The 57,387-nt window shown below is 63.4% G+C and carries 47 protein-coding genes (2 of these 47 cut by a window edge); 29 read left to right on the plus strand and 18 right to left on the minus strand.

From position 1 onward, the window contains the following. Positions 1-1,875 carry the 5' portion of an alpha/beta hydrolase family protein gene (locus AABB87_RS14965; RefSeq protein WP_341971980.1) on the minus strand. The gene continues 615 nt to the left of window position 1, outside the view, so the window shows 1,875 of its 2,490 coding nt (coding positions 1-1,875); it begins with the start codon at positions 1,873-1,875; its stop codon lies beyond the left edge, outside the window. A gap of 221 nt (positions 1,876-2,096) precedes the next feature. Here AABB87_RS14965 and AABB87_RS14970 point away from each other — a divergent pair, with 221 nt between their 5' ends. The 4 genes from AABB87_RS14970 to AABB87_RS14985 all read left to right on the plus strand — a co-directional run bounded on the left by AABB87_RS14970 (position 2,097) and on the right by AABB87_RS14985 (position 9,037). Then, entirely contained in the window at positions 2,097-3,551 is a 1,455-nt protein-coding gene (locus AABB87_RS14970) for a serine/threonine protein kinase (RefSeq protein WP_341971981.1), read from the plus strand. Positions 3,552-3,632: 81 nt separating this feature from the next. Then, positions 3,633-5,696 (plus strand): ATP-dependent helicase, encoded by a 2,064-nt coding sequence (locus AABB87_RS14975; protein ID WP_058721807.1) that lies wholly within the window; start codon positions 3,633-3,635, stop codon positions 5,694-5,696. Positions 5,697-6,128: 432 nt separating this feature from the next. Further along, the gene (locus tag AABB87_RS14980; protein WP_341971982.1) at positions 6,129-7,817 is read left to right on the plus strand and encodes a hypothetical protein; all 1,689 of its coding nucleotides are present in this window, start codon (positions 6,129-6,131) and stop codon (positions 7,815-7,817) included. Positions 7,818-8,146: 329 nt separating this feature from the next. Beyond that, positions 8,147-9,037, plus strand: coding sequence for a hypothetical protein (locus tag AABB87_RS14985; protein ID WP_341971983.1), 891 nt, complete (start codon positions 8,147-8,149; stop codon positions 9,035-9,037). Between the two features lie 224 nt (positions 9,038-9,261). On the opposite strand, the gene AABB87_RS14990 is transcribed toward AABB87_RS14985, so the two are convergent. Next, positions 9,262-9,393: a hypothetical protein gene (locus tag AABB87_RS14990; protein ID WP_341971984.1), complete on the minus strand. Its 132-nt coding sequence runs from the start codon at positions 9,391-9,393 to the stop codon at positions 9,262-9,264. Positions 9,394-9,626: 233 nt separating this feature from the next. Between AABB87_RS14990 and AABB87_RS14995 the strand changes: the two genes are divergently transcribed. After that, positions 9,627-13,553: a response regulator gene (locus tag AABB87_RS14995; RefSeq protein WP_341971985.1), complete on the plus strand. Its 3,927-nt coding sequence runs from the start codon at positions 9,627-9,629 to the stop codon at positions 13,551-13,553. Next, positions 13,550-14,551 carry a diguanylate cyclase gene (locus AABB87_RS15000; RefSeq protein WP_341971986.1) on the plus strand — a complete coding sequence of 334 codons (1,002 nt, stop codon included), beginning with the start codon at positions 13,550-13,552 and terminating at the stop codon, positions 14,549-14,551. Before AABB87_RS14995 ends, AABB87_RS15000 begins: the two co-directional genes overlap by 4 nt. Positions 14,552-14,605: 54 nt before the next feature. Here the strand turns inward: AABB87_RS15000 and AABB87_RS15005 are convergent, their stop codons facing one another. The 6 genes from AABB87_RS15005 to AABB87_RS15030 form a co-directional block, all read right to left on the minus strand. Then, complete coding sequence (locus AABB87_RS15005; RefSeq protein ID WP_341971987.1) at positions 14,606-15,442, minus strand: LytR/AlgR family response regulator transcription factor; 837 nt, start codon at positions 15,440-15,442, stop codon at positions 14,606-14,608. 73 nt (positions 15,443-15,515) lie between these two features. Beyond that, a complete protein-coding gene (locus AABB87_RS15010; RefSeq protein ID WP_341971988.1) occupies positions 15,516-15,959 on the minus strand; it encodes a hypothetical protein in 444 nt (147 codons plus the stop codon). Further along, complete coding sequence (locus AABB87_RS15015) at positions 15,956-17,341, minus strand: sensor histidine kinase (RefSeq protein WP_341971989.1); 1,386 nt, start codon at positions 17,339-17,341, stop codon at positions 15,956-15,958. Before AABB87_RS15015 ends, AABB87_RS15010 begins: the two co-directional genes overlap by 4 nt. A gap of 234 nt (positions 17,342-17,575) precedes the next feature. Beyond that, positions 17,576-18,145, minus strand: a complete 570-nt coding sequence (locus tag AABB87_RS15020; RefSeq protein ID WP_341971990.1) for a YceI family protein — start codon at positions 18,143-18,145, stop codon at positions 17,576-17,578. A gap of 84 nt (positions 18,146-18,229) precedes the next feature. Then, positions 18,230-18,862, minus strand: coding sequence for a YceI family protein (locus tag AABB87_RS15025; RefSeq protein WP_341971991.1), 633 nt, complete (start codon positions 18,860-18,862; stop codon positions 18,230-18,232). A gap of 25 nt (positions 18,863-18,887) precedes the next feature. After that, the gene (locus AABB87_RS15030) at positions 18,888-19,448 is read right to left on the minus strand and encodes a cytochrome b (RefSeq protein ID WP_341971992.1); all 561 of its coding nucleotides are present in this window, start codon (positions 19,446-19,448) and stop codon (positions 18,888-18,890) included. Between the two features lie 196 nt (positions 19,449-19,644). On the opposite strand from AABB87_RS15030, the gene AABB87_RS15035 reads away from it, so the two are divergent. Further along, positions 19,645-20,232, plus strand: a complete 588-nt coding sequence (locus tag AABB87_RS15035; protein ID WP_341971993.1) for an HD domain-containing protein — start codon at positions 19,645-19,647, stop codon at positions 20,230-20,232. 452 nt (positions 20,233-20,684) lie between these two features. Continuing rightward, complete coding sequence (locus tag AABB87_RS15040) at positions 20,685-22,490, plus strand: ATP-binding response regulator (RefSeq protein WP_341971994.1); 1,806 nt, start codon at positions 20,685-20,687, stop codon at positions 22,488-22,490. 1 nt (position 22,491) lies between these two features. On the opposite strand, the gene AABB87_RS15045 is transcribed toward AABB87_RS15040, so the two are convergent. Beyond that, the gene (locus AABB87_RS15045; RefSeq protein ID WP_445944876.1) at positions 22,492-23,352 is read right to left on the minus strand and encodes an MBL fold metallo-hydrolase; all 861 of its coding nucleotides are present in this window, start codon (positions 23,350-23,352) and stop codon (positions 22,492-22,494) included. Between the two features lie 167 nt (positions 23,353-23,519). On the opposite strand from AABB87_RS15045, the gene AABB87_RS15050 reads away from it, so the two are divergent. Next, positions 23,520-24,434 carry a LysR family transcriptional regulator gene (locus AABB87_RS15050; RefSeq protein ID WP_341971996.1) on the plus strand — a complete coding sequence of 305 codons (915 nt, stop codon included), beginning with the start codon at positions 23,520-23,522 and terminating at the stop codon, positions 24,432-24,434. Here AABB87_RS15050 and AABB87_RS15055 read toward each other — a convergent pair. Beyond that, a complete protein-coding gene (locus AABB87_RS15055) occupies positions 24,427-27,195 on the minus strand; it encodes a M16 family metallopeptidase (protein ID WP_341971997.1) in 2,769 nt (922 codons plus the stop codon). The two genes, AABB87_RS15050 and AABB87_RS15055, sit on opposite strands and share 8 nt — an antisense overlap. A gap of 203 nt (positions 27,196-27,398) precedes the next feature. Between AABB87_RS15055 and AABB87_RS15060 the strand changes: the two genes are divergently transcribed. Beyond that, positions 27,399-28,289, plus strand: a complete 891-nt coding sequence (locus tag AABB87_RS15060; protein WP_341971998.1) for a VirK/YbjX family protein — start codon at positions 27,399-27,401, stop codon at positions 28,287-28,289. On the opposite strand, the gene AABB87_RS15065 is transcribed toward AABB87_RS15060, so the two are convergent. Beyond that, positions 28,286-29,299, minus strand: coding sequence for a GlxA family transcriptional regulator (locus tag AABB87_RS15065; RefSeq protein ID WP_341971999.1), 1,014 nt, complete (start codon positions 29,297-29,299; stop codon positions 28,286-28,288). The genes AABB87_RS15060 and AABB87_RS15065 overlap by 4 nt on opposite strands. Before the next feature lie 59 nt (positions 29,300-29,358). Here AABB87_RS15065 and AABB87_RS15070 point away from each other — a divergent pair, with 59 nt between their 5' ends. Continuing rightward, complete coding sequence (locus AABB87_RS15070) at positions 29,359-30,558, plus strand: MFS transporter (RefSeq protein WP_341972001.1); 1,200 nt, start codon at positions 29,359-29,361, stop codon at positions 30,556-30,558. 41 nt (positions 30,559-30,599) lie between these two features. Here the strand turns inward: AABB87_RS15070 and AABB87_RS15075 are convergent, their stop codons facing one another. Continuing rightward, complete coding sequence (locus tag AABB87_RS15075; protein ID WP_341972002.1) at positions 30,600-34,151, minus strand: indolepyruvate ferredoxin oxidoreductase family protein; 3,552 nt, start codon at positions 34,149-34,151, stop codon at positions 30,600-30,602. Between the two features lie 212 nt (positions 34,152-34,363). Here AABB87_RS15075 and AABB87_RS15080 point away from each other — a divergent pair, with 212 nt between their 5' ends. Further along, the gene (locus AABB87_RS15080) at positions 34,364-34,915 is read left to right on the plus strand and encodes an Lrp/AsnC family transcriptional regulator (RefSeq protein ID WP_445944877.1); all 552 of its coding nucleotides are present in this window, start codon (positions 34,364-34,366) and stop codon (positions 34,913-34,915) included. A gap of 12 nt (positions 34,916-34,927) precedes the next feature. On the opposite strand, the gene AABB87_RS15085 is transcribed toward AABB87_RS15080, so the two are convergent. Genes AABB87_RS15085 through AABB87_RS15100 form a run of 4 tightly spaced genes read right to left on the minus strand, consistent with a single transcriptional unit; the run spans position 34,928 to position 39,862 of the window. Beyond that, entirely contained in the window at positions 34,928-35,359 is a 432-nt protein-coding gene (locus tag AABB87_RS15085) for a hypothetical protein (RefSeq protein WP_341972004.1), read from the minus strand. A gap of 53 nt (positions 35,360-35,412) precedes the next feature. Further along, positions 35,413-36,561, minus strand: coding sequence for a hypothetical protein (locus AABB87_RS15090; RefSeq protein WP_341972005.1), 1,149 nt, complete (start codon positions 36,559-36,561; stop codon positions 35,413-35,415). A 3-nt stretch (positions 36,562-36,564) separates the two neighbouring features. Continuing rightward, positions 36,565-38,400: a hypothetical protein gene (locus AABB87_RS15095; RefSeq protein ID WP_341972006.1), complete on the minus strand. Its 1,836-nt coding sequence runs from the start codon at positions 38,398-38,400 to the stop codon at positions 36,565-36,567. Between the two features lie 13 nt (positions 38,401-38,413). Further along, positions 38,414-39,862, minus strand: a complete 1,449-nt coding sequence (locus AABB87_RS15100) for a phospholipase D-like domain-containing protein (protein ID WP_341972007.1) — start codon at positions 39,860-39,862, stop codon at positions 38,414-38,416. Positions 39,863-40,386: 524 nt separating this feature from the next. On the opposite strand from AABB87_RS15100, the gene AABB87_RS15105 reads away from it, so the two are divergent. The 4 genes from AABB87_RS15105 (at position 40,387) to AABB87_RS15120 (ending at position 44,609) form a co-directional block, all read left to right on the plus strand. Next, entirely contained in the window at positions 40,387-41,511 is a 1,125-nt protein-coding gene (locus AABB87_RS15105; RefSeq protein ID WP_341972008.1) for a glycosyltransferase family 4 protein, read from the plus strand. Between the two features lie 30 nt (positions 41,512-41,541). After that, the gene (locus tag AABB87_RS15110) at positions 41,542-42,753 is read left to right on the plus strand and encodes a glycosyltransferase (protein WP_341972009.1); all 1,212 of its coding nucleotides are present in this window, start codon (positions 41,542-41,544) and stop codon (positions 42,751-42,753) included. 140 nt (positions 42,754-42,893) lie between these two features. Then, entirely contained in the window at positions 42,894-43,595 is a 702-nt protein-coding gene (locus AABB87_RS15115; RefSeq protein WP_341972010.1) for a substrate-binding periplasmic protein, read from the plus strand. Positions 43,596-43,667: 72 nt separating this feature from the next. Next, positions 43,668-44,609: a hypothetical protein gene (locus tag AABB87_RS15120; protein WP_341972011.1), complete on the plus strand. Its 942-nt coding sequence runs from the start codon at positions 43,668-43,670 to the stop codon at positions 44,607-44,609. A gap of 62 nt (positions 44,610-44,671) precedes the next feature. On the opposite strand, the gene AABB87_RS15125 is transcribed toward AABB87_RS15120, so the two are convergent. Beyond that, on the minus strand, positions 44,672-45,295 hold the full coding sequence (locus tag AABB87_RS15125; protein ID WP_341972012.1) for a response regulator: 624 nt from the start codon (positions 45,293-45,295) through the stop codon (positions 44,672-44,674). Between the two features lie 200 nt (positions 45,296-45,495). Here AABB87_RS15125 and AABB87_RS15130 point away from each other — a divergent pair, with 200 nt between their 5' ends. The 5 genes from AABB87_RS15130 to AABB87_RS15150 all read left to right on the plus strand — a co-directional run bounded on the left by AABB87_RS15130 (position 45,496) and on the right by AABB87_RS15150 (position 50,948). Next, complete coding sequence (locus tag AABB87_RS15130) at positions 45,496-46,440, plus strand: Na/Pi cotransporter family protein (protein WP_341972013.1); 945 nt, start codon at positions 45,496-45,498, stop codon at positions 46,438-46,440. Positions 46,441-46,579: 139 nt separating this feature from the next. Continuing rightward, a complete protein-coding gene (locus tag AABB87_RS15135) occupies positions 46,580-47,485 on the plus strand; it encodes an EamA family transporter (protein WP_341972097.1) in 906 nt (301 codons plus the stop codon). Next, positions 47,482-48,225, plus strand: coding sequence for a hypothetical protein (locus AABB87_RS15140; protein ID WP_341972014.1), 744 nt, complete (start codon positions 47,482-47,484; stop codon positions 48,223-48,225). The genes AABB87_RS15135 and AABB87_RS15140 overlap by 4 nt, the downstream gene beginning before the upstream one ends. An 86-nt stretch (positions 48,226-48,311) precedes the next feature. Beyond that, on the plus strand, positions 48,312-49,604 hold the full coding sequence (locus AABB87_RS15145) for a glycoside hydrolase family 18 protein (protein WP_341972015.1): 1,293 nt from the start codon (positions 48,312-48,314) through the stop codon (positions 49,602-49,604). A 93-nt stretch (positions 49,605-49,697) separates the two neighbouring features. Then, positions 49,698-50,948 carry a carbohydrate porin gene (locus tag AABB87_RS15150; protein ID WP_341972016.1) on the plus strand — a complete coding sequence of 417 codons (1,251 nt, stop codon included), beginning with the start codon at positions 49,698-49,700 and terminating at the stop codon, positions 50,946-50,948. 33 nt (positions 50,949-50,981) lie between these two features. Here AABB87_RS15150 and AABB87_RS15155 read toward each other — a convergent pair whose 3' ends face one another. Then, positions 50,982-51,965 carry a cation diffusion facilitator family transporter gene (locus AABB87_RS15155; RefSeq protein ID WP_341972017.1) on the minus strand — a complete coding sequence of 328 codons (984 nt, stop codon included), beginning with the start codon at positions 51,963-51,965 and terminating at the stop codon, positions 50,982-50,984. A 246-nt stretch (positions 51,966-52,211) separates the two neighbouring features. Here AABB87_RS15155 and AABB87_RS15160 point away from each other — a divergent pair, with 246 nt between their 5' ends. The 8 genes from AABB87_RS15160 to AABB87_RS15195 form a co-directional block, all read left to right on the plus strand. Continuing rightward, a complete protein-coding gene (locus AABB87_RS15160) occupies positions 52,212-52,610 on the plus strand; it encodes a DUF1924 domain-containing protein (protein ID WP_341972018.1) in 399 nt (132 codons plus the stop codon). Between the two features lie 13 nt (positions 52,611-52,623). Continuing rightward, entirely contained in the window at positions 52,624-53,118 is a 495-nt protein-coding gene (locus tag AABB87_RS15165; protein WP_341972019.1) for a diheme cytochrome c, read from the plus strand. After that, positions 53,090-53,818 carry a cytochrome b/b6 domain-containing protein gene (locus tag AABB87_RS15170; protein WP_341972020.1) on the plus strand — a complete coding sequence of 243 codons (729 nt, stop codon included), beginning with the start codon at positions 53,090-53,092 and terminating at the stop codon, positions 53,816-53,818. The genes AABB87_RS15165 and AABB87_RS15170 overlap by 29 nt, the downstream gene beginning before the upstream one ends. 16 nt (positions 53,819-53,834) lie before the next feature. Then, complete coding sequence (locus tag AABB87_RS15175) at positions 53,835-54,503, plus strand: winged helix-turn-helix domain-containing protein (protein WP_341972021.1); 669 nt, start codon at positions 53,835-53,837, stop codon at positions 54,501-54,503. Continuing rightward, complete coding sequence (locus AABB87_RS15180) at positions 54,503-55,912, plus strand: ATP-binding protein (protein WP_341972022.1); 1,410 nt, start codon at positions 54,503-54,505, stop codon at positions 55,910-55,912. Before AABB87_RS15175 ends, AABB87_RS15180 begins: the two co-directional genes overlap by 1 nt. A 46-nt stretch (positions 55,913-55,958) precedes the next feature. After that, positions 55,959-56,348 carry a methylglyoxal synthase gene (locus tag AABB87_RS15185; protein WP_341972023.1) on the plus strand — a complete coding sequence of 130 codons (390 nt, stop codon included), beginning with the start codon at positions 55,959-55,961 and terminating at the stop codon, positions 56,346-56,348. A 317-nt stretch (positions 56,349-56,665) separates the two neighbouring features. Further along, a complete protein-coding gene (locus AABB87_RS15190) occupies positions 56,666-56,833 on the plus strand; it encodes a hypothetical protein (RefSeq protein ID WP_197418200.1) in 168 nt (55 codons plus the stop codon). A gap of 139 nt (positions 56,834-56,972) precedes the next feature. Further along, on the plus strand, positions 56,973-57,387 hold the beginning of the coding sequence (locus AABB87_RS15195; protein WP_341972024.1) for an NAD(P)/FAD-dependent oxidoreductase. It continues 1,262 nt past the right edge of the window; the window shows 415 of its 1,677 coding nt (coding positions 1-415); it begins with the start codon at positions 56,973-56,975; the stop codon falls past the right edge of the window.

The following is a 57,387-nucleotide window of genomic DNA, read 5'->3' on the forward strand; positions in this document are numbered from 1 at the left end:
GCTGGCAAAGCGGTTGCTGGAGCCGCCCACCTGGCTGGCCGTGCTGGCATCGGTGTACTCCAGCGGATAAGCCCAGACCAGCGCCGGGCGGCGTTCACCCTGCTTGTAATCGGGCGGCAGATAGAGCCAGAAGCTCAGCTCCACCCCATCGGCACGCTTGAAGCTGACCAACTCGCGGCGGATCTGGCGCAGCTGCGGGCTGGGGTCTTTGTTGCGGCTCAGGGCACGGGCCTGGCTCAGGCCGGCGCCTTGGCGCAGGAAGAGATTGGGCGGTTCGGTTTCGGTTTCGCGCTGGGTGATCAGGCGCCCGCGGTCCAGCAGCAGCACGGCTTGTTCGTACGCGTCCTCTTCAGACTGGAACAGCCGCTGCGTGCTCAGGTCCTGCAGCGAAAGGCGGTCCAGGAAGGGGCGCTCACCCTTGGGGCCGGCGCCCGGCCCGGCCAGCAGCAAAGCGCCCTGGTCGCTGATCACGGCATTGCGGCCATTGGCCAGCATATGGGTTTGCGGTGTGCCGGGGTGGCGATAGCGTTCGCGCTGGGCGTGTTCGAACAAGGTCTTGCCCGGCCCGCCCGCCAAGGGCTGCAAGCTGGTGCGCAACCAGGACTTCTGGCGGTCAAACTCGGTCAGCAGAGCGTGCTCGCCGTCATCCAGAAAGCTCAGCCGCGTCAGGCGCTGGGGCAGTTGCGTCACCACCTGTGGCTTGCCCGAATAAGGCGGGTCCAGGCGCACCAGGCGGTCGCGCAGCGCGGCGGCTTGGTTGGGGTTGCCGCCGTCCAGCGCCTCGACCCAGAAGATCGCCGCATCTTTGCCGGGCGAGGCCTGGAAGCCACGCGGCCCCGGCAGCACGCCTTCCAGCACCACGCCTTGCTTGAGCGGCAGGCGGGCCAACTCGCGCAGCGGCTGGCCGTCACGGCGTCGCAGCTCAACGCTGCGCGCAAAGTCCTGCCAGGGCAGGGTGTAGCTGAAGGGGCGCAGCAGGCGTTCACTCAGAATGACATGGGCCGCGCCCTCGCCGGTCACGGCCAGGCTGCTGAACAGGCCGGGCTCGCCCAGCGCGCGGGTGGCACCGGTCAGCAGATTGACGTGGGTGATCTGGCTGCGGCCGTGATAGGCCAGCAAGGCCTCGTCACGGGCGTTTTTCAGCAGGTCTTGATAAGTGCGCTCGGGCGAGTTGCGGCCCAGGCTTTCCTGAATCACCGGCCCGGCGGGCGCGGCCGGCAAGCCGGGCGGGGCGCCGCGCGGCTTGGGCAGGGCCAGCACCAGCAGCTCGGTGGGGCTGAGCCAGACCGGCTCGGTGCCGCCCAGCACCAGATTGAGCTTGAGCTGGGGGATGGGGTGGATGTCGCCCGTGCGGGCATCGCCCACCCACAGCTCGCTGGCCGTGGCCGTGCGGCGGCTCAGGATGAAGCGCTGGCCATCCGGCGCCCAGTGGAAGGCGTGAAAGGCCTGGAACTTGCCTTCGCTCGGCAGGGCCACCGGCCGCTCCGGCGCTTGCGGGTCCAGCAGCGCCCGCAGGCGCAGGTTCTGAATCACCGGTTGGGCTTGCGGGCAGGCGCAGCCGGGGTCAATCCGCAGGCCGGCCAAGCGCAGCACCGGCCGAGCCAGCTCTTCCAGATTGTTCAGGCGGCGCAGTTGCACGCTGGCCAGGGTTTGCTGGTCGGGCGAAATGATGGGCCGGGGCAGGTTGGGTGCGTCCAGCAGGGCGCGCACCGGGGCCGAGGGCTGCTGGTAGTTCAGGGCCAGGGTTTTGGCATTGCTGCCATTGCCATTGCCGCTGGCAAGAGCGAGGCCGGGCAGGGCCAGGCTCAGCAATGCGGCCGAGGCGAAAAGCAGAGCGGCGGGCTGCCGTCGGTGGGGCCGGGGGGGCTTTTGCATGGTTTGTCTTCAGATTTAGGGACGATTGCCCCAAGCTAGGGGCCTCAATTTCGGCCCAAAAGCTGGGATGATGCCAGTTCGCGCCGGGATCGGCGTGGCTGAGGCGCTGCGCCGACGCGTCCCCCCTGGGTGAGTGGCGGCGGCCTGCTGGCTCCCCCAGATGCGGGGATGCAGTGCCCGGCTTGGCTATTCGAGCAACCTAACATCAGCGAAAACCCGTCATGCGCATGCCTGAACTCGCCCTGCCACCGCCTGCCGCGCCAGCTTTGCTGGGCGTTGGCGCGGCGCTGGGCGTGTGGCGGGTGCGTCAGGCCTTGGTGGCGGCGGCCGCATCGGCCGGCCCGGTGGCGCAATGGTACGAAGCCAGCCACGCCCTGGCCAAAGACAAACAAGCCACCGTGCTGCTGCTGCCGCGCAGTGAGCGCGCGATGGGCCTGATGCTGCGTTTTGGCGACTTAGCCGCCGACTTCGAGCAGCTCGGCCAGCCCATGATTGCCGTCCCCACCGACAGTGGTGTCACGCCGCAAGGCCAGCCTTATCTGGTGTTTGAACAGGTGCAGGGCGGCCAGCCGTTGCTGCAGGCGGCTGCCGCCATGCCGCTGCGCGCGCGCATCGAGTTGCTGCTGAGTTTTTGCGAAGCCTTGCGCGCTTTGCACACCCAGGGCTGGCTGTGGGCCGAAATCGACCCCGCCATGCTGTGGCTGGACCGCCGCCAGCAGCTCAAGCTGATGGCGCTGGGCCTGCTGCGCATGGCCGACCCGAGTGACCCTTTTGAGCATGTGATGGCGCTCAGCTCGGCCCCGGGCTATGCCAGCCCCGAGGTGGCCGCCGGCCATCCGCCCAGCTTGGCCAGCGAGGTATTTGGTGTCGGCCAATTGCTGGCCGCTTGCCTGGATGAGGCCAGCCTGGCCAGCTTGAGTCCCAAGGACCGTTTCAGCCTGGAGGCCTTGATCCGCAAAGCGCATGCCAAGCAGGTCGATTTCCGCTACGGCTGCGTCGAGGCCCTGGCCGATGATGTGCGCGCATGGCTGGCTGGAGATGGCCATTCCGCCCTGCGCTTCCAGCCCATGCCTTCGCAGCGGGCGCCGCAAGCCAAGGCCATGGTTACCGACGTTGCCGCAGCCAGCTGGGGCGGAGCCAAATCCAGACGCGGCCGCTCCCTTTGGCTGGCGGCCGGCGGCGTGGCTTTGAGCTTGACGCTGGCGGGCTGGCTGGGGCGTGAGGCCGTACCTTCGGCCTGGGCGCAGCGGCTGGCGGGTGGTGTGCGGCCAAGCCAGAGCTTGAATCCAAGCCAAGGCGCCAATGCCAAGCCCAGCTTGCTCATCGAGAGTAGCGGTGCCGCAAACACGGTCCCTGCCGACCCCAGCGCCACCACCGCTACGCCTGCGGCCACCAACTCCGTTCTGACGAACCAGCCCGAGCCCACCCCCGGGCTGGCCAATGCCGCGCCCAAGCCGCAGGCACCACCGCTACTGCGGCCGCGCACGACGCCTGCACCGGCCAGCAAACTGGCGCCGCTGCCGGCAAGCGACCCAGACGCCAAGCAAGCCGCCAACCAAGTTGCCAATACCGGCCAGCCCGACTTGCTGATGAGTGGCGCGGTCACCGAGGCCACGCCCGTGGCGCCGGGCAATGCCCAGGTCGAGCTGGCGCCGCCGGGCGGGCAGCGTCCCTGAGCGGGGCGATCTGAATCAAGCCCTTCGGTCCGCCAGCCGCCGCCCGGCTGGCTATGATTCGCGCCCCAGCCCGAGAAAGCCATGGCCGAAAACACCCTGAATCCTGCCCAATTGGCGGCCGTCCACCATCTGGACGGCCCTTGCCTGGTCATTGCCGGCGCCGGTTCTGGCAAAACCCGGGTCATCACGCAAAAGATTGCGCGTTTGTTGCAAGCCGGCTACCAGTCCAAGCAGATTGCCGCCATCACCTTCACCAACAAGGCCTCGCAGGAAATGCGCGAGCGCGCCAAGCACCTGATTGGCGCGCGGGCGGCCAAGGATCTGGTGATTTCCACCTTCCACAGCCTGGGCGTGCGCATCTTGCGGCAGGAGGGCACGCTGGTCGGCTTGAAGGAGCAGTTCTCCATCCTCGACAGCGACGATGTGCTGGGCTTGCTGCGCGATGCCGGCGGCACGGTGGACGCCAACCAAGCCAAATCCTGGCAGTGGACCATCTCGCTGTGGAAGAACCAGGGCCTCACGCCCAAGCAGGCGATGATGATCGCCAAGGACGATAACGAGCGCGCCGCTGCCGCCGTGATGGAGCGTTATCAAGAGCGCCTGGCCGCCTACCAGGCGGTGGACTTTGACGATTTGATCAGCCTGCCCCTGCGCCTGCTGGAGTCCAACCCCGAAGCACGCGGCCGCTGGCAAGACCAGCTGCGCTATGTGCTGGTGGACGAATACCAAGACACCAATGCCGTGCAGTACGACCTGCTCAAGCAGCTGGTGGGCAAGCGCGCCATGTTCACCGCCGTGGGTGATGACGACCAGAGCATTTACGGCTGGCGCGGCGCCACGATTGAAAACCTCAAGCGCCTGCCGGTGGACTTTCCCCAGCTCAAGGTGATTCCGCTGGAGCAGAACTACCGCTCCACCGGCGCCATTCTGCGGGCCGCCAACAACGTCATCGCCATCAACCCCAAGCTCTTCCAGAAAACGCTGTGGAGTGACTTCGGCGACGGCGACCCGGTCAAGCTGATCGAAGCCGATGGTGAGGAACATGAGGCCGAACGCGCCGTCAGTCTGATCCAGGCTTTGATGGCCGATGGCAAGGCCAAGGAATTCAAGCAGTTCGCCATCCTCTACCGCGCCAACCACCAGGCCCGCATCTTCGAGCAAGCCCTGCGCCGCGCCGAGATTCCCTACAAGGTCTCCGGCGGCCAAAGCTTCTTCGACAAGAGCGAGATCAAGGACTTGTGCGCCTGGCTGCGCCTGCTGGTCAATCAGGATGATGACCCGGCTTTCCTGCGCGCCATCACCACGCCCAAGCGCGGCATCGGCCACCAGACCCTGGGCGCGTTGAGCCAGTTCTCTGGGCGCTGGAAATGCAGCATGTTCGAGTCGCTATTCGCCGAAAGCCTGGCGACCGTGATGACCACGCGGGCCTTGGGCTCCCTGCACGAGTTCGGCCGCTACATCACCGACCTCGAATTCAAGGCCAAGACCACCAGCGGCAATAAAGAGGCCAAGGCCTTGCTGCTGGAATGGCTCAAAGACATCGGCTACGAGCAACACCTCTACGACAACGAAGAGAACGAGAAGGTGGCCGCCGCCCGTTGGAACAATGTGCTGGACTTCGTCGACTGGGTGGCCAAGCGCTGCGGCGGCGAAATCACCCAAGACAGCGGCAGCCAGTTTGAAAGCGAAAAGCAGACCGTGCTGCAGGTGGCGCAAACCATCAGCGTGATTCTGTCCATGGCCGAGCGCGGCGATGAGCAAGACCAAGTCACCCTGACCACCTTGCACGCCTCCAAGGGCTTGGAGTGGCCCCATGTCTTCCTGGCCAGCGTCAACGAAGGCCTGCTGCCCTTCAAGGCCGACGACGAAGAGATGACCGCCCAGCGCCTGGAAGAAGAGCGCCGGCTGATGTATGTGGGCATCACCCGCGCCCGCACCACCTTGGCCGTCAGCACCTTGCGGCGGCGCAAAAAGAGCCGCGAATTGGTGATGGGCATCCCCAGCCGCTTCATCACCGAGATGCGCTTGAACGAGAACGAGGTCAAGGAAGACCCACGCGAAAAGCTCAAGCGCCTGCGCGAGACCTTTGCCGCCAAGGGCGCGGCTTCGACCGCGGCACAGGCGGCGGAAGGCAAGAAGGCTTGAGTCGGGTTTTGGGTTGCTGTTACTGCTGATGTTTTTTGCGGATCAATGGCTTGCTCGGGAAAGCTGGTGCTTAGAGCCGGAGCTTGCCGAGCCCCCTATCGGTGCGACCGGCGGGGCACGGCTGTGCATCTCGAATGCACAAAGTCGATTTGGTGTGGGTTGATACCGAGCAGTCTATGGGGGAAATCCGCTCAAAATATGGGTTAGGCTTTCCCTGTAGCTTTCTAGTGCAGCTGCTTACATGACTAATGCTCCGCAAGGCCCAGCCGTAGGCTGTATGCGCCCAGTCGGCTCAAATTTTTTGGCGTGACAGGGCGCGACGTCAGGCGTCATTGCGGCTCCATATAGTTAATCGGGCGCCTTAAACAGATGTCTAAATGTGCAGAGGGCAAGAGTGCTCAACCCGCCTGCAGACAACTCAGGGAACATCAAATGTCGATAGTTATCGGTCCTCTGCCCAATACAAACTACCTCAAGTCCGCCATTGGAAGAATCTACGGTGATGACGATGACTTTATTGTTCTTGGACTTACTGGTCGGACCGGCAGTGGTTGCAGCACTTCAGCAAAAATCCTTCAGTCGAACATGGCTGAAATCCGACACAGCCTTTTCTCCGGAGAGAAGCCGGACACTAACGAGCAAAGAAAGGAGCGAATCCTTCTTCGGCACTTCAAGGCAACATGGACACCGTTCCTGCTAATTCAAGTTCGATCTCTCATCACGACCTTCCTCCTAGATAGAGAGATTTCAGCGGCTATAGAGGAGTTTCAAGAGTTGCTCCCCACGCCTGAAAAAACGGCTGAATTTGCCGGGCTTCTTGAGGAGCTCCGTGGGCCTTATCAAGATATTCTGAATAGAACGGGATGCGTTGACGCCACTCAGTACTATACAAAAACCCTGCCAACTAAATGTGACGAGTTGCGCGCGACTCTAGGGGAGAGTAGTTTCGTGAGGTTGTATCAAGTAATCGGAAAGAATATTCGTCTTTCAGGTGATCCTTATGACTCGACTCTAATAGAGGGGAAGTTTTTTACGTTGGCGGAACGAGTTAATTCAGTTATTGAACATATTCATGAGGAGAGACGGGCACGGAAGGAGCGTACTTTTATAGTTGTTGACGCCATCCGAAATCCGCTTGAAGCGCTCTTCTTTCAGGATCGCTACTCTTCATTCTATTTGGTGGCAGTTTCAGCTCCTGAATTTGACCGGCAGGCTCGGCTGAGGGCGCAGAGATACTCCGAGGTCGATATTGCGTCAATTGATACGGTCGAATACACACCGCATGATCTTGATAAAACGGAATTTTACTCTGTGCAGGACATTCAGGCTTGTTTGCAGCGCGCGGATTTGTACATTAGTAATCCGAATGTGACGTCAAAGGTAAACGAGTTTCAGGATTTGGCTAATCAGTTGCTGCGGTTTGTCTCATTGATAAGAAGGCCGGGAATTGTCACGCCGTCCGCACTTGAGCGCTGCATGCAGATTGCCTATACAGCAAAGCTCAACTCGGGTTGCATCTCACGACAAGTCGGCGCGGTCGTAACAGACGTGAACTTCTCCGTGCGATCCATTGGTTGGAATGATGCGCCGCACGGACAAGTACCCTGCAATCTACGTAATAGGGATGACCTCCTTACAGGATCAGATTCATCTGCATACAGCGAGTACGAAAGAACTGATGAAAAGTACCTCGGACATTTCACTGCTAGTAGTAAGCGTTTCGCTATCGTTCCGGAGGACGGAAGAAACAACGCTTTTTGCTTTAAGTCGGAGTACAACGCGTTCAGAAACGAAAAGAATCAGGTTCACACGCGATCGTTGCACGCGGAAGAGAACGCCTTCCTACAGATATCTAAGTATGGTCTGTCATCCATTGAGGGTGGTCTACTTTTTACGACAGCAAGCCCTTGCGAATTGTGTGCGAAGAAGGCGTATCAGCTAGGAATTACCAAGATCTTCTATATTGATCCATATCCAGGTATCGCGATTGGTCATATTCTCCAGGGCGGATCGAAGAATCCTGCACTGACACTATTTCCGGGTGCTATTGGCCGTGCATTTCACAAACTCTATTCACCAATAGTGGCTTACAAAGATGAACTGAACGCTCTCACAACCTAGTTGCGCAATGACGCTTGCGCCTTTTTTGAGGGGGCTGAGTCTTCGCCGCCTGGCTCGAAACATCGAGTCGGGTTGCAAATTTTAAGGCAATGGAGGTCGCCAATTGTTTGGTGCTGCATAGGGGAATTGTATTTAAGTTCTGGTCGGGACTCCCGTTAACCTGATACTTGGTCATAATTCCTCGTTCATCGCAGAAGTAGAATAACTCGTTGCATCTGCAGTGGAGTCTGAGGTTTGTTGAAGTGCTGGTTATGGGGGGTGATGGTTTTCTGTCACTGGCGTCAAGTTTTCATCGAGCGGATTTTCCAATCATTTGCCGGAGAGTGAAATTGAAAAATGAGACTGACTTCATTGTAAATTTTTACTTGCCCATACTTGCGTCGGTAATCATTTTTTTCGTAACACTACTTGCGCCGAAGTTCTTGGCGGGAATCAAGCAGCCTACTATTGAGACTGAGATCAGGCTCGGTATTGTTGGCTTCAAAATTCCATTATCGCTTTGGGTTAAAAACATCGCGTTAACAAAAGCATTTTGCTATGTACTCTCCATAGCCCTGCTAATCTACGCATTCAGTATCGATTTTTCAAGATACTTTCCAGCCTTGTTGAAAATGGATGTCTACTACGACGTGAATGGGATCGAACGTACGCTTGGTAGACTTGACTCTCAGGATCGTGCTCAGCTCGATATTGACAAAAACTGGCACTCAGGTGTCGAAGAGTACGATCGTGATGTTGTTGTAAATATTCAGAGTTTATGGACCAAGCAAGGCTTGCCTAACTATTGGCCGGAAAACGTGCCTCCAAGACCGTATTTTAGTGGCTCTGGCCAAGCTACTTTTGTAGTGGAGCGCACTGCTTTTCTTACATATAAGATTGTTGAGAGCATAGGTAAATTAACTTACTCCACCACTAGTCCGCGCAATGAGGTTAAGACGTTTTCTGGCGCCTCAAAGCTAAAGCCGACCGCAGCATCATATATTCGGCCAACGATAGGTCAGTTATTGGCTAAGCAATCCGTCTTGATAATGCCTGAGTTTATGCAAATTTTTGGTGCGGGATCGGTTCATGATGGTATGGCGAATGGTGAGTATGATCATGCGTTAATTGCTGCAACCAAGATTTCGCTACTGCCAATGCCAAGTGTTGGCGACACAGTTTTCTTATGGAGAAGTAAAACTGGAAAATGGGTTCCAATTGCCTATGCAATCTATCGGTAACTTATGCGGTGCAGCAACTCTTTTTGAGGACTGTGCTCAGTGGACTCTCCCGCATTGCATACCCTCGAATAGCGGCGGTTGACTTAGAGCTTCTCATTGACGCCTTTGACGGCCACCATTCGGCGGCCGCGAACGCCTAGGGTGGCGCTGTTGATGCCGCGGGCGATGACCAGGGGGAGCGGTGGATCTGCCTGAACAGGGCAGGCTCCAACTAATCCACTTGCTCATTGATCGGTTTGCGTGCGGATCTGGGCTTCGATACTTGCGGTTTCCACGTGGTTGGACTTTTCGCCGCCGATGAAGAACAGCAGGTCCTCAACCGGAATCGTCTGGAATCCGGCCCCCCCAGTGGCCATGCTGTATGACGCCAATTGGGTTATCAAAACTGTCCTCGACACTGGCATGTCCCCGAGCCGTTGGCCAACTCAAGGTGCGGGCCTGCCCAAGCTTGCGTGCTTTCGCATCAAAGAGCCTGCGTCACGCTTGGCGTTGCCGGTTTCCAAAAACCAGCGCTCCGTCAAGATTTGGCGTTTGTTCCGCTCCCTCGCGTCAATAATGGGACGATATCGGGACTGAGCTTTGGATCACTATGGTTGCTGCACTGCTAGCTAAGGACGAGCCTGCGCGCATCAAGGCTTTGGTGGGGCTGGACGTCCTTGATACGGGGCCGGAGGCGGAGTTTGATGCGCTGGTGCAGGCCGCGGCGGCTGTTTGCGAGGTGCCGATTTCGCTGGTCAGCTTGGTCGATGTGGACCGCCAATGGTTCAAGGCCAATGTGGGCTTGCCTGGCGCAGAGCAAACGCCGCGTGACATTGCGTTCTGCGCGCACGCCATCCTGGAAGACGATCTGTTTGAGATCGACAACGCGACGGATGACCCCAGGTTTGCAAGCAACCCCTTGGTCACCACCGATCCCAATATTCGCTTTTACTGCGGCGCCAACCTGACACTGAGCAGCGGTGAAAAGGTCGGAACCCTGTGCGTGATTGATCGCAAGCCCAGACACCTCAATGATCACCAGCGCACCATTCTGAAACTGCTCGCCAAGGCCGCCGCCGCCGCGCTGGAGCGCCGCCGCGATGCCCTTGCCTTTTATAAGACCGAGGCCAAGTTTCGAGCTTTGAGCGATGCTGCGCCGCTGGGCATCTTTAGCGCCAATGCCGCTGGCGAGTGCATCTACACCAATGCGCGCTGGCAGCAAATTCATGGTCTGACGCTGGCGCAAAGCCTGGGCTCCGGCTACAGCCAGACCCTGCACCCTGATGATCGCGATCACATGCTGGAGGAGTTGCGCCGGACCTTGCGGGCGCGTCAAGATTTTCAGCAGGTCTACAGAGTTGTTCCGGCACCGGGCGTGGTTCGCAATGTGCGCGCCTGGTCTAAGGCCGTGCTTGGCCAGGATGATGAATTGCTTGGTTTCGTGGGCTCGGTCGAGGACATCACCGACGCCGTTGCCGCCGAGCAGACCCTGAACGACGAGCGCCAGTTTCTGGCTTCGGTGATCGAGAGCACTGGCGCGGGAATCTGGGAGTGGAATGTCCAGACCGGGGCGCTGAAGCTGAACGCGAAGTGGGCGAGCATGCTGGGTTACACCTTGGCGGAACTGGCGCCCACCGATGTCACGACCTGGCAGCGGCTTTGCCACGATGAGGATTTGCTTAAAGCAAGGAACGCCTTGACGGCGCACTTTGAAGGCAGAAGTGCCTACTACGACGTCGAGCTGAGAATGCGGCACCGCGCGGGCCACTGGGTCTGGGTTCAGGCGCGTGGCAGCCTGAAGTCAAGGCTTGCGGGCGGCGAGCCCGAGTGGATGTTCGGCACCCACCTCGATATTTCGGATCGCAAGCAGGCACAGGCCGGGCTGATCGAGCGCGACCGGTTTATGCGCATCCTCGTCGATGTGCTGCCTGGCCTGGTGGCGTATTGGGATGCGAGTTTGCATTGCCGGTTTTCGAGTAGTGGCTACCAGGAGTGGTTTGGCAGAACGCATCAGCAGATGAGCGGCATTTCGATGGTCGAATTGTTGGGGCCAGATTTGTTTGCCAAGAACGCCCCGTATATCCAGGCGGTGCTGCGTGGTGAGGCCCAGCAATTCGAGGGGACCTTGACGAAAGCCGATGGGTCGACGGGCTACACCTGGACTCACTATGTGCCCGACATGGATGGCGGGGCATTGCGAGGATTTTTCGTGCTGGTGTCAGACATCAGCGAAGTCAAGCAGGCTCAGGTCACGCTGCAAGGCTTGAACGAAGAGCTTGAGCTCAGAACGCGTCAGGCGGAGTCTGCCAGTGCGGCCAAGGGCCAGTTCCTCGCCAATATGAGTCACGAGCTGCGCACGCCGATGAGCGCTGTCTTAGGCATGCTTCAGTTGATGCGGCGTACCGACCTGACGCCGCGCCAGTTCGACTATGTCGAGAAGTCGCAGTTGGCCGCCAAGTCGCTGTTATCGATACTGAATGACATCCTCGACTTCTCGAAGATTGACGCTGGCAAGATGACGCTGGATCCGCAGCCCTTCAGCTTGAGCCAGTTGCTCGACGATCTTGCGGTGATCGTGTCGGCCAGCATCGGCGAAAAGAACATCGAAGTCTTGTTCAAGATCTGCGCCCAGATGCCCAATGACTTGATCGGAGATGCCCAGCGCCTCAAGCAGATCCTGATCAATCTGGCCGGCAATGCGATCAAGTTCACCAGCCAGGGTGAGGTCGTGATTGCCGTCGATTCGATTGCCAAGGATGAACATCGTGTCAGGGCCAAGTTTTCGGTGCAGGACTCCGGCATTGGCATTCCGGCGGACAAGCTGCAAACCATTTTCGAAGGCTTTTCGCAGGCCGAGGCCTCAACCACCCGACGATTCGGCGGCACGGGGCTGGGTCTTGCGATCAGCCAGCGTTTCGTGGACTTGATGGGCGGCGTTCTGACCGTGCAGAGCGAGCTGGGCAAGGGCAGTTGTTTCGGCTTTGACGTCATGTTTGATCGAACTGCGGCGGTCGATGAAGCGCGCCCCAGCGCGCCTTCACCACAGCCCTTGCGGGTGCTGGCCATCGACGACAACGCGCTGTCGCGCGAGCTGCTTTCCACCTACGGGCGAACGTTCGGTTGGCAAATGCATTTGGCTGATAGCGGCCCGCTGGGCCTGCGCCAAGTGGCCGATGCTGCTGCGAACAATCACCCCTTCGATGTGGTGCTGGTGGACTGGCGCATGCCGGAGATGGACGGGTTGGAGGTGTGCGAGCGGATTCGACATCTTGCCCAGGACAAGCCGCCGGTGCTGATCATGGTGACCGCGCATGAGCGCGAGGTGTTGGCGAAGAAGTCTGAAGTGTCCAGCGATTGCTTGGACGGCTTTCTGATCAAGCCGGTGACCCCCTCGATGCTTTTGGAGGCTGTCACCGAAGCCCGCGCCAGAGTGAAATCGACTGGAGAAGTGGCCACCCGCTCCAGCCATGTGAGCGCCATGCAGCTCCAGGGTTTGCACATCTTGTTGGTGGAAGACAGTCCTCTTAATCAGCAGGTGGCCACGGAGTTGTTGATTGACGAAGGTGCCAAAGTCTCGCTGGCGGTGGATGGTCAGGCCGCTGTTGATGCGGTGAGGGCGGCAAAGCCGCCGTTTGACCTGGTGTTGATGGATGTGCAGATGCCGAAGATGGACGGCTATGAGGCCACCCGCCTGATCCGCCGCGAGCTTGGGTTGACGGCGCTGCCCATCATCGCCATGACGGCCAATGCCCTGCCTGCCGACCGCCAAGCCTGTGTCGATGCCGGCATGAATGAGCACATCGGCAAGCCGATGGATTTCGCCGAATTGATCGAGGTCGTCAGGCACCATGTCAAGCGTTCGAACCCGCTGACCATCGACAGTGCAGCGCGGCCATCCCGGGACGAAACCGCCGCCGCTGGACCGACCGTACTGGATATGCCGCTGGCGCTCTACCGCTACGGCGGCCGCGAGGCGCTATTGCAGCGCAGCATCCGCCACCTGATCGCTTCGCTGGCCTCTTTGCCGCAACAACTGCGCGAAGAAGGCAGTCGGGACTGCAGCGCGGCAATCCGGCTCTTGCACACCATCAAAGGCAATGCAGGCATGACCGGCGCGGTGTTGCTGGCGGAGGTGGCAAGCAAAGCCGAGGAGCGAGTTCAAGCACAAGCCGTCAGCGCAACTGGCTTGGCTCGACCCTTCATTGACGATCTGCTGCGCAGTTTGGAGCTTGTGGTGCAGCAGACGGTCGACGCCCTTGAGGCCTACTTGGCGCAACACGCACCGCTGCAGGATCAGGCCGTAGCCGCGCCCACTTCGCTTACAACGGCGAGCGAAGATTTGCCGCAGCGACTTGAGGAGCTGCTTGCACTCTTGCATGATGGAAATATGCGCGCAAGCGAAGCGTTTGAGGCCCTGCGATCAGACTTGGGTAAGGTGTTCAGCGCAGACTTGGCGGGGCTTGACGCGGCCATGGCCAAGCTCGACTTTCAGCAGGCGGCCAAGCTCTTGCAACAACTTAGGAAAGCATCATTGTGAAATCAGGGTTCGTGGACTTGCCGGACGACGTTGAGGAGAACCCGCTGCCGCCATCACGTCGCTCATCGATCTTGATCGTGGATGATCAGGCGACGGTGCTGCAGTCGCTCTATCAGCTCTTCAAGGTCAGCTACGAGGTGTACGTCGCCACGAATGGCGCGCAGGCGCTGAGCATGGTGAAAATGAACCCGCCGGACCTCATCCTGCTCGATATGGTGATGCCCGGTATGAGCGGCATGGAGGTCTGCACGCAGTTGAAGGGCGACCCGGAGACGCAGAACATTCCGATCATTTTCCTGACCGCCAGTTCCAGCGTCGATGATGAAGCCCTGGGCCTGGATGCCGGTGCGGCCGATTTCATTTCCAAACCCTTCAATCCGAGAATCGTGCTGGTCCGGGTCAACACCCAGTTGCGGCTCAAAACCAAGTCCGATCTTTTGCGGCGGATTGCCAGAACAGATGCCTTGACCGGCCTGAGCAATCGGCGCCATTTCAACAGCACCCTGCTCAAGGAATGGCGTCGTTGCGCACGCAGCGCGCTGCCGCTGTCCTTGGTCTTCATCGACGTGGACTTCTTCAAGCGCTTCAACGACATCTATGGCCACCCGATGGGCGACTACTGCTTGTCCTCGGTGGCTACGGCCATGAAATCGCGCATCTGGCGGCCTGCTGATTTGTTAGCCCGTTATGGCGGCGAGGAGTTTGTGTGTCTTCTGCCGGAAACCCCGCTGGAGGGCGCGATCCATAAGGCCCAAGAACTCGAAGCCTCGGTGCGGTCCCTGGCGATTCCTCATGAGGGCTCGAGTGTGGCCCCCGTGGTCACCATCAGCTTGGGCGCTGCGGCGGCCCAGCCTGCCCAAGGTGATGAGCCCGGCCATTTGATCGATGCCGCGGACCGAATGCTTTATGAAGCGAAGGCGGGCGGGCGCGGGCAGGTCAGGTTTGTGCAAGTCGATGGCGATGCGCCGGCTTCAGCGGGCAGCGCTTCGCCTGATTGAGCCCCGCAGCGGGCGGCCACTCAGCCTCACGGCCGAGGCCGGCCTCGGTCCTTCTTACATACCCTTGAACAACTGCGTGTAGCTGCGGCTGACTTCCAGCTTTTCCGTCACGCCTTTGACGCCCACCATCTGGCGGCCGCGGAAGTCGCGGGTGATGCCGTCGATGGCGCGGGCGTTGACCAGGGTGGAGCGGTGGATCTGCCAGAACAGGGCGGGGTCCAGCTCATCGACCAGCTCTTTGATCGGCTTGCGGATCAGGGCTTCAACGCGGGCGGTTTGCACCCGGGTGTATTTCTCGTCGCTGATGAAGAAGAGCACGTCTTCCACCGGAATCATCTGAATCGCCTGGCCCACCGTGGCCTGGATCCATTGCAGGTATTTGGGTGCGCCGCCGGGGTTGAGCTGGGATGAGAGCTTGTGCAGCAGCTGCTGCAGCGGCGCGCTGGCCCGGGCGGCGGAAGACTCATCGGCAGCTTCGCCATCGGCCTGCTTGAGCGCCAGGCGCTTCTTGATCCGATCCACCGTCACCAGCAGGCGCTCACGCTCGGCTGGTTTGAGCACATAGTCGGCCACGCCTTGCTCAAAGGCCTCGACGGCGTACTGGTCGTAAGCGGTGATGAAGACGATCTCGGGCACCAGCCAATCATCATCCTCGGGCAGCTGGGCGATTTGGCGGGCGGCGTCCACGCCGGTGAGGCCGGGCATGCGGATGTCCAGAAACACCAGCTCGGGGCGATGTTGGCGCACCAACTCCACCGCCTCGATGCCGTTCTTGGCCTCGGCCACGATCTCCAACTCGGGCCAGACTTCCATCAGCCGGCTGCGCAGTTGCTCGCGCATCAGGCGCTCGTCGTCGGCAAGAATGGCGCGTACGGATTTGCTTTGATTCATGGTGCGGGGATGAGTGGATGGTGAGTGTGGTGGCCCACACTGTCAGGCAAGTAGGCTGTGGATTCTGACTGAATCAGCCTGCTTTGGTGGGATTGGCGGGCCTAGCGAGCGGCGAGGGCGGTGCCGCCTTCTTCGGCGAGCGCAGCAGCAGCCACAAAAGCAGCAGCATCACCAGGACCGGCGAGGCCAGCAGGCTGCCCAGGCTCAAAGCACCCAGCAGCAAGCCGCCCAGCACCAGGCCGAGGATCAGCAGCGGCAGGCCCAAACTCAGCAGCAGCACCAAGGGCAGGGCGATGCAAATCACCACACCCGCCAGCACGCAGATGGCCAGCGCGCTGACGCTGTCGCCGAAGAAGTCGCTGCCCTCAATGTTCAGCTCCTGGCCGTTGACGCTGACGTGGATGCCCGGCATGTCTGAGAAGGCCTGCCAGAGCGCGCCGCCGGTCAGCATGGCCAGCAGCGCCATGCCGATGGCCAGGATGATCAGAACCTTGAAGACATTGCCAATCGCTCTCATGCTTGCGCTCCTTCATAGCCTCGGCTGCGGTAGGGCACGGTGATGCACACCACGCAACCCGAGGGCTGGTTTTCTGTAATGGACACGGCCGCTTTGGCGCCGTACAGCAGGTTCAGGCGTTCGCGGATATTGGCCAGGCCCACACCGGTGCCGGCGGTGGCGGCGCGGCCGAAGCCTAAGCCCGTGTCGGCCACGCTGACGGCCAGCTTTCCGTGCAAGATCTCGGCCTTGACGGTCAGCGTGCCGCCCTCGGCCTTGGGCTCCAGGCCGTGCTTGATGGCGTTTTCCACCAGGCTTTGCATCATCATGGGCGGGAACTCGGCGGACAGCAGGCCATCGGGCACATCGATCACGGTGTTCAGCCGCTCTTCCATGCGCACCTTCAGAATTTCCAGATAGGGCTTGATGACGGCCAACTCGCGGCCCAGGTCGCGCACGCCGCTTGCATTGGCCTCGCGCATGGTGGGCATGGAGGCGCGCAGCAGGGCGATCAGGTTCTTCTGCATGATGGAGGCGCGCGGCGGGTCGGTTTCGATCAAGTGATCAATCGAGGCCAGGGTATTGAACAGAAAGTGCGGCTCCACCTGGGCTTGCATGGCGGCCATGCGGGCTTCCACCACCTGGCGCTTGAGCGATTCGGCCTCGGCCGTTTCGGTTGCTTGTGCGGCCTTGACTTCGGCCTGGATGCGGCCCTTGTAAGTGATCTTGATGATGGCCGAGGCCAGCACCAGCAAGACCGAGAGATTGGACAAAAAGTCCCCCAGGCTGATCACCGTGGTGCGCTTGCGGGTGCCGCGGGTGGCTTCGCGCACGGCGTCCCTGGTTTCACGCGCGGCTTCTTGGGCCGCTTCACGGGCGTCTTTGACGGATTCCTCGATGCTTTGCTGCGCCTCTTCGATCGCGCTGCGGATTTGCTCCGTGTCGGCGCCCTGCGGCAGGTCGATGCGCACGCCAGGCAGGCTGTCGTCGGCCTCGCCCTCATTGCCCGAGGCTGCGGATGCGCTCGCGCTGGCCGCAGTTGCAGGCGCGGCGCCCTTACGCGGCGAGATGCGCACGCCCTTGTCGTCGATGCTGATCTCGAAGTGGACGGGCTTGTCCAGCTTGGGGACGGCTTTGATGGGCTTGCTGCTGCTGGGCGGAGCGGGTGGTTCGGGCTGGCTGACCGGCTCGTCAAACAGCACCTGCTCCTTGATGCGCCAGGTGAAGGGGGGCAGATCTTGCAGGATATTGGCCGCAATGATCAGGGCCAGCGACAAGACCACAAAGCGCCGCCAGCTGATGCTGACCAGCCAGCTGGCATAAACGTGGAAACCCGCCACCACGGCTTTGGCGAAAGATTGCCAGCGCGAGTAGATTGTTGGGGGCAGGGGGGCAGCGTTCATGGGAGGGGGACCTAGCTTCGTCGTTTGTTCGCACTGTACGCAAGCCAGGCGGGCTCAGCCCGGTGTAGGCGATGCGCTGTGGCGCCAAACGGCTGAAATGCAGATCCGGGCGATAGTCCGTGGCGCTCTGCCGACAAAAAACAAGGCCCGTGCCCCTGGGTAGGGGGACGGGCCAATGCTTGACGGTGCTGGCGGGGCGCAGGAGGTACGCAGCCCCGCCGGAGTCGAAGCAGATTACTGCTTGACGGCTTCGACCTGGATGACCAGCTTGACGTTCTTGGGGAAGCCGTAAGCCAGGCCGTAGTCGATGCCCCACTGGGTGCGGTCGATGACGGCTTCAAAGTCGCCGCCACAGACTTCGCGCTTGAGCATGGGGTGCTGGAAGCAGTTGAAATGGGTGGCCTTGAGGGTCACCGGTGCGGTCTTGTCCTTCAGGGTCAGCTGGCCTTGCACTTCGCTGACCTTGTCGCCGTTGAAGCTGAACTTGTCGCCGACGAACTTGGCGGTGGGGAACTTGTCGGACGAGAAGAAGTCGTCGCCTTGCAAATGCTTGTTCATGCCAGGCACGCCGGTGTTCACCGAGGCGATGTCGAAGCTGATTTCGACCTTGCCGGTCTTGGCGGCCTTGTCGATCTGAACCGTGCCTTCCTTCTTGTCAAAACGACCGCGGTTGGTCGAGGTGCCGAAGTGCAGGATCTCGTAGGTCACGAAGGTGTGGGTAGGCTCGATCGTGTAGGTGGCGGGTTCCGCCTGGGCCAGGCCGCACAGGCTCAGTGCGGCGATGAAAAAAGCTGCTGTCTTCATGAATGGTTCCTTCTTGATTGCGTGGGTTGAGGTGGTGCGAGGGAAATCGAACAGAGAGAAATCGAGTAAGGTGGCGCGGCGTGGTTACAGCGCGGCCACGCCGTTGAAGGCAAGTTTGAACTTCACTTGCACTTCGTTGGCCACCATGGAGGTGTCGGCCCATTCGCCGTCGCCGATTTTGAATTCCAGGCGCTTGAGTACAAAGCTGCCGGTGGCGGTGCTCAGCTTGCCGGCTTGCGTCAGGGTGATGGGCACGACGATGTCGCGGCTCTGGCCCTTGATGCTCAGCTTGCCGCTGACTTCAAACTTGCCGCCGCCGATGGCTTTGATGGCGCTGCTCTGGAAGCTGGCTTGGGGTAGCTTCTTGCTGTCAAACCAGGCCGGCTTGGCCAATTCGGCATCAAATTCGGCCGCGCCCAAGCTGACGCTGGCCAAGTCGATGGTGAAGCTGACCCGCCCGGCTTCGGGCTTCTTCGGATCGAAGGCCAGTTGAGCGTCAAAGCGCTTGAAGTGGCCGTCCACCGGCACACCCATCTGCTTGCTGATGAAACTCAGCTGGCTCTGGGCGGCCAAGAATTGAATTGGTGTCGCGGCAGCAGCAGCCGGCGCGGCGGCGGGCTTGGCCTGGGCTTGAGCGGCAAATGCGGGTAGCAGCAGGGCGCTGCTCAAGGCGAGTGCGCTCAGGGTAGAGCGGCGCAAAATTCGGGCGGTGTTCATAGGACTCCTTGGACAACGAGTAGGTTCAACGGCCACGGCCGGGCAGCATGCGCTGGACCAGACCGTCGCGGTCGATGAAGTGGTGTTTCAGCGCGCCGCCCACATGCAGCAGCACCAGCAAGGCCATCGCCCAGGCCAGCAGTTCATGGGCGTCTTTGAGCAGATCGGCCAGGGCTTTGTCCTTGGGGACGAAATCTGGCAAGGGGATCACGCCGAACCAGACGATGGGGAAGCCCGCCGCCGAGCTATAGGCCCAGCCGACCAGAGGCACGGCGAAAAACAGCGCGTACAAGAGACCATGGGTGATGTGGGCCACAAAAGCCTGCCAGCGCGGCATGGGCAAATCGGCGGGTGGCTTGTGGCTCAAACGCCAGAGCAGGCGCAAGGCTGACAGGGCCAGGATGGTGACGCCAGCCCATTTATGCCAGTTGTAGAGCTTCAGCCGATTGGGGGAGAAGGGCAGATCCGCCATGTACAAGCCCATGCCGAAGGCTCCCATGATCGCCACCGCCAGCAGCCAGTGCAGGGCAATCGCGGGGGCGCTGTAGCGGGTGGCGGCTGAGGACGTGGCGATCTGATGACGCATGGCGAAGACCCTGTCTGAGCTGTGTTGACTTGACGCTAGTGTGAACCCTGGCGCCTGAGCGCGGATTCACCCCGCTTGACGCCAAGGTTCAGTGAATTTGAACACCCCTGGTAGCTCTGACGCAGCCGCGGGGTCATGTCATGCCCTGGTCACAGGCGGCGGCACAAGATAGCGGCTGCAGTTAAGGGGTTGTGAGATGGATATTGTTTGCAAGATCGAAGCCTTGTTCGAGCGCCGTGGCGCCACGCTTTACAGCGGCGAACAGCTGGCGCGCCGGGAGGCGGTGACTGCGCAAGCCCATGCGCTGCAATGCGCTCAACTGGCCGAATGGGCGCATGCCGACAACACCCTGGTGGCGGCCGCCCTTTTGCATGACCTGGGCCAGTTGCTGGATGGCGCCGCCGATGATGCGCTGCGCAATGATCACCATGAGTTGCGGGCGCTAACCTTTCTTTCCGGTGGAGGCTTTGGTCCCGCTGTGCTGGAGCCGATCAGCCTGCATGTGGAAGCCAAGCGCTATCTGGTGGCCACCGATGAAAGCTATGGCGAGAGCTTGTCTCTGGCCTCACGCCATTCGCTGGCCTTGCAAGGTGGGCCGATGAATGCGGAAGAGCGCCTGCTCTTTCTGGCTCAGCCGCATGCCAGCCGGGCCTTGCAGCTGCGCCGCTGGGACGATCTGGCCAAGCACCCCGGCAAGCGCACGCCGCCCTTGGCCTATTACCTGGACCTGCTTGACGCAGTTTTACGGGACAGCCAACAAGTCAAACGCGTGGCTGTTGCCTGAGGCGAGCCCTGTTCGCGCAGGCCCATGTCTTTCGGCATCCCTCTTGAGAGGGATAGCGGTGGCGCCAAGCGCGGGGAATACTGGGCACCAGATTGACATGCCGCCTGGACCTCGGCGTGTTGATCGAGGGGAGGAGTGCTATGCCGACAATCAAAGCCCGCAAGGGTGGCGATTGTCGGCTTAGTTTTTTGTGCCGACCGTTCATGCGCAGGCTTTGGGTTTGCGTGCGCAGGGCGCCCTCAGCGAGGGGCTGAACGCAGCTTTGGGGCAGCATCAGTCGTGCGCCGACTTGAATCGTTAGTATTCACCTTCGGTGCGTGCGTCAGAACACCCAAACTGGGGTGTTCGTACCGGTCTCGCCCAGTCGCGCGGGCAGTATGCTCGGTGGCTTTGCAAAGTGCGGCGCTTGGCCGCGCGCGCGAAGCGCCGTGAGCGCTTGTTTGGGACCCGTCATGAATTCGAATGGCTCGCAAGAGCAACTAGCGGTCGATGAGGAATTGCTCCGTTTCCTGGCACGCCAGGGCCGTCGCATGCCCGTGCCGGTGGGGCTCAGCGCCGTGCTGCTCGGCGCCATCGCGGCCTACGGCAATTCGGCGGTCACGCAAGCGCTGAGCGCTGCCTGGGTGTTGGCCGTTTTGGCGGTGCTGGCACTGCGTTGGTATGTGCTGGGCCTGCTACCCGATCTGCATCAGCTGAGCGTGCGCAAGCGCTTGAGTTGGGTGACCGCCCTGAGCGGCTTTTGCGGTCTGCTGTTCTGCCTCACCCTGCTGTTTACGCCCTGGATGAGTGACTACGAGCGCATGGTGCAAACCATCCTCTTGCTGGGCTTGTGCGCGGGCGCGGTGGCGTCCACGGCAGGCTACTGGCCGGTATTGCTGGTGTTCATGCTGCCGCTGTCTTTCTTCAACAGCCTGGCCTGGTTTTTCCATTCGGCCTCACATCAGCTGTGGTGGATGGACTGGGCCTTGGGCATGCTGATCCTGGGTTTTGCGGGCGTCTTGGCCGTGATGGCGCGCGATGGTCACCGGGTGTTCGTCGATTCGGTGCTGATCCGCCTAGCCCAGGCCAAGAGTAATCAGCAGCTCAGCCTGGCGTTGCAGCAGGCGCAGGCGGCGATGCAATCACGCACCCGCTTTCTGGCCTCGGCCAGCCATGACTTGCGCCAGCCCATGCACACCTTGTCGCTGTTCGGTTCGGCCCTGGTTCGGCGGCCGCTGGATGCGGCCACTTCGTCGATTGCCAGCCAGATGAATCAGGCCGTGCAATCGCTGACCGCGCAGATGGACGCCTTGCTGGATATTTCCAAACTCGACGCGCAAGTGGTGCCGGTCAATAGCCAATGCATCTCGCTCGCCCAGACCTTGCAACGCCTGTGCCAGGAAATGCGCACCGCCGCGGCGGCCAAGGGCCTGGTCCTGGGCCTGAACTGCCCGGCCGATGCCTTTGTGGACACCGATCCGGTTTTGTTGGAGCGGGTCCTGCGCAATCTGATCGACAACGCCATCAAGTACACCGAGCAGGGCCATGTCGATGTGAACGTGGTGCAGGCGGGCAGTGGCGAGTCGGGGCTGTGGCGCATCGATGTATGCGACACCGGCGTGGGCATTGCCCTGCCTGAGCAGAGCCAGGTGTTCGAGGAGTTCTACCAAATCGGCAACCCTGAGCGTGACCGCGCCAAGGGACTGGGCCTGGGCTTGTCCATCGTCAGCCGTTTGGTTGATTTGCTGGACTTGCACCTCGACCTGCGCTCGCAACCCGGTGAGGGCAGCTGCTTCAGCCTCAGCGTGGCAGTGGCCAGCTCAGCCTTGCCCTCCGCTGCGCCAGGCGGCGAGGCCGGTGCGGCCACCGCTCTGGCGCAACTGCCCCATGTGCATGTGCTGGTGCTGGAGGCCGAGGCGCCGGTGCGCCAGGCCATGCAGGCTTTGCTGAACAGCCATGGGGCCGAGGTCAGCCTGGCCAGCACCGCCCGCGAGGCCGTGTTGACTAGCCTGCAGCGCCGGCCCGACATCGTGCTGACCGATCTGCGCCTGCAGGGCGGCGAGGAAGGGCTGCAGGCACTGCGCTCCTTGCGCAGCGCCTTGCCGCAGCTGCCTGCCATCCTGATCACCGGCGACACCTGCCCGGAGCGTTTGCGCGAGGCGCATGAGGCCGGCTTGCTGGTGCTGCACAAGCCGGTGCTAGAGGCGCAGCTGCTGAGCGCGATCAAGTCCGCCTTGGCCATGCCTGTTGAAGCCGCGCCAGCAGCCGTGGCGGCCTAACTTACCACTTCATCTCACCCTTGTTGACCTTTGCGCCGATGTCCAGGGCGATGCCCAGTCCGGCTTGCGGGTAGGCGGTCTTCATGGTCTCGATCAAGCTGGCAGCGTCCTTGGCCTTGGGCAACTCGGACTCGAAGCGGACCAGATAGTCGCGGGTGTAGCGCAGCGACGAGGCGTCCTGAGCGGTGCCGGGCAACATATGGCCGGGCACGACGGTGACGGGCTTGAGCGCGCTGATGGCGTCAATCTTGGCGACCCAGTCGGCACGCGAGGCGCTGGTTTGGGTGTCGGCGGTCCAGGCGTGCAGGCCGCCGAAGATGTTGACGCCGCCCACCACGGCCTGGATGGACGGGATCCACACATAGCTGCGATGCGCCAGGCTGTCGTGCAGGCCGCGCACTTCCAGGCTCTGGCCTTCCAGCGTCAGGGTCTCACCCGTCATGGCCACGGGCAGCACCGGTTGGCGCGGCGCATTGCCAGCCAGCTTGGGGCCCCAAAACTGCACTTTGCCCTTCACCGAGGCTTCAATCTTTTTCAGCGTCGCGGCGCTGGCCACGATCTTGGCGTCAGGGAATTCGGCGTGCAGCACTTCCAGGCCGAAGTAGTAGTCCGGGTCGGCGGCCGAGATGTAGATGGTGCTGAGCTTCTTGCCGCTGTCCAGCACGGCGGCGGCCACGCGCAGGGCGTCGGCGCGGGTGAAGCCGGTGTCCAGCAGCACGGCTTCCTTGGCGCCGCTGACCAGCACCGAGTTGACATGGAAGCTGGCCGGGCCGTGGTTGATGACGGTCAGCGTCAGCGGGGCGGGCTCAGCGGCGGCGGCGGGCTGCACGGCGCTCAAGGTGGCGGCGAACAGGGCACCCATGCCGAAGGACTTCAGCAGGCGGCGCAGGCTTGGGTTTTGGGTCGAAAACATGGTCTGTCCAATCAGTTGTGTTGCGATGGATGAACTTTATTTGCTCTGAATCGCAAGATAAACAGCGATTGGATAGACTGTTTGTTTCCTAAATCGATCGAATCAAGGTGGTGACCATGGACAGATTGCGGGCCATGCAGTTGTTTGTTGAGGTGGTGGAGCGCGGCAGCCTGACCGCGGCGGCCGAGCATTTGCAGATGTCCCGCGCCATGGCCTCGCGCCATCTGGAGGCGCTGGAGCAGTGGTTGGGCGCCCGGCTTTTGCAGCGCAGTACCCGGCGCCTCAGCCTCACGGAGGCTGGCACGCAAGCTTTATCGTCCTGCCGGCAGATGGTGGCCTTGGCCGACGAAACCCTGCAGGCGGCCGGCAACCACCAGCAAACGGTGCAGGGACAGTTACGCGTCAGCGCCAGTGCCTCGTTTGCGCAAGGCCCGCTGGCGCCGGCGGTGGTGGACTTTCTGCGCCAGCACCCGCAGACCCGCATCGAGGTGCTGGTGCAGGAGCGCGCGGTCAATCTGGTGGAAGACCGCATCGATCTGGCCCTGCGCATCAGCAATCAGCTCGACCCGCAGCTGATTGCCCGGCGCTTGACCTGGTGCCGCTCCGCGATTTGCGCGGCCCCGGCCTATCTGGCCGCGCAAGGCCAGCCGCAATCACCGGCCGATTTGATGGATCACGCTTGCATGGCGCACCAGCTTTACAGCCCCGATGCCTGGCGCTTGCAGCGCGGCGCCGAGCGCGTGGTGGCCAGCCTGCCGCAGATCCGCCTGAGCGCGAATGACAGCGTGACGCTGCTGCGTGCCGCGCTGGCCGGGGGCGGCATCGCGTTGTTGCCGACCTATCTGGCCGGGCCTTTTCTGGCCAGCGGCGAGTTGCAGCGCGTGCTGCCCGAGCATGAGCCCGAATGCCTGGGCCTGCACGCCGTCTACACCAGCCGGCGCCACCAGCCGGCGCTGCTGCGCAGCTTCATCGACTTCTTGGCGCAGCGCTTCGATGCGGAGTTGCCGTTCTGGGATGTCGGCGCTAATTGATCTCGCCCGCGTAGGCCAGGCGCAAGGCATCGACGCGTAAATGGCGCTGCAGGGCGGCGTTGAGCTGCGTCAGCGTGAGCGCTTGGATGGCCTCGTCCAGCGCTTGGGCGCGCAGCAGGCTGTGGCCGCGATACAGGCCGCTGGCCAAGCTGGCGGCTAGGTGGGCGTCTTGCATGCGGGCCAGGCGCCGCTCACCCAGCAGGGCTTGCTGGGCGCTGCGCAACTCGGCCGCGCTGGCGCCTTGTTGGCTGAGTTGGCGCACCTCTTCCCGCAGGGCTTGCTCCAGCTGCGCGCGCTGCTGCGGGGCGAACAAGGCGCCCAGATGCCAGACGCTGTTGAGGTCCGGCCCACCCCAGCGCCAGTAAGACCAGACGTTGTAGGACAGGCCTTCGCGCTCGCGGATGCGTTTCCACAGGCGTGAATCGCTGCTGCCGCCGAGGATCAGGTTCGCCACCAACAGCGCTGCGTGATCGGCGTGCTCATCGTTCACTGCCAGGTCCAAGCGCGCCAGCAGGGCGGCATTGCGCTTGTCGGCCAGCAGAAGCTGTTGCAGCGCTTGCGGGGCACCGGCCTCAACCTTGGCATCGGCCAAGGGGCGGGGCAGGGCGGCGTAGGCGGCGGGGGCTTGCCAGTCGCCCAGCGCTTGCTGCAGGGCCGCGCTCAGCTCGGCGGGATCAAAGTCGCCCACGGCGGCGAACTGCGCGTGCGTGCTGCCGTAAAAGCGCTGGTGAAAGTCGCGCAGCTGATCGAGGCTGACGGCTTGCAGATCGGCCGCCATGTCGTCAAAGCTGCGGGCATGGCGCACATCGCCGCGCGGCCAAGGGCTCAGCGTCTGCGCCAGCGCATTCGCGGCCAGCAGCTCCGGGTCGTTGCGCTGCGTTTGCAGATTGCCCAGCAGCTGCGCGCGCACCTCATCGAGCAGCGTCTGCTGCCACAAGGGCTGGCGCAAGACTTCGGCCACCAGCTGTACGGCGGCAGCGGCATGCTGGCGCTGGCTGCGCCAATTCAGCGTGAGGCGATCGGCCTCGGCGCTGATTTGCAAGTTCATCTTCAAGGCGTCCATGCGGTCGCTGAGGGCCTGGGCATCCAGGCTTTGCGTGCCCTTGCCCAGCAGGCCGGCCAGCAGTTCCGCCACCGCCGCCTGGCCGCGCAGATTGTTGGCATCGCCCATGCGCAGCACAAGCGTTGACTCCAGCATGCCGCCGCGTGTGGGCTTGGGCAGCAGGGCCAGGCGCATGCCGCCGGGTAGTTGGCTGCGCTGGGTCAGGCGCTCGATCTTGGCCGGCCGCGTGTCAAAGGCGGGCACGGCGGCGGGGCCCGGGCCGGGCTTGAAGTCGCGCAGGGCATGGCCCGCATCGACAAAGCTGGGCTTGGGGGCGCGCTGCGGCTGTTCGGTCGGCAGGTAAAGCACCAGGGTCCGATTGGCGGGCAGCAGGCGCTCGCGGGCCACGCGTTGCAGCTCGGCCAGGCTCAGCGCCTTGACGCGGTCCCGCAGCAGAAAGTAGAGCCGCCAGTCGCCCTGTCCCACGGCGTTGGACAAGGCCAGGCTGAGGCTCTCGGCATCGGCGAACTGCTGCTCCCATTGGTTGAGCCAGCGGGTCTTGGCACGCTGCAACTCTGTCGCGGTGATGGGCCTGGTGCTCAGTTCTTCTTCCAGCACCTGCAGCATTTCGCGCTGCATTTCGGCGGGATCTGCGCCTGCCGCGAGTTCGGCCGTCAGCATCATCACGCCGGGCTCGGCACGCAGCTCATTGCTGGCGCTGATGCGGCTGGCCAGCTTGCGCTCGCTCACCAGGCGTTGGGCCAGCCGCCCGCCTGGGGCGGCGCTGAGGATGTTTTGCAGCAGCTCGATGGCGGCATAGTCCGGGTGCGCGGCGGCCGTGGCGTGATAGGCCGCCCGCAGCGCGGCCACGCCGCCGCTGCGGCGGATCACCACGCTGCGTTCGCCGTCCTGGGCGGCTTCCAGGGTGTGGCGTGGTGCTGCGGCGCTTTCACCGGTACTTGGCCCCGCGGGCAAGGCGCCAAAGCTCTGTTGCACCCAGGCCAGCGCTTTGATGGGCTCGAAGCTGCCGCTGATGATCAGCGTGGCGTTGCTGGGCTGGTAGTAGCGGCGATAGAACTGGCGCAGCTGGCTGGCCTTGATGTTTTCTACATCGCTGCGCGTGCCGATCACCGGGCGCTTATAGCTGTGCCACTGGTACATGGCGGCCAAGGCGTGTGACTCCAGGTTGAAGTCGAGATCACCGTCGCTGATGTCCATCTCGCTGCGCACCACGCTCATCTCGGCATCCAGGTCGGACTGGCGGATCAGGCTGTTGCGCATGGCATCGGCCTGCCAGGCCAGCAGCCAGCGCAGCTTGGCCTCATCGGCGGCGAAGCTGGCGAAGTAATTGCTGCGGTCGTGCCCGGTGCTGGCATTGGCATTGATGCCCAGGCGGCTGAAATCCGCCCAGGGGCTGGGGTGGCGCGGCGTGCCTTTGAAGATCATGTGCTCCAGCAAATGGGCTAGGCCGGCCTCGCCGTAGCTCTCATGCTTGGCGCCGACCCGGTAAGTCATATTGACGTGGGTGCTGGGCTTGGAGTCGTCGGGCGCCAGCAGCACTTGCAGGCCGTTGGTCAAGCGGTATTCGCTGATGCCTTCGGCGCTGGTCTGCAGCCGCGGCGCGGCCCAGGCGGATGCTGCGGGCTGCAGCAAACTCAGGCTCATGAACAGCAGCCGCAGCGGCTTGATGACGGAGAGGTTGGAGGAGGACCCGGGCATGCAGTGATGAGCGAAAAGATGGCGGAGGCGGCAAGCGTAGCAGGCGGGTGTTGCCTCTTGCGGCAGAGCCGCGGCAATGGCGCTCAGGGCCTGGCGAAATCAAACCGGCGGCCCACCCGCAGCGCCGGCAAAGTCAGGGACAATTCAACACCGCGCGAGGCATCCGCCCAGCGCCTGTTTGCCTCAGCCCCGTCAGCGCCTGCATGAACTCAAAACCGGTTGCCCTCAAGCCCAAGGATCGCGCCAAGATTCTCATCGGCAGCCTTTTGCATCCGCGGCAAACGCGGCGCTGGCTGCAGTTCGTCGGCCAGAACGAGATCCTGCAAGACAAGCTGGCGCAGTTCCCCTTCGCACACAGCAAGATCTACCGCCCCTATTTGTCGAACCGCCTGTGCTGCGCCAAGCGGGTCGATGTCTTGATTGCCCATTACCGTTTCCTGAGCGACTTCGGTCTGAGCGACTGGGTGCGCGACGCCTCGCAGCAGCCACAGCCCTTGGTGCAGCTGGCGTGCAAGTCCGGCGCCAACATGGCACTGGAGCTGAGCGCCATTCACGAAGGTCACCGCGAAGGGGAGTTGTGCCTGCGCTTGGTCTACAAGGGTGAGTACATCTTTGCCGCTTCCCTGGTGGTGTTCGAGGAAGAGGGGCAGCCCTGCCTGATGCTGGGCCGCCTGCAAGGCAAGGCCACCGATCAGGCCCGCGAGCTGGTGCGCGAAGCCACCAAAGACCTCTACAGCACCCGCCCGGCCGGCTTGCTGGTGCTGGCGGCCAGGCATTTCGCTCATTTGCTGGGCTGCTCAAAAGTGCTGCTGGTCAGCAACCACAACCGCATCAGCATCAATCTGTGGCGGCGCTGGCACATCACCTCCAATTACGACCAGATGTGGACGGAGATGGAGGCGGTGCAGCGCCCTGACGGCAATTACGAGTTGAGCGCGCTGGATAAGCCCTTCATCGACATCGAGGCCATAGCCTCCAAAAAGCGCTCGGAAGCGCGCAAGAAGCTGGCCCTGCTGGAAGCGATGTTTGAAGGCCTGGCGCTGAGCCTGAACACGGCGCGCAGCAGCGGCAGCAGCAACGCCGCCAAAGCCTAAGCCTGCCTGGAAAAGCGCTGCCGGTATTGCTCCGGCGTGATGCCGGCGTGGCGCTTGAGGCTGCGCTGCAAGCTGTCCACCGAACCGAAGCCCGCCTTGTGCGCCACCCGGGCCAGCGGCCAGGGCGTTTGTTCCAGATGGCTTTTGGCGCAGTCCAGCCGCAACGCTTCGACAAAGCGCGCCGGGGTCTGCCCGGTTTCCTGCCGGAACTGGCGCGCAAAGTGGCGCTCGCTCATGGCCACACGCTGGGCCAGTTCGGCCACGCCCAGGTCGGCTTGCGGATGCTCATGCATCCAGCTCAGCAGATCCCGGAAGCGATGGCTGGCCCGCGTCTGCGCCTGCAGGCCGGCTGAAAACTGCGATTGCCCGCCCGGCCGGCGCAAGTACAGCACCAGGTCGCGCGCCACCGCGAGTGCCACCGCCTGACCCAGATCGGCCTCCACCAAGGCCAGGGCCAGATCAATTGCGGCCGAGATGCCGGCCGAGCTGTAGAACGGCGGGTCGGCCACAAAGATGGCGTCGGGCTCCAGCGCAATGCCGGGGTACTGGCGCGCCAAGGCCGCGCAGGAGCGCCAATGCGTGGTGGCGCGCCGGCCCTCCAGCAAGCCCGCGCCCGCCAAGGCAAACGCTCCCGTGCACACACTGCCGACGCGCCGCACCACGCGGGCCTTGCGGCGCAGCCAGGGCAGCAGGGCGTGTGCCGTGCCGCCGGTGTCGAAGGCCTGTTCGTCGCCGCCTGCCACCAGCAAGGTGTCGATGCTGCCGCGTAGCTCGGCAATGGGGACGGAGTCGGCCCAGCTCAGGCCCGAGTTGCAGCGCACCGTGCCGCCGCTGGGCGAGGCCAAGATCAGCCGGTAGGCCGGTGCCTGGCCCTCGCGGGCGCTGAACTGCGCGGCCTTGGTGAAGACCTCCCAGGGGCCCGTCACATCGAGCGACTGGCAGCCCTCGTAGGCCAGCAGCACGATGACGCGGCTGCGCCGAGCGGCCGTGTTGGCTTGAGTTTCTGGCATGGCTGAATTTGCGGTGATGTTGTCAGAACAGACATGCTACGCCTGCCTAGACTGGACGCATGAATGAATCCAAACTGCAAGTCTGGCTGTTGGTCTTGTGCCAAGCCCTCTATGTGTGCGCCTCGGCCATCGGCCTGACGCTGACCGGCCTGGTGGGCCTGAATCTGGCGCCCTCGCAGGCACTGGCCACTTTGCCCTTCGCCCTGGTGACGGTGGCCACGGCCTGCAGCACCATCCCGGTGTCACTGGCGATGGCGCGCTGGGGGCGCAAGCCCTTGTTCCTGCTGGGCGCCTTGGCCGGTGGCGTGGGCGGAGGCCTGGCGGCCTGGGCCATCGTGCGGGGCAGCTTCACCCTGTTTTGCCTGGCCATGCTGTTCCAGGGCTTGTTCCAGGCCAGCGCCCAGTACTACCGCTTTGCGGCCACCGAAGCGGCTGCGGCCGACTTCAAGGCCAGGGCCATTGGCCTGGTGATTGGCGGCGGCGTGCTCGCGGCCGTGCTGGGCCCCACGCTGGCTGCCTGGGCGCGGGATGCGTTAGGGCCGCACACCTTTGCCGGCTCCTACCTGGCGGTGCTGGGTTTGGCGTTGCTCTCTAGCCTGGTGCTGGTCAGGCTGCAAATGGCCGCGCCCCCCGCATTGCCGGCCGGCCAGGCCGCCACACCCTGGCGGCGCATCGTCAGCCGCCCGGCTTTCATCGTGGCGGTGGCCAATAGCGCAGTGGCCTATGCCGTGATGATGTTTGTGATGACGGCCACGCCCTTGGCCGTGCTGGGCTGCGGCCTGAGTGTGGGCGCAGCGGCCACGGTGATCCAGTGGCATTTGTTCGCCATGTTTGCGCCGGGCTTCTTCAGCGGCAAGCTGGTGGCGCGCTGGGGTGTGCAGCGAGTGTTGCTGCTGGGCACCGCGCTATTCGGCCTGGCCGCCTTGCCCGCTTTGCTGGGGCTGACGCAGCTTCATTTCGGCATTGCGCTGGCGCTCAATGGCCTGGCTTGGAACCTGATGTTTGTGGGCGGCACCAGCTTGCTGGCCCAGGGCTTCGCGGCCGACTCCGCCGTGGACCGGGCCCGCGCCCAGGCCGCCGGTGAGTTCATCACCTTCGCGGCCGTGGCGGGCGCTTCACTGGCTGCCGGCGCGCTCTACGCCAGCCAGGGCTGGGCAGCGGTCAATCTGCTGGTGCTGCCGCTGCTGGCCTTGGCTGTGGGCGCCACCCTGTGGCAGCAACTGCAGCAGCGCGCCGGCCGGCTGGCGGCGAGCGCTTAAGGCTGCTGCGGTGCCGCCGGGGCAGCCGCCCCGGCTCTGCTTCAAGCCTGCCACTGCCCCATCAAGCTCGCCCACTTGGCGCGAGCCGCCTTGAGGTGGCGCTCCTTCACATGCCCATAACCGCGAATTTCCTCGGGGATGCGGGCGATGTCCACGGCCAGCTTGAGGCGCTCGGCCGTCAGGCCCTTGGCCAGGATGGCTTCGATGCTGGCGCGGTACTCATTGATCAAGGCGCGCTCGGTCTTGCGCTCTTCGGTGTGGCCGAAGATGTCGAAAGCCGTGCCGCGCAAGCCCTTGAGCTTGGCCAGCAGGCCAAAGGCCGGGCGGATCCAGGCGCCCATCTGCTGTTTGACCAGCTCGCCCTTCTCGTTCTTCTTGGCCAGCAGCGGCGGCGCGAGGTGATGGATGATTTTGTAGTCGCCCTCGAACTGCGCGGCCACCTTGTCGGTGAAGCGCTTGTCGGTGTGCAGGCGGGCGACTTCGTACTCGTCCTTGTAGGCCATCAGCTTGAACAGATAGCGCGCCACGGCCTCGCTCAGCTGGCTGCCGCCCAGCGGCTTCTCGGCGGCTTGCACCTTGTCGACCAGTGCCTTGTAGGCGGCGGCATAGGCGGCGTTCTGGTAGTCGGTCAGGAAGGCGACGCGCTTGCTCACCAGCTCTTCGACGCCCGGGCGCTTGACGATGTTGATGACTTGCGTGGCCACAAACAAGGCCTGCACGGCGGCCAGATCATGGGCGCAGCGGCGGCCCCATTCAAAGGCGATCTTGTTGTTGTCGATCTGCACATTGTTGAGCTCGATGGCGCGCATCAGTGCGGCATAGCTCAACGGAATGCGGCCCTGCTGCCAGGCATAGCCCAGCATCAGCGGGTTGGTGTAGAGCGAATCGCCCACCAGCTTGACGGCCACTTCCTCGGCATCAAACATGCCCAGATGGCTTTGGCCTACGGCGGCCAGCACAGCGCTTTCGCAAGCGGCGCCGGGGAATGACCAGTTGGCGTCATTGACCAAATTGGCCGTTGGCGAGCCGTGGGTGTTCAGCGCCACATAGGTGTGCCCCTCGCGCATCACGGCCAGGGTGGCCTTGTTGGCGGCAACGATGGAGTCGCAGGCGATCACCAGCTTGGCCTCGGCCGTGCCGACCTTGGTGCAGTGCAGGTCTTCGGCCTTGTTGGCGATTTGGATATGGCTCCAGGTGCTGCCACCCTTTTGCGCCAGACCGGCCGCGTCCTGCGTGATCACGCCCTTGCCTTCGAGGTGCGCAGCCATGCCCAGCAATTGGCCGATGGTGATGACGCCGGTGCCGCCCACGCCGCCCACCACAATGCCCCAGGCCTTCTCGGCATTTGGCACAACGGGTTGAGGAATGGCGCCGAGCTTGGCGCTGTCGAAGGGGCTGAGTTTCTTGTCCTTCTTGGGCTTCTTGAGCTCGCCACCTTCCACGGTGACGAAGCTGGGGCAGAAGCCTTTGACGCAGCTGTAGTCCTTGTTGCAGCTGTTCTGGTTGATCTGACGCTTGCGGCCGAATTCGGTGTCGACCGGCTCGATCGACAGGCAGTTCGATTGCACCGAGCAGTCGCCGCAGCCTTCACACACCAGCTCGTTGATGACCACGCGCTTGGCCGGGTCCACCAGCTTGCCCCGCTTGCGGCGGCGGCGCTTTTCGGTGGCGCAGACTTGGTCGTAAATGATGACGCTGGTGCCGGGGATCTCGCGGAACTGGCGCTGCACGGCGTCAAGCTCATCGCGGTGATGCACGCTCACACCAGCCAGCAGGGACACGCCTTGGTACTTCTGCGGCTCGTCCGTCACGATGCAGAGCTTGCTCACACCTTCGGCCGTCACGCTTTGCATGATTTGCAGCACGGTGTGGCCTTCGGCGCGCTCACCGACTTGCTGGCCGCCCGTCATGGCGACGGCGTCGTTGTAGAGAATCTTGTAGGTGATGTTGACGCCGGCGGCGATGCTCTGGCGGATTGCCAGCAGGCCGCTGTGGAAGTAGGTGCCGTCGCCCAGATTGGCGAAGATGTGCTTCTCGTTCGTGAAGGCCGACTGGCCCACCCATGGCACGCCCTCACCACCCATTTGCGTAAAGGTGGCGGTGTTGCGGCCGGGCATCCAGCTGACCATGTAGTGGCAGCCGATGCCGGCTACGGCGCGCGAGCCCTCGGGCACGCGGGTGGAGGTGTTGTGCGGGCAGCCGCTGCAGAACCAGGGCGTGCGGTCGGCGCCGCCGGCGGTCTTTTCCTCGGCCTTGAGGGCGTTTTCCTTGGCGTCGATGATGGCCACGCGGGCATCCAGGCGCGCCATCACATCGGCATCCACGCCCAGCTTCTTCAGGCGCTTGGCGATGGCGCGGGCGATGATGGCCGGCGTCAGGTCGGCTTGCGGGCGCAGCAGCCAGTTGCTGCTCGGGTTGGGCAGGCTCCACTCGCCGCCTTCGCCTTCATGGTCGTCGAACTTGCCCAGCACATGCGGGCGCACATCGCTGCGCCAGTTGTACAGCTCTTCCTTGAGCTGGTATTCGATCATCTGGCGCTTTTCTTCGATCACCAAAATTTCTTGCAGGCCTTCGGCGAAGTCGCGCGTGATGGTGGCTTCCAGCGGCCACACCACATTGACCTTGTGCAGGCGGATGCCCAGACGGCGGCAGGTGTCGTCATCCAGGCCCAGGTCATGCAGGGCCTGGCGGGTGTCGTTATAAGCCTTGCCGCTGGCGATCAGGCCAAAGCGGTCTTGCTTGGTTTCGATGACGTTGTAGTTCAGCTTGTTGGCGCGGATATAGGCCAAGGCGGCATACCACTTGTAGTCCATCAAGCGCTTTTCCTGCTCCAGCGGCGCGTCGGGCCAGCGGATGTGCAGTCCGCCCTCGGGCATCTGGAAGTCCTCCGGCATGATGATCTTGACGCGGTCCGGATCGACGCTGATGGACGAAGAGCTTTCGACGATTTCCTGAATCGTCTTCAGGCCCGACCACAGGCCCGAGAAGCGGCTCATCGCAAACGCGTGCAAGCCCATGTCCAGAATGTCTTGCACGCTGGTGGGGAAGAACACCGGGAAGCCCACGGCCTTGAACACGTGGTCGCTCTGGTGCGCGGCGGTGGAACTCTTGGCGATGTGGTCATCACCCGCCACCGCGATCACGCCACCATGCTTGGCGGTGCCGGCCATATTGGCGTGCTTGAACACGTCGATGCAGCGGTCCACGCCCGGGCCCTTGCCGTACCAGATGCCGAACACGCCGTCGAACTTGTTCTTCTCGGGGAAGAGGTCGAGCTGCTGTGTGCCCCACACCGCGGTGGCACCCAGTTCTTCATTGACGCCGGGCTGGAACACGATGTTCTGCTTGGCCAGATGCTTCTTCGCAGCCTGCAGCGCTTGGTCATAAGTACCCAGCGGCGAGCCGCGGTAGCCGCTGATGAAGCCGCCGGTGTTCAGGCCCACCATCGCGTCGCGAGTGCGTTGCAGCATTGGCAGGCGCACCAGGGCTTGCACCCCGCTCATGAAGGCTCGGCCGCTGTCCAGCGCGTATTTATCGTCCAGCGTGACGGTCTCTAGCGCACGCAAGATATGGTCGGGCAGGGGTGCATTCATGATGTGGCTTTAGGCTCCAGGGGTGGTGTGGCTGGCGCAGCTTCGAGGGCGCTGACCGCTTGTGGCGGCGCACCTTGGCTGGCGCGGTTCTCGGCTTTTTACCGGGTACGGGAGTGTATGAAAAGCCCGGCCTGCTGTGCTTGCTTTTTGGCGCTCCAGATTCGCAGTTCGCGCAATAATCATGCTGAGAACTGCGGAAGGCCTTGCGAATGATTTCGAAAAATCAAACTTCAGTAAAAACCCTTGAGTCGCAGGAAGGGGTGCCGGCCGGTGCGCCCGGTGCGTCCTCGGGCCTGGATCGCTACGACATCGCCATCCTGCAAGCCCTGCAGCGCGACGCGCGTTTGTCGAATGCCGAGCTGGCCACCCGCATCGGCCTGTCGGCGGCGCCGACCTGGCGGCGCGTCAAGTGGCTGGAGGAGCAGGGCTTCATCACCGGCTATCGGGCCGAGATCGATAGACGCAAGGTTGGTCTAGGCGTGCTGGCCTTTGTACGGGTGGATGCCGACCGCAATAACGGCGCCTCCACCAAGGTGCTGGAAGAGGCGCTGCGCCAGCTGCCCGAGGTGATCAGCTGCCACTACATCTCAGGCACCGGCACCTTCGAGCTGCAGGTGATGGCCACCGACTTGGACGCGTTTTCCCGCTTCACTATCGACACCTTGCTGCACCTGCCCAATGTGAAGGACGTGCACACCCGCTTTTCTCTGGGCGAGGTGAAGGCGGCCGGGGTGACGCCGCTGGGGCATTTGGGCGCGGCCTAGCGCGGCTGCGGCTCACTTGCTGGGGCTGCCGGTTACGTCGATCTTGAGTTGGTAGTTGCTGTGCTCATTGCGCCGCGCGGCATTGCGCATCAGATAGACCCGCACGCTGTACTCGCCCGCCTCGGTGCTGTCCAGCTTGAACTCATTGCCGGCGCTTGAGCCGATATGAATGGCCTCGCCCTGTGAGCCGGGTGGCAAGACATTGAAATAGGTCGAGGGATTGCTGGGCTTAAAGCTGACGGTCAAGACCTGCCCTGCGCCCGTGCGCAGCTTGTAGTCAATGGTTTGGTCCCCTTTGATGCTGGCCTTGATGGTGCTGCCGGAGCTGCCCTTCTTGAACTGAACCTGCTTGACCTGAATGCCGGGTTCGGCGGCCACAGTGATTGGCGGGGCGACTCCAACGGCCGCAGCGAGGAGGGCAGAAAAACAGATGCGCATCTTCATGGTCAGTCACCTTGAATGGATAAAGAGTGAGTTGTGGGCGCAGCAGCGCGGCCTCAGGCGCCGCTGCCCAAGGTCCATTTGACCAAGGCGCGGAACAGAGCTTCGCGCGGATAGCCGCGCTCGCTGGTGCTGGCCCGCACCCAGACGCTGGGGTGACGTTCGCGCGGCAGGGCAATGTCCCAGTGGTCGGCGCGGGCTTCGGCTAGTAGGCTGCTGCCGGGCAGGATGGCGTCCCGGCTGAGCAACTGCCCATCATTGCGCGGGTCGATATTGCTGAGCGCGCTATTGAAGGGGCGCAGCGAAATGCCCACTTCATGCGGCGGCACAAAGCCCAGCACCGAGTGGTAGCACAGGCTGCGGGGTGGCGGGTGCGCGGCCAGCCAGGCCACGCTCTCGCGCTGCGTCACACTGCTGACCTCCTGGCCGTCCGAGGCCGTGCAGCCAAAAGCATTGATGCGCGTGGACAGGCTTTCAAACAGGTCTTCAAAGTGGTCGGCCAAACGGGTGCCCATGACCACGCCGGCCACCGCCACCAGATCGCTCACGGCCGCGGGCAGGCCCTCAGCTTCGGCCTGCAGCAGCGCCAGTGCGCGCAAGGTGTCTGGCACGCCTTTGGAGTAGGCAATCAGCACAATGCGCTGCACGCCGGGGCGCGCGGCTTCTTGGCGAATGGCCGCCGCCACGCGCTTGGCATTGGCGGCGCTGGACTCGCGCCCGGGCAGGCTCAGCGCTTGAACCTGGGCCAAGCCCAAATCGGCATATTGGCGATAAGCCTCGCTGCGGCTGAGCGTGCGCTCGCGCAAAACGCCGTCACCAAAAGGCACGGACTGTTCTTCAAAACAGTCGGAGAACAAACCGGGCACCAGCAAGACCGAGGTGCCGGGCGCTTGGGCCTGAAAGCGTTGCTCCAGCGCGGCCAGTCTTTGCTTGGAGGCCGCCAGGCTAGCCGGCGGCGGCGCGGGCTCAAGCCCATGCAACCAGGCTTGAATCGGTTGTGGCTTGGGGCCGGGGTGGGCCAGCAGCTCTTGCGCAAACAGGGCGCCAAAGTCTTGCCGCTCGTCTTGGATGCCGGCGGCGGCCAGGGGCAGATTGACGATGGGCCAGGGGCTCATCACCGCCGGCGGGGCGACCCAGCTGGCGCAGGCGCTGAGCAGCAGGGCAAGTGTTGGCGGGCAAATTCGCAGCAGCAGCGGTGTTCTCACGATTCAGTCCATGCCCACACTGGCTTCGGTCAGAAAAAAGCGCTCGGCGCGGCGCTTGGCTTCACTGCGATTCTCATTGCGCGTTTCTTCGGTGGCATCAAAGTCGAGCTTGGCGGCTTGCACGGCGCGGCAAGTCATATAGGCCCTGGCGCGCGGCTCGGTCAAGTCGTCCAGATGGGCGCCGAGCAGATCCACCAGTTTGGCCTTGCGCCTGAATAAATCGACTTGCTCGGCATAGTCCTTGGGCTGCTCGGCCCGCAGCTTCTCTACGCATTCATCAAAGCTGGCGCCCTTGCACCAGCGGGGGAATTCGGCGCGAATCAAAGTGCGTGTGTCGGCATCGACAAATTGTTTGACCTGCATGATGGCGTCCAGCATCGCGTCTTGGTAAGCGTGGGCGTGTTCGTAGAGCGTGGCGTCACAGCCCTCACAGTCCGGGCCGAAGCGTTTGAGCAGCCAGCCCACCAGACTGCCGCGCGACTCTCGCTGTTTGCGCACCAGCTCGCCGTCCACCGCGCGAATCGCGTCCACCGGCACATTCAGCGAGCCGCAGGTTTGGCCCTCCCAGGCGGCCATCAGCTCGTCATCGCTTTCCACCGGGTCTTCGCCATGCGGCATCAGCTCGCCGCGCACCAGGATGCGCTTGGCTGCCTCGTCGTAGGCAAAGCTGATGCGGCGGTAGGCCACCGGCCAATCGGACAGTGAGCTGACGTTGAGCTCCAGCACCGGGCGGATGTCGAGCTCCCGGTGGGCGGCCCAGAAGCCGCGGTGGGTGTGGGCCGACAAGTAGACCAAGGGGTGGTCGACTCGTGACATCAGGCTGCGCAGCAGCAAGCGCGAAGGCAGGCCGAGCGCGCGCCAGTTGTGGTGGCCAGCAAAGATCACCAAGTCCCCTTTTTTCTTGGCTTCGGTGACCCAGTGCGTCAGGGCGCGCACCTGGTCCAGATTGACGTGGCCGATGCTGCCGGGGCTGCGGCCCATCAAAGTGTCCCAGCTGCTGACCAGGGGGCCGGCTTGGTTGGTGTCCAGCCCAATGACGATCACGTTGCGTGTGGCGCCAGGGGCCCGTGGTAGCTGAATGCGCTGGGCCAGGAAGGAATCGGCATAGGCATAGCCGTCCAGCACATGGGCCTCAATGCCGCTGAGGAAGGCCTCGGCATTGGGGTTGCGCCAGCTGACGCGGTGCGAGCCTCGGGCCGGAGGGAGTTGGATGCCGGGCTGCGAGGGCACGGCCGCCTGGCCCTCCAGATACATCTGAATGAAGTCGCGTTTGCTGAAGGCCTCGTTTTGGCCTTTGTTGGCCTTCTCTTCCAAGCTTGCGCCGCGCCGGCAGGCCTGGTTCCACTTCTGCGCATCGCGGTTGAGGATGTCGTCCATGATGCTGTAGCCGTAGATGCCAAACATCAGCCCATCGTGATTGCCGGGCAGGATGGCGCCGGCTCGGCCCGCCGCGTTGAAGACCCGGCTCATGCGCTGCGCTTCGGAGCGGCAGGACAGGTCCAGCACATCGCCCAGATGTAGAAAGTTCTCGTTGGGGTGGGCCTGAAGCGCCCACTCCATGATGCGGCGCCCAAACAGCGGCTGTTCGGGCGGGCGCTGGGCCACTTCCACATAAGCGTCCACCGCGCTGTCGTTGTCGTAAAGCGGCCAGCCCGTGGGCTCATGCTCCTGCGTATCCCCCAGGGCCACGATGGGCGTGGTCAGCACTTGGTAATTGCCGCTGCCGGGCACTTGGGCATCGGGGCCGGGCTGGGGTGAAAAGCTGACGCAGGCGCTCAGCGCGGCGGCCATGAGGCCGGTAACAGCCCAAGAGCAGCAGCGCAAGATCGTGTGGCACATGTCAGCGGCGCCTTCAGTAATAGCTGGACGGCATCAGCTTGAAGAACCAGCTCTGCAGGCGCTGCCAGTGGCTGCGTGCGGGGGCTTGTTTCAGCACTTGCTGCTCGCCATGCCAGACGACGGTTTGCGCGGCATTGAATGCCAGCCGCCAGCTGTTGGCGCTGCTCATATCGCGCTCCATGCGCTGCGCCAGGGTGGCGGCCAGGGCGGGGCTGTCGATGATCACGCCCATCTCGGAGTTGATGACTTCGGAGCGCGGGTCCAGATTCATCGAGCCGATGAAGCTGCGCGCGCGGTCGATCACCATGGCCTTGGTGTGCAGCCCGGCAAAGCCCGAGCGCACGGGCGCGGTATCGACCCAGTCGGTTTTGATCGCGGGGTCAGGTCTTAACTCGTGCAGCTCGGCGCCGGTCTTCAGAATCGGCGCGCGCCAGTCTTCGTAGTGCGCGTTGACGGCCGGCACATCGTGCGAGGCCAGCGAATTGGTCAGGATGCGCACGCGCACGCCGCGCGTCTGCAAGTCCGCCAGGTCTTGCATGAAGTTGGCATCCGGGATGATGTAGGCATTGGTGATCAGCACTTCCCTCTGTGCCGAGCGCATCAAGGCCCGGAAGGCCTCGGGCGTATGGTTGCGAACGCCTTCGGCCCGCGAGGGCGAGTCGGTGTGCACCACGCTGCGTCCCGGCGCCAGGGAGGCGCTCAGCAGCTGCTGCTCAGCCGTCCAGCTGTGCCGCCCGGCCAGCAGGTCTTGCATGCCGGGGTGGGCGGCAGCGGCCTCGGGCAACTCAATGGCGGCGGCGGTGATGCGGCCTCGGCTGCGCGCGGCGCTGCTGCTTGGAATCGGCCGCACCCAGTCGCTGTTCCAGTAGCGATCGAAGACGGCGCTGGCCTGGCGAGCGACCGGGCCAACGCCCATCACGTCGAGATCATGGAAGTTGAATTCGCTGTTCAGACCGAAATACTCATCACCGATATTGCGCCCGCCGATGATGGCCACGCGGTTGTCCACCACCATTTGCTTGTTGTGCATGCGGCGGTTGATGCGGCTGAAATCGCGCGTGCCTTCGGCAATCCGGCCAATCCAGTCGCGGCTCTGCCAGGCGTTGAAGGTGCGGACTTGAATATTCGGGTGCGAGTCAATATAGGCCAGCATCTCGTCCCTCAACTCCGGCGCCGTCATATGGCGCAGCATGGTGCTCAAGTCATCGAAGAGCAGGCGTACCTTCACGCCCCGCTCGGCCGCGGCGATCACCCGCGCCATCAGCAACTGACCGCTGGCGTCGCCAAACCAGACGTAGTACTGCAAGTCCAGGCTGTGCTTGGCCTGGTCGATCAGGGCCAGGCGCCACTTCAGGCCTTCCGAGTTCTTTTCCAGCAAGCGGAATCCGGAGGCGTCGCTGCCGTGCAGCGCGGCCACTTGGCTTTCGGTCTGCGCCCAGACGCCGGAGTCCTGCGGCGCCATCGCGTAGGCGGGGGGCAGCTTGGGGGGAGGTGGTGCCGTCCCGGCGCAGGCCGCTAAGAACAGGGTGAGCAGGAGGCCAGACAGCCGAATCCCGAGGCGCTGCCATCGCGGCGGGGTCGACAAGGCACTCATGCAGGCTGGCTCATGAAAGTCTGAAGTGTTGGCTGCTGACTCTGAGCTGGCATTTGACAGCAGAAACAAGCCAGGGCCTTGCCGGCTGAAATAGGGGCTTACGCTGATGGGCGCGTAGCTGCAGCAAGTGGCGCCGGCGCCTGGACGCTAACGCGCCATTGTTGCGTGTTGATGTCGGCGTGGCGGCATGGCTGGCGCGTCAAATCGACGCAGCGATGCTTGCCGCGGGCGCGCGGAATGACTCGGGCTTCAGGCAGAATAAATCGGCGCTGACCCAAATTTTTCCGCCCCTATGCTTTGTGGCGGTTCGCAGCTTGCGAAGGGTCTAACCTGCAATTGAACATAACTCGCTGAAGTACACCTCGCTGCAAAAGAAAAGCTGGCCCAACACAATGCAAAAAAAAGTACGCGTGCTGCACCTGCTGTATGCCTTGGGAGTGGGCGGTGCCGAGCGCCGAGTGCTGCGGCTGGGCCTTGGGCTGGATGCCGACCGGTATGACATCCATGCCCTGAGCTTGCGACCTGTGGTGGGGGCAACGCTGCCTTGGCCGCCTGAGCGCCATACCTATTTCCCCATTCCCTCCGGCCTCCATCGTGACCGTCTGCTGGGTCTGGCCCGCTTCATGCGCGAGGGGCAATTCGATGTGGTGCACACCCATAACTGGGCCACCATGTTTTACGGCGTGCTGGCGGCCAAGCTGGCGCGGGTGCCGGTGGTGCTGCACGGTGAGCATGGCCGCAATGAGCAAGACCGCGCCGGGATCCCGCTGCGCCGCGAAATTGCGGCGGCCACGCTGGCCCGCCTGGCGACCCGTGTGGTGGCCGTCAATGAGTCGATTGCGGCAGACGTGCAGGGGCGCTGGAAATTGCCCTCAAGCCGCATCGTCTGTGTGCCCAATGGCGTTGATCTCGGCCGCTTCAAGCCGCGCAGCGAGCGCGGCCCTGACACCGGTCGCGATGCTGACGAATTCGTCATCGGCACGATTGCCCGCTTTGATGCCATCAAGAATCTGCCTTGCTTGATTCGTGCTTTTGGGCGCCTGGTGCAGGCTCAGCCGCAACTCAAGGTGCGATTGGTTCTGGTCGGCGCTGGGCCTGAACTGGAGGCGCTCTCGCAACTGGCTCGCCAGGGTGCTGCGGCCAGCAAGATCGATTTCGTGGGGGAGACCGCGACGCCCGAGCAGTGGTATCCCAGGTTCGATCTGTTCGCCAACACCTCGCATTCGGAGGGTATGAGCAATTCGGTGCTGGAGGCCATGGCCTGCGGCGTGCCGATTGTGGCCTCCGCGATCGCCGGCAACCTCTGCTGGCTGCACGAAGGCAGCAACGCGCTGTTTTTCCCCTCAGACGACGACGCGGCCTTGGCGGCGCATTTGCAAAGGTTCGCGACGGAGCCAGGGCTCGCCCAGCGCATGGGCGCAGAAAATCTACGCCGCGTCCATGCCGAGTATGACAACAGCATGTTCCTGCAGCGCTATGACGCGCTCTACCAAAAACTTCTGAAAACAGCGGGATAAGCCGGTGCTATGAGAGTTCTGTTCCTTACCATGTGGTATCCAAATGCAGAAAATCCTGTGTCTGGAACGTTTGTGCACGAACAAGCGGAGGCGCTGCGCCAACAAGGTGTTGAGGTGCGAATCATGCAGCCGATTCCCCTGGCGCCATTCCCTCTGCCATTGATCAAAAAATCGTATCGGGCCTTGGCCGCCTTGCCCGATGAAGAGCAATATGCCGGGCATCCGGTCTACCATCCGCGCTATCTGACCCTGCCCGCGCATAGTCTCTACGAACGGGTTGGCGACTGGATGTTCCGCGGCATTCGCGCGCAGATCGCGGCGCTTTACAAGGAATGGCCGTTTGATGTCATTCATGCCCACGCCACTTACCCTTGTGGCTATGCGGCGAATCGCTGCCGTGATGAGTTGTTCCCGCAAGTCAAGGTGCTGCACACCATTCACCGCACCTGCATCATTGACGCGCCCAGCTACAACCAGGCCTGTTTTGAGAAGGTAGCGCAGAGTTTGGAGGGCGCGGATGCCAATGTCTTTGTCAGCCGGGAAGGGCTGCAGCTTGGCCTTGAGTACACCCAGGGCCGCATCGCCGACTTCAGTCAATACATCACCAACGGCGTCAACACCGACAATTTCTCGCTGAATGAAGCGGAGTTGCAGGAAGTGGCGGCCCTCAAGGCCGCGCACGCCGACACATGGAATATGGTGTTTGTGGGCTACCTCAAAGAGGTCAAGGGCATCAAGGAATTGCTGGATGCAACCAAGAATCTGGTGGCCGGCGGGCGACGCAATCTGCGTGTCTTCTTGGTGGGGGGGAACCACCTGGGCTCCTACATCGACAACTACCTGGCCGAGCACGGACTGCAAAACGTGGTGATCCGGGTCGGCGCGGTGCCGCACCAGAAGGTCAAAATCTGGATGCGCTTCGCCAGCGCCTTCATCTTGCCCTCGCACTCCGAAGGCACGCCGACCGTGCTGTTTGAGTCCTTGTTTGTCGGCGCCCCCAGCATATTCACCAAGGTCGGCGGGGTCGGCGATGTGGTCAGCGATGGCCAAGAGGCACTATTGATTCCGCCGCGTTCGGTGCCTGCGATTGAAGAAGCCGTCGCGCGCCTGATGGACAGCCCCGCGCTGTGTGCGCAACTGGCCGCGCGCGGGCATGAGTTGATCCGCAGCCAATACACCTGGGACATCAATGCGCGTGCGCTGGCTGGCTGCTATCAAGCCTTGTTGAAAGTGAATCACTAGAGCTGCTCCCCTGCAGGATCAGCTGTGATAGTCTTTTCCTCAGCTGCCCGTCGTGGGTAGGAGGGATTGGCATGGGGAGAGGGTGCAGATCTTTTCGCTTGGTGCCGCCGTCTTTGGCGGCGCTGGCCGTAGCTTTCCTCTTGTTTGCAGCGCCGCTGCGGGCCGCCGAAGTCAGCATGGCTTTCGGCGAGAAGATTCCGCCGTTCTGCTTTCCCTCTAGCAACTCCGGTATTGAGCTTGAGGTGATGCGCGAGGCGCTGGCCTTTAAGGGGCACCAGCTCAAGCCCCGTTACTTTCCATTTGCGCGGATTCCGGTGGCCTTTCGCGACGGCACGGTGGATGCGGCCATGACGGATCTGGGGCAGGACATGAGCGCCGCAGGCGCTCAATACGGCGAGCCGGCCGTGATGTATGACAACGTCTTCATCAGCCTGAGCCGGCGCCAGCTCAAGATCCTCAAGCCGGCCGATCTGAATGGTTTGAGCGTGGTGTCTTTCGTCGGCGCCATCAAGCGCTACCCGGAGTGGCTGGAGCCGGTGCGGCGCGCCGGCCGCTATGTGGAAATCAATGACCAATCGGCCCAGGTCAAGACCTTGATGCTGGGGCGCTACGACGTGGTGCTCAGCGACCGCAATATTTTCAAGTACTTCGCCCTGCAGCTCAAGCGAGAGGGCGTCGCGCTCCAGCCCGTCGACGAGACGCCTTTCGTCAAGCTCAATCCGCAGGACTACCGCCCGCTCTTTCGCGACCCGCAAGTGCGTGATGATTTCAACCAGGGCTTGAAGCAGCTCAAGGAGTCGGGGCGTTTGCAGGCCATTTACGACAAATACTTGAAGGAATAGGGCGGGCCGGGATTGCTTGGGCCAGCCAGCTTGAGGCGCCCGCGTAGCGCCAAGTTGAGGCAAACTTCAGCTATGTTCAAGTCAGCCGTTCACGCGGTCTTGGTGCCCAAGCGGCTGCTATCCGTGCTGCTGCCGCTGCTAATTTTTCTGCTGCAAATGCTGGCCGGTGCTTGGGTAGCGCGGGCCGAGACTGCGCCGCTGCTGATCCGCCATGCCCTGGGCCAGGAGCAGCAGGCCAAAGTCATCACCTACGAACAAGCGGTGCTGCGTTTGCTGCTGGACAAAACCGTCCCTAGCCACGGCCCCTACCAACTTCAGCCCAGCGCGGTGGTCTCGCAAAGCCGCGCCTTCTTGCAGTTGGCTAGCGGGGAGCTAGATGTGGTGAGCTCGATGAGCACAACGGCCCGCGAGAGCCAGGGCATTCCGATGCGGGTCTGTCTTTACCGCGGGCTTTTGGGCGTGCGCCTGCCCATCAGCCTGAGCAGCCGCAGCGAGCGCTTTGAAAGTGTCAGCAGCTTGGCGCAGGCCCAGGCCTTCAAGCTCGCCCAAGTGGCCGATTGGCCGGATACCCAAATCCTTCATGCCAATGGCTGGCATGTCGAACGCATCCCTCGGCTGAGCACTTTTCCGGAGATGCTCAAGCGCGAACGCATCGATTTGTTTGCGCTGGGGGCCATCGAGGTCTTTCCCATCGTTGATGCCGTGCCGGAGTTGACCGTGCTGACGCAGTGGCTGATCGCCTACCCTTCCGCCTATTACTTCTTCGTCAATCCGAAAAGGCCGGAGCTGGCGCAGCGCCTGCGTCAGGGTTGGGAACTGGTCTTGGCCGACGGCAGCTTCGCCGCCTTGTTTGAGCAATGGGTCGGCCCGCAACTGGCCCGCGCCAAACTGGCCGAGCGGCGCTGGCTGGTGCTGCGCAACCCTGAGCTGCCGCTGGCAACCCCGGTGCAGGACAGTCGGCTCTGGCACCCCTTGGTGCGCAGCCGCCTGTTGCGCCTGGCGGGCGATCACTGAGCGCCTCTGGCGCCTTGCGCAGGCCTTAGTCGCTTACGGCCTTGCTCGGGCGCAGCCCCGACTCACAGGCGCTGCAGCTTGGTGGCCGGGATCAAGGCCGGCCCACCCTTGAGTTGCACCAGCAACTCGCCCTGGCTGACCACCACACAGCTCACCGTATCGGTCATGCTGCCGTGCTTCACCCTGTCGCCCGCTTTCAGGCTGGGGATGACGGGCATGGCAATGGGCAAGCGCATCGGTGCGCCCGGGTTGGCGGCGCGCATGACGCTGCTCAGTCGCTGATGCAACTCCGGGCGCTCTTTGGCCAAGGCTGCCAGGGCCTGGGTCATGGTGGTTTTGAGTTCGGCGGCGGTGAAGGGCTTGCGCAACAAAAAGCGTGAACCGGCGGCGTGCGCCTGCTGCTCTTGTTCGGGCCCGACTTCAAAGCTCAGGAGCGCCAAGCGGCAACCGGGGTTGTCGAGTTTGAGGCGCTGATGCAGGCCGATACCGGTCAAGCCGCTTTTCGGGAACCAGTCGGTGATTAAAAAGTCGGGCTTGAATGCTTGCCCCATCGCCAGCGCGGCTTCGGGTTCACTGGCGCAACGGATGCTGTCCGGCGCCATGCCAAAGCCTTCAAGCAGTTGGCGGGCGAAGGTTTGTACGCCGGTCAAACCATCAACAACAAGGAAACGAAGATCGGCACTCATGGATGGGCGGGGGGGCCAGAGAGGGGTCGCAGCAACAGCGGAGGCTGCATGGTAGCGGTTTGCCACGCGGCTTGCCGCCAGCTGCGGCGCAAAGCCGGCCCTAGCGTGATTGGTTTGCGCAAAGCGGAGGTTCTGTCAGCCTTGGGGCAACTGAACTGACGCGGCAGTGCGTGCAAGCCCCCGCCCTTTAGACTTTGCGCATGAGCAGCTTTCACTCACTCGTCGCACTTGTTGCCGCCATCGTCTTGTTCATCTACGGCTTGCAGGGCTTCAGCAGCGAATTGCAACTCGTGGGAGGGAAGTCCTTGCGGGTCTGGCTGGCGCGAATTACCCAAAGCCGGTGGAAAGGCTTTGCCGTCGGCGCGCTGGCCACAGCGGCGGTGCAGTCCAGCAGTGCCATCACGGCCTTGACCGCGGCCTTGGTGGATGCCTCTGCACTCTCCTTCCGGGCCAGCCTGGGTGTCTTGCTGGGCTCGAATGTCGGCACCACGGCAACGGCCTGGCTGGTCTCGCTCAAGCTCACCGGCATAGGCCCGGCATTCATTGTCCTGGGGGCGCTGTTTACAGCGCTGCCCAAGCGCTTCAGCATGGCGGGCAAGTCGGTGTTCTATTTCGGTCTGATCTTCTTTGCGCTGGATCTCATTTCCGCGGAGCTGAAGCCTCTGCAGCAAGAGCCGCTGTTCATCGAGTGGTTGGCTCTGGCGCAAACGCCCTGGTTGGGGTTGGTGACGGGGCTGGTCTTCACCGCGCTGGTGCAGTCAAGCAGTGTGACCAGCGGCGTGGCGATTTTGTTGGCGCAACAAGGCGTGTTGCCTGCGGAGGCGGCCATCCCGATCGTGGTGGGAGCCAATGTGGGCTCGACCTCAACGGCCTTGTTGGCCAGCGTGGGCATGAGCGCGACGGCGCGCGCCACAGCCATCGCGAATGGCTTATTCAATGCCGCCGGGGCGCTGGCTTTTTTCCCTTTTCTGACGCCCTTTTCTCAGCTGATGGTCACGCTGGCTGGGGACCCGGGCTTGGCGGTCGCTTTGGCGCATCTGGTCTTCAATTTGACGGTCAGCCTGGCTTTCTTGCTGTCGCTGGACTGGGTCGAGCCGCAGTTGCGGCGCCTCTTGTTCAAAGGGGCTGCAGGTCATGCCGTCTGAACCCATGCATGCCTTGGGTTTGGCGTCAGGCGGCAGCCCGGCGCGTGCTCCGCTCTGGCCTTGACCCACTGAGCCCCGCAAACTTTCGGCTCGCCTTGCTTCTGCCCTGAGAATGGTCAGCATGAGCCCGAGTACCAGTCTGCCCTTCAAGCACTTCCTCCTTGCCTTGGCCGTGGTGGCCATCTGGGGCAGCAACTTCGTGGTGATTCGTCTGGGGCTCAACACCCTGCCGCCGCTGCTGTTCGCCACCCTGCGCTTCGCCTTTGCGGTGCTGCCAGCGATATTCTTTTTGAAGAAGCCGGACCTGCCCTGGCGCTTACTGGCCAGCTATGGCCTGCTGATCGGTGTGGGCCAGTTCGGTCTGCTGTTCCTGGCGATGCGCGGCCCGAATGCCGCGATCTCACCCGGCCTGGCTTCGCTGGTGATCCAGACCCAGGTCTTCTTCACCCTGATGCTGGCCATGCGCGTGACGCGCGAGATGGTCAAACCCTATCAATGGCTGGCACTGCTGCTGGCGGCGGCCGGCATTGGTGTGATCGCCAGTCACACCGACGGCAGCGCCACGCCCCTGGGGCTGGTGATGATCTTGTTGGCGGCCTTTTCCTGGGCCTGCGCCAATATGGTGGGAAAGCGCGCCGGGCGGGTGAATATGCTGGCCTTCATGGTCTGGACCAGCGTGTTCGCGGTGCCACCTTTGTTGGTACTTTCGTTGATGATTGAAGGCCCGGCGCTGATGGCCCAAGGCTTGGCTCACGCCGATGCCCTGACCTGGGCCGCCGTGCTGTGGCAGGCTGTTGGCAACACCTTATTCGGCTACGGTGTTTGGGGCTGGTTGCTGGCGCGGCACGCCCCGGCCACCATCGTGCCCATGGCTTTGCTGGTACCTATCTTTGGCATGAGCACGGCGGCCTGGGTGCTGGGTGAAAGCCTGCCGGGTTGGAAGCTGCTGGCAGCCGGCCTGGTGCTGGGCGGTTTGGCGCTGAACTTGTTATGGCCGCTGCGGCCCTGGCGTGCGGCGGTGCAGTTGGAAGGAGCGAGCAAATGAGAACAGCGGTCTTGGTGAAGGCATCGCTAGCGCTGCTGGCCTGGACGGCGCTGGCCGCCACGGCGGCCGAGCCGCGCAATAAGAACCTGTGGGTCGAGATGCGCTGGGTCGAGAGCAGCGTCAGTGGCGCCGCCCTGGCCGGCGTGCGCGATGGCGCGGTGGTGGTGGGCACTGCGGGCTCGGTGTCGCCGCGCGGGCAAATCGTGCTGAGCACGCAGCGCCGTGACGAGGCCGCGCAGCAGATTCAGCGCGTGTTGGTGCTCAACGGTGGCACGGCGAGCGTGCAGCTGAGTGAACAAACGCCGGTGCAATGGCTGGATTACGGCGTGCAACTGGAGGCTGGGACGGTGGGCGGGCGGCCGGCGCTCGGTGGCAATGGTGCGCCCAATGGTTCGCATAGTGGCGCCAAGGTCCTGGCCTTGCCGCGCACCGGCTGGGTCGAACGCAGCAGTGGCTTCACCGTCAACCCGCAGTGGCCCGGCGGCCAGCAGCCGGTGCGGGTCACGCTGACCGCGCTGTCGGCTGGCCCCAACGTGGGCGGGGGCTCAGCGGGCGATGTGCCCGGCCAAGGCCGCCAAGCTCAGTTTCAAAGCACGGTCATGGTGCCGCTGGGCGAATGGCTGACCGTGGCGCGCAGCGGCGCCGAGCTGCAGCGCGCCGAGCGCGGCGTGACCAGCAGCCGTGATGCTGAAATGCGCAGCCTGCGGGAGTTGCAGATTCGGGTCGAGCTGGCGCCTTGACTTGTTCGCTAAGTGGTATTTGATTGGCCTCTTTTGGCGCGCAAAACTGTTAGGCTAGCGGCAACCTTAGCTGCCCCTCACGCGCCATGTCGCTCCGCTCTCAGTTTTTCGTTTCCCTGAGCCTTGCTGTCGCCGCTGCCTTGCTGGCCATGCCGGCAAGCCATGCCGCCCCAGCCGCCAGCCCCCCCGCCTACCCCTTGTTCGGCGGCAAGCCCCTGGCCGTGGAGCGGACCAGCGCCAAGGTGGTCGGCGTTTACACGCCGATGTGGGAGTCGGTGAACCATGTCGAGCGCCTGAACGGCGACAGCGTCACCCACTTGCTCTACGCCTTTTTGCGCGTCTGCGGCCCTGGCCAATTGCCCAAGGACGCGGCGCGCTGCGCAGGCAAGCGGGACTTTGAGCTGACCACTGGCCCGGTCGAGAAAACCTTTGACGCCGCCTTCAGCCGCCTCAAAGCACGCGCCCCGCATGTGAAGGTGCTGGCCTCGGTGGGCGGCTGGGGCGGGTCGGACCCGATCTTCCATCTGGCGGGAGACGCACAAAAGCGCGCCGTCTTCATTGCTTCGGGCGTGCAGTTCCTGCGCGATCACCGCGGTTTTGACGGCCTGGACATCGACTGGGAGCACCCCGGCAATAACGGCGACGCTAACGGCGTTCAGCTCGGCAGCCCGCATGACGGCAAATACTATGCCGAGCTGCTGCTGGAACTGCGCCAAGCGGTGGACGCGCTGACAGCCGAAACCGGCCGGCCCTATCTGGTCAGCATCGCCCTGAATACCACCCAGCCCGTCGTCAGCCTGATCGACTTCAAGCGCGCCAGCCCTGCGCTGGATCTGGTCTTCATGATGACCTATGACCATTACGGTGCCTGGTCTGCCGGCGTTGGCAATCACAGCAGCCTGCGCAGCAGTTCACCCGAGGCGGACGATAGCCTGGAGCGCGCCGTGCGCAATCTGGCGCAAGCCGGGCTGCCCGCCGCCAAGATGGTGGCCGGTGTGGCCATGTATGGCCGCGGCTTCAGCGGCGCTGCGGGGTCGCAGACCGGCTCGGCCAAGGCCGCAGGCTTCCCCGGCGCCGACGGCTCGCTGGGTTACCGCAGCATCGCCGGCCGCTACCTGGATGCCAAGGGCCAGGGCCTGCACGGCTGGCAGGCAAGGCTTGACCCCACGACCCAGGCCTGGAACCTGTTCCACCCCCAGCACAAGCTCTTCATCGGCTATGACGACCCGCGCGCCGTGATTGCCAAGGGCCAGTACGCCGTCAAGACCGGCCTGGCCGGCGTGTTTGCCTGGGAGCTGAGCCAGGATAATGGTGACTTGCTGAATGCGATGAACTTCGGCGTTGGCAATTTGCTCTTGCCGCAGCAGAAGCAGCCCTGAGGCGCCGGCCGGCGCGGCCCATACAGCGATTTGACGGAGAAAAGCTGCTGAACTGAGCTTGGTTGCGGGAATCCAAATCGCTACAGTGGGTGCATGAGGTTTGCAGAGTTTCTTTTCGCTCCCCGCGCCGTCGCACTGATGCTGGTGCTGGCCCCTGCATGGAGCCTGGCCCATGCCGCGGCGCCCGAGCTGGAGGCGGAGCCTGCTGCCGCCGCAGCACCCAAGGCTTGGCAATGGGCTGGCATCTACAAGGCTGACGCCTTGCATGCCAATACCGGCTCACTCAATAGCTGGGTGGGCAATCTGAACTTGCGGGCCGATGCCGATGCCGGCCAGCTGTTCGGCTGGGCCGGCACCAGTTTTCATATCGAAGCCTTGCTCAACCACGGCGGCAAGCCCAATCAGCTGATCGGCAGCACCCAAGGCATTAGCAATATCGAGGTCGCAGAAGGGGCCGCGCGCTTGTATGCCACTTGGCTTGAGCATGAATTCGCGGAATCAGGTACGCGGGTCTTGTTCGGCTTGTATGACCTGAACTCCGAGTTCTACTCCACGGAGGCATCGGCGCTGCTGATCAATCCCTCCTTCGGCATCGGCGTTGATGCCTCGCAAAGCGGCCGCAACGGCCCCTCGGTTTTTCCCAATCTGGGTTTGACCCTGCGGCTGCGGCAAGCCTTGGGTGCCAGCCACTATGTGCAGGCCGCGCTGATCGACGGCGTGCCGGGTGATCCTGCTCACCCGGGGCGCACCGTGGTCAAGCTCAGCCGTGAGGATGGCGCCCTGGGCGTGTTGGAGTTTGGCTACCAGGAGCGCGGTGAAGACGGCGGCAACGGGCCCGGCCATTGGGCCTTGGGGGCGTGGCAGTACAGCGCACAGAGCCCGTCGCGGGCGCATGGCAGCGCCGGCACCGCGCGCAATCACGGCATCTACGCCTTAGCTCAAGGCCTCTTGCATCAGGGCCAAGGCAGCACCCGCACGATAGGTTTTGTGCGCAGCGGCCTGGCGCACAGCAAGGTGAATGCGGTGGACTGCGCGCTGGACACCGGCCTGCTGATCGAGCATCCGCTGGCCTCGGTTTCCGGGCTGGCGAACCTGGCGCCGCAGACCTTTACTGCAGGCTTGGCCTACGCCCACTACGGTCAAGGCTGGCGTGACGCGCAACTGGCTGCTGGCACGCCAATCAGCAGCCATGAACTGGTGCTGGAAATCGGCGCCCGCTGGCAGCCCCTGCCGACGCTGGCGGTGCAGCCTTTGCTACAGCACTTGTGGCATCCGGGTGGCCGGCGCGAGGCCAGCAGCACTTTGATTGGCGCGCGTTTGGAGTGGAGTTTCGGCGCGCCCTGAGCAGTCTCTGTGACTGTTTGCCTGCTTGCCGCCTCAGCTGCGGCCTGGCCCGTGATCCAGATCGGGCTTGCGCCAGGGATCCAGATGGGTCATCAAATCGAGCACGCGGTGGCGTTGCAAGACGCGTTGGCGGGCCAGCACCGCAATATCGTGGCCGGCCTCAACGGTGATCAGCGCATCCACCTCCAGATGCGCGTCCACCACGATCAAATCGCCCATCTTGCGGGTGCGTAGATCGTGCACGTTATGCACGCCGGGGGTTTCTTCCAGGGTTTTGCGGATGGCGGCCACTTCCTCTTCGTCAATGGCGCGGTCCATCAAGTCGTTCAGTGCGTCCCAGCCGAAGGTCCAGCCCATCTTGCCGACCATAAAGCCTACGATCAGCGCGGCAATCGGGTCCAGCAGCGGGTAGCCGGCCAGATTGCCAATGATGCCCACGCCCACCACCAGCGATGACGCGGCGTCCGAGCGCGCATGCCAGGCATTGGCCACCAGCATGCTGGATTTGACCCGTGTGGCCACCGCCAGCATGTAGCGGAACAAGCTTTCCTTGGCCACCAGGGCGATGCCCGCCACCCACAGGGCGGTGCCATGCACGACCGGAATGCTGTCGGGGTCCTGCAGCTTGTGCGCTGCCGACCACAACATGCCCACGCCCACCGCCAGCAGGATCAAGCCCAGCACCAAGGAGGCTGCGGTCTCGAAACGGTGGTGGCCGTAGGGGTGGTCTTCATCGGCATCTTTGCGGCTGTGGTGGCCGGCGAACAGCACAACGAAGTCCGACACCAGATCCGACAGCGAATGGATGCCGTCCGCCACCAAGGCCTGTGACTTGGCCATGATGCCCACCGCGATCTGAACGCAGGTCAGCACCACGTTTACCACCACGCTGACCCAGGTGCTGCGCGAGGCGGCACGCACCTTCTCTTGCGGGCTGAGGGCGGGCAGGCCGTCCTCGCCCACCGCGTGGCTTTCATGGTCGCTGTCGTGGGGCTTGAATTCTGAATGAGGGGGCATGGTGGGGCAGGCAGCAGGGCAGAGCGAGGCAGGCGAACATTCTCGGCGACTGAGCTTAAGGCTTTCTGAGCGCTGCAGCGCTGATCTGCCGCAAGGTGGTTCTCAAGGCAAGGCCGCACAAGTCCCTCATGCGCTGCGCATCCCAAATCGGGCGTCCAACGGCGTTGCCTTAAGAAAGCCCTAAGCCCAGCCGGGCAGCATGACAGGCATCGATAACAAGCTGGTGAAAAGGAAAGAGAGCCTGCGATGTCCTACTTTCTGAAACGAGTCTCCGCGACCTTGATGCTGACCCTGCTGGCTGCTGCAGCCCAGGCCGACACGCCCGAGCAGATGTTGGCCGCTTACAGCGCCCAAGCTGGCGTGCCGGCCAGCCCGCAGCGTGGGCAGCAATTCTTCAACCGCAACCATGGGCAGAGCTGGCAATGCGCGTCCTGCCACGGCGTGCTGCCCACCCAAGCGGGCCAGCACGCGGCTACGGCAAAGCCGATTCAGCCCCTGGCGCCGGCCTTCAACCCGGCCCGATTCAGCGATAGCGCCAAGGTGGAGAAATGGTTTGGCCGCAACTGTAAAGACGTGCTGGCCCGCGCCTGTACGCCTAGCGAGAAGGCCGATGTGCTGAGTTGGTTGCTGACGCTCAAACCTTGAATAGGAGCTGCTCATGAGTGCAAACAAATTCCACCGAGCCCGCGCCATACTTTCCGGCCTCTTGCTGGGCGGCCTCGCCGTCGGGCAGGTGAGTGCCGATGGCGATCGCTCACGCGCTGCCGGCGCGCCCTTGCTGCCGCTGTACAAGCAGGAGTGCGCGGCCTGCCACATGGCTTATCCGCCGCAGTTCCTGCAGGCCGCGTCCTGGCAGCGTTTGATGCAGGGCCTGCCGCAGCATTTCGGCAGTGATGCCTCGCTGGACCCGGCCACTGTCAAGGCCTTGTCCACCTGGCTGACGGCCAACGCGGGCACTGGCAAGCGGGCGGCTGAAAACCCGCCACAAGACCGCATCACCCGCAGCGCCTGGTTTGTGCGCAAGCACGACGAGGTCTCGGCCGCCAGCTGGAAGCTGCCCGCCGTCAAGAGCGCCGCCAACTGCGCGGCCTGCCATACCCAAGCCGACTCCAAAGGAATTTTCAATGAACACGATGTCCGCATCCCCCGCTAAGTCGGCTGATCCGCAAGCGTCTGCCAGCCACGCCCCTGGCGCGTCAAGCCAGCTGATCTGGGATCTGCCGCAGCGCCTGGTGCACTGGTTGATGGTGCTGAGCTTTTCCGGCGCCTACCTCACCGCCGAGACCGAGCGCTGGCGCTTGGTGCATGTGAGCCTGGGCTATACCCTGGCCGGTTTGGTGATCTTTCGCCTGGTGTGGGGCCTGCTGGGCAGCCGCCACGCGCGTTTTGCCAACTTCGTGCGTGGGCCAGCTGCCGTGCTGGCTTATCTGCGCGGGTTGTTGCAGGGGCGGCCGCAGCACTTTGCGGGCCACAACCCGGCCGGTGCGCTGGCGATTGTGGCCATGCTGGGTTTGGCCCTGGGCCTGACCGCCAGCGGCTATGCCACTTACACCGACTTGGGCGGCGAATGGCTGGAGGAGACGCATGAGCTGCTGGCCAACGGCCTGCTGGCCGTCATCGGCCTGCATGTGCTGGGTGTGCTGGTGTCGAGCTGGCTGCACCGGGAGAACCTGCCGCGCGCCATGATCACAGGCCGCAAGCAGGCCGGACCCGAGCAAGGCATTCGCCGCAGCTGGGCGCCGCTGGCGGCCCTGATCTTGGTGGCGGTGCTGGGCTTCTGGGCTTGGCAATGGCAGCAGGCCCCCGTGGCTTCAGCGGCGAGCGCGCAGCAGCACCATGATGATGACGATTGAGCGGCAATAATTCCTCATGCGAATACTGCTTGCAGAAGACGACCCGCTCTTGGGCGATGGCTTGCGGGCCGGCCTGCGCCAGCTTGGCTTTCAGGTCGACTGGGTGCGCGATGGCCTGGCGGCGGAGCGCGAGGCCCGCGCTCAGAGCTATGCCGCAGCGGTGCTGGACCTGGGCCTGCCCAAGCTCGATGGCATGGAGGTGCTGGCCGCTTGGCGGCGCGCCGGCCTGACCCTGCCGGTGCTGGTGCTGACCGCCCGTGACGCTTTGTCCGAGCGCATCCGCGGGCTTGACGCGGGTGCCGATGATTACGTCATCAAACCGGTTGACCTGCATGAGTTGGCCGCCCGCCTGCGTGCGTTGGTGCGGCGGGCCCACGGCCAGGCGCAGGAATGCCTGGTGGCGCAAGACCTGCAACTGGACCCTGCCGCGCGCAGCGTGCGGCAAGCCGGCGTGGAGGTGGCTTTGTCCACCCGCGAATTTGATCTGCTGCAAGCGCTGATGCTCAATGCCGACCGCGTGCTGTCGCGCGAGCAGCTGGAGCAGCAGCTCTACAGCTGGGGCAGCGAGGTGGAGAGCAACGCCGTCGAGGTGCATGTGCATCATTTGCGCCGCAAGCTCGGTGCCGGCCTGATCCAGACCGTGCGTGGCGTGGGCTATTTGCTCACCGCCAAGGCGGCGCCGTGATGATGGCGATGCCCCCGCCGGCCAAGCGCGCGCCGTCTCTGCAAGGCCGTTTGCTGGCCTTTGTGCTGAGCCTGGTCTGCCTGCTGTGGGCGGCCACTGCGGCGTTGACTTGGTGGGATGCCCGGCATGAGCTGACCGAGTTGCTGGACGGCCATTTGGCCCAGGCCGCTGCCTTGCTGGTGGTGCAGCAGGCTGCACATGAATTCGCTGAAGACGCGCATGAGGTGGACGCACCCAGCCTGCACCGCTATGCCCCCAAGGTTTTGTTTCAGGTCTTTCACGAAGGGCATCTGGCGCTTCGATCGGCCAATGCACCTGAGCAAGCGATGCTGGACCTGGCGCAGGCACGCGTGGGCGGTTTCAGCACGGTGAAGCGAGACGGCGAGTCCTGGCGCTTCTTCGTCGCCCGTGGGCAAGAGCGCGATGTGCTGGTGCTGGTGGGTGAGCGCATGGACTCGCGCGACGCCATCTTGATGGCGGTGCTGCGCAGCACGCTCTGGCCCATGCTGCTGGCCCTGCCTTTGCTGGCTGCCGGCTTGTGGTGGGGGGTGTGGCGCGGCTTTGCGCCGCTGCGGCGCATTCAGGCCGATCTGGCGGCGCGGCCCGCTGGTGACTTGCGCGCCCTCGATCTGGCCGCCGCGCCGCGCGAGACCCAGGGCATGCTGCAGGCCCTGAACGATCTATTCGCCCGCATTGCCGCGCTGATGCAGGCCGAGCGCCGCTTCACGGCCGACGCGGCGCATGAGCTGCGCACCCCCATCGCCGCCATCCGCGCCCAGGCGCAAGTGGCCCTGGCCGAGCCCGACGCGGAGTTGCGACAGCACGCTCTGCACGCCACGCTGGCGGGCTGTGACCGGGCTGGGCGCTTGGTGGATCAGTTGTTGACGCTGTCGCGCCTGGAGGCGGGCGAGTTGCCGGCCATGCAGGCGCTCAATCTGGCCGATGTGCTGCGCGGCCAGGTGGCCGAATTGGCGGTGCAGGCGGTGCAAAAAGGCCAGCAGCTGGAAGTGGCGGCCGAGCCTGCAGTCTGGGTGGCGGGCAACCCGAGCTTGTTGGCGGCGCTGCTGCGCAATCTGCTGGACAACGCCATTCGCTACAGCCCGACTGCCGCGCAGATCCGCCTCAGCGTGAGCGCGAACGGGTCGGCCGGCGTTTTGCTGCAGGTGGAAGACAGCGGCCCCGGCCTCAGCCCGGCCGACGCGGCCCGCCTGGGCGAGCGTTTCTTCCGCGTGCTGGGGCATGAGCAGCCGGGCAGCGGCCTGGGCTGGTCGATTGCCCAGCGCATCGTGGCGGCACATGGTGGGCGCATCAGTGCCGGCGCTTCGGCGGAGCTGGGCGGGCTGGCGGTGCGGGTGGAGCTGCCTGGCGCTGCAAGGCCCGTGAGTGCGGCCCCTTCCGCCGCAACTTGACGCTGGTTTGTAACTCGCCTCGCCTTAGCTGCCCTAGGATTTGGGCATGAACATCGCCCTGATCGCCCACGACGGCAAGAAGAACCAGATGGTCGCCCTGGCGGCCGAATTCAAGACTTTTTTGCAGAGCTGCCGATTGCTGGCCACCGGCACCACCGGCGGGCGCCTGCAGCGCGAATGCGGCTTGCAGGTGGAATGCCTGCTCAGCGGCCCCTTGGGTGGCGATCTGCAAATCGGGGCCCGCCTGGCGGCCGGTGAGGTGGATGTGGTGATCTTTCTGCGCGACCCCATGACGCCGCAACCCCACGAGCCCGACATCAATGCCCTGGTGCGCGCCTGTGATGTGCACAACATCCCCTGCGCCACCAACCCGGCAGGCGCACGGCTGCTGCTCTCAAAACTGGGGTCAGAGTCGATTAATTTGCCGACTCAATAAATTGACTCTGACCCCAGTATTTGGGCTTGGGGGCGTGGCCGTGGCGCGGCGCCCACAATCGGGCGCGCGGTGGCTCAATTTGCAGGGTTTCGGGCTGCGTCAGCATCAGAAAAAGCGCTTGGGCCCAGAACACCGTAAAATGCGCGGTTCATTCCAACTCAGTCGCGCCGGGTTTGGCTTTGTTTTCGGGTTTTACGCCCTGGCTTCATTTTTCGAATTGAGCCGGGCGGCAGAGTCTGAATCGGGGCTGCGGCAGCGGGTTGGTGATCTTTTGCAATACCTTTTCTTGCATCCAATCCCTTGTACCGGAGCCATTCATGGGCAACAAAATCATTACCGAAGCCGCTAGCCGCGCCACTCCCCGTCCCGTCGCTCCTAAGGGCGTGACCTTCACTGCCCCCAAGGGCCAGAAGTGCAGCCTGGAGCGTGGTTCGCACACCCGCAGCAAGAAGAACCCCGGCAAGCGTTGCAGCAACGGCGGTTAATTCAGCCTCGGCATTTGGCCGAACTTGCTGGATTTGCTGAAAACATCAGGCCCTTCCTTTTGGCAGGGCCTTTTGTTTTTTCGACCCTGAGTCTGTGAAGATTCCGGTCAAAATTTGAATCACTGAAACACCCTTCACCATGCTTCGCATCACCGAACTCCGCCTGCCGCTTGACCATGCCGAGGACGCGCTGCGCCCCGCTGTTGTGCAAGCCCTGGGCCTGGCGAGCGATGCGCAGCTCCTGAATTTCACCGTCTTCAAGCGCAGCTATGACGCGCGCAAGCGCTCGGCCATTCTGCTGATCTACACGGTCGACTGTGAACTGGCCGCCGGGCTTGAGCCCGAAGTGCTGGCGCGTCATGCCGGCAACCCCCACATCAAGCCTTCGCCCGACACCAACTACAAATTTGTCGGCCACGCGCCGGCGGATTTTTACGCGACTGAGTCCCGGCCGCGCCCGGTGGTGATCGGCTTTGGCCCCTGCGGCATCTTTGCCGCCTTGATCCTGGCCCAAATGGGCTTGCGCCCCATCGTGCTGGAGCGCGGCAAGCAAG

Source organism: Roseateles sp. PN1, from assembly GCF_038419725.1.
Classification (GTDB): Bacteria; Pseudomonadota; Gammaproteobacteria; order Burkholderiales; family Burkholderiaceae_C; genus Paucibacter_A.

What these genes read in the sequence shown, in the direction of transcription:
- AABB87_RS14970 (WP_341971981.1), top strand. Translation starts at nt 2,097, where the DNA reads ATGCGCATGCCTGAACTCGCCCTGCCACCGCCTGCCGCGCCAGCTTTG.
- AABB87_RS14975 (WP_058721807.1), top strand. Translation starts at nt 3,633, where the DNA reads ATGGCCGAAAACACCCTGAATCCTGCCCAATTGGCGGCCGTCCACCAT.
- AABB87_RS14980 (WP_341971982.1), top strand. Translation starts at nt 6,129, where the DNA reads ATGTCGATAGTTATCGGTCCTCTGCCCAATACAAACTACCTCAAGTCC.
- AABB87_RS14990 (WP_341971984.1), bottom strand. Translation starts at nt 9,393, where the DNA reads ATGGCCACTGGGGGGGCCGGATTCCAGACGATTCCGGTTGAGGACCTG.
- AABB87_RS14995 (WP_341971985.1), top strand. Translation starts at nt 9,627, where the DNA reads ATGGTTGCTGCACTGCTAGCTAAGGACGAGCCTGCGCGCATCAAGGCT.
- AABB87_RS15005 (WP_341971987.1), bottom strand. Translation starts at nt 15,442, where the DNA reads ATGAATCAAAGCAAATCCGTACGCGCCATTCTTGCCGACGACGAGCGC.
- AABB87_RS15010 (WP_341971988.1), bottom strand. Translation starts at nt 15,959, where the DNA reads ATGAGAGCGATTGGCAATGTCTTCAAGGTTCTGATCATCCTGGCCATC.
- AABB87_RS15015 (WP_341971989.1), bottom strand. Translation starts at nt 17,341, where the DNA reads ATGAACGCTGCCCCCCTGCCCCCAACAATCTACTCGCGCTGGCAATCT.
- AABB87_RS15020 (WP_341971990.1), bottom strand. Translation starts at nt 18,145, where the DNA reads ATGAAGACAGCAGCTTTTTTCATCGCCGCACTGAGCCTGTGCGGCCTG.
- AABB87_RS15025 (WP_341971991.1), bottom strand. Translation starts at nt 18,862, where the DNA reads ATGAACACCGCCCGAATTTTGCGCCGCTCTACCCTGAGCGCACTCGCC.
- AABB87_RS15030 (WP_341971992.1), bottom strand. Translation starts at nt 19,448, where the DNA reads ATGCGTCATCAGATCGCCACGTCCTCAGCCGCCACCCGCTACAGCGCC.
- AABB87_RS15035 (WP_341971993.1), top strand. Translation starts at nt 19,645, where the DNA reads ATGGATATTGTTTGCAAGATCGAAGCCTTGTTCGAGCGCCGTGGCGCC.
- AABB87_RS15040 (WP_341971994.1), top strand. Translation starts at nt 20,685, where the DNA reads ATGAATTCGAATGGCTCGCAAGAGCAACTAGCGGTCGATGAGGAATTG.
- AABB87_RS15045 (WP_445944876.1), bottom strand. Translation starts at nt 23,352, where the DNA reads ATGGGTGCCCTGTTCGCCGCCACCTTGAGCGCCGTGCAGCCCGCCGCC.
- AABB87_RS15050 (WP_341971996.1), top strand. Translation starts at nt 23,520, where the DNA reads ATGGACAGATTGCGGGCCATGCAGTTGTTTGTTGAGGTGGTGGAGCGC.
- AABB87_RS15055 (WP_341971997.1), bottom strand. Translation starts at nt 27,195, where the DNA reads ATGCCCGGGTCCTCCTCCAACCTCTCCGTCATCAAGCCGCTGCGGCTG.
- AABB87_RS15060 (WP_341971998.1), top strand. Translation starts at nt 27,399, where the DNA reads ATGAACTCAAAACCGGTTGCCCTCAAGCCCAAGGATCGCGCCAAGATT.
- AABB87_RS15065 (WP_341971999.1), bottom strand. Translation starts at nt 29,299, where the DNA reads ATGCCAGAAACTCAAGCCAACACGGCCGCTCGGCGCAGCCGCGTCATC.
- AABB87_RS15070 (WP_341972001.1), top strand. Translation starts at nt 29,359, where the DNA reads ATGAATGAATCCAAACTGCAAGTCTGGCTGTTGGTCTTGTGCCAAGCC.
- AABB87_RS15075 (WP_341972002.1), bottom strand. Translation starts at nt 34,151, where the DNA reads ATGAATGCACCCCTGCCCGACCATATCTTGCGTGCGCTAGAGACCGTC.
- AABB87_RS15085 (WP_341972004.1), bottom strand. Translation starts at nt 35,359, where the DNA reads ATGAAGATGCGCATCTGTTTTTCTGCCCTCCTCGCTGCGGCCGTTGGA.
- AABB87_RS15095 (WP_341972006.1), bottom strand. Translation starts at nt 38,400, where the DNA reads ATGTGCCACACGATCTTGCGCTGCTGCTCTTGGGCTGTTACCGGCCTC.
- AABB87_RS15100 (WP_341972007.1), bottom strand. Translation starts at nt 39,862, where the DNA reads ATGGCGCCGCAGGACTCCGGCGTCTGGGCGCAGACCGAAAGCCAAGTG.
- AABB87_RS15105 (WP_341972008.1), top strand. Translation starts at nt 40,387, where the DNA reads ATGCAAAAAAAAGTACGCGTGCTGCACCTGCTGTATGCCTTGGGAGTG.
- AABB87_RS15110 (WP_341972009.1), top strand. Translation starts at nt 41,542, where the DNA reads ATGTGGTATCCAAATGCAGAAAATCCTGTGTCTGGAACGTTTGTGCAC.
- AABB87_RS15120 (WP_341972011.1), top strand. Translation starts at nt 43,668, where the DNA reads ATGTTCAAGTCAGCCGTTCACGCGGTCTTGGTGCCCAAGCGGCTGCTA.
- AABB87_RS15125 (WP_341972012.1), bottom strand. Translation starts at nt 45,295, where the DNA reads ATGAGTGCCGATCTTCGTTTCCTTGTTGTTGATGGTTTGACCGGCGTA.
- AABB87_RS15130 (WP_341972013.1), top strand. Translation starts at nt 45,496, where the DNA reads ATGAGCAGCTTTCACTCACTCGTCGCACTTGTTGCCGCCATCGTCTTG.
- AABB87_RS15140 (WP_341972014.1), top strand. Translation starts at nt 47,482, where the DNA reads ATGAGAACAGCGGTCTTGGTGAAGGCATCGCTAGCGCTGCTGGCCTGG.
- AABB87_RS15145 (WP_341972015.1), top strand. Translation starts at nt 48,312, where the DNA reads ATGTCGCTCCGCTCTCAGTTTTTCGTTTCCCTGAGCCTTGCTGTCGCC.
- AABB87_RS15150 (WP_341972016.1), top strand. Translation starts at nt 49,698, where the DNA reads ATGAGGTTTGCAGAGTTTCTTTTCGCTCCCCGCGCCGTCGCACTGATG.
- AABB87_RS15155 (WP_341972017.1), bottom strand. Translation starts at nt 51,965, where the DNA reads ATGCCCCCTCATTCAGAATTCAAGCCCCACGACAGCGACCATGAAAGC.
- AABB87_RS15160 (WP_341972018.1), top strand. Translation starts at nt 52,212, where the DNA reads ATGTCCTACTTTCTGAAACGAGTCTCCGCGACCTTGATGCTGACCCTG.
- AABB87_RS15165 (WP_341972019.1), top strand. Translation starts at nt 52,624, where the DNA reads ATGAGTGCAAACAAATTCCACCGAGCCCGCGCCATACTTTCCGGCCTC.
- AABB87_RS15170 (WP_341972020.1), top strand. Translation starts at nt 53,090, where the DNA reads ATGAACACGATGTCCGCATCCCCCGCTAAGTCGGCTGATCCGCAAGCG.
- AABB87_RS15175 (WP_341972021.1), top strand. Translation starts at nt 53,835, where the DNA reads ATGCGAATACTGCTTGCAGAAGACGACCCGCTCTTGGGCGATGGCTTG.
- AABB87_RS15180 (WP_341972022.1), top strand. Translation starts at nt 54,503, where the DNA reads ATGATGGCGATGCCCCCGCCGGCCAAGCGCGCGCCGTCTCTGCAAGGC.
- AABB87_RS15185 (WP_341972023.1), top strand. Translation starts at nt 55,959, where the DNA reads ATGAACATCGCCCTGATCGCCCACGACGGCAAGAAGAACCAGATGGTC.
- AABB87_RS15190 (WP_197418200.1), top strand. Translation starts at nt 56,666, where the DNA reads ATGGGCAACAAAATCATTACCGAAGCCGCTAGCCGCGCCACTCCCCGT.